Source organism: Reyranella sp., from assembly GCF_004296935.1.
Classification (GTDB): domain Bacteria; phylum Pseudomonadota; class Alphaproteobacteria; order Reyranellales; family Reyranellaceae; genus Reyranella.
In genome coordinates this window covers 1-46,921 of record NZ_SCVH01000082.1, presented here as the reverse complement: position 1 = coordinate 46,921, position 46,921 = coordinate 1, and the positions used below count along the sequence as shown (strand labels likewise).

General features: G+C 64.7%; 34 protein-coding genes and 1 riboswitch. Of the genes, 16 read left to right on the top strand and 18 right to left on the bottom strand.

Annotation, left to right across the window (positions count from 1 at the left end):
• Positions 1-137: 137 nt before the first annotated feature.
• The 4 genes from EPO55_RS11490 to EPO55_RS11475 all read right to left on the bottom strand — a co-directional run bounded on the left by EPO55_RS11490 (position 138) and on the right by EPO55_RS11475 (position 2,848).
• Positions 138-857 (bottom strand): YbaY family lipoprotein, encoded by a 720-nt coding sequence (locus tag EPO55_RS11490; protein WP_296336932.1) that lies wholly within the window; start codon positions 855-857, stop codon positions 138-140.
• A gap of 88 nt (positions 858-945) precedes the next feature.
• Positions 946-1,269, bottom strand: a complete 324-nt coding sequence (locus EPO55_RS11485) for an alkylphosphonate utilization protein (RefSeq protein ID WP_296336931.1) — start codon at positions 1,267-1,269, stop codon at positions 946-948.
• A gap of 84 nt (positions 1,270-1,353) precedes the next feature.
• Entirely contained in the window at positions 1,354-1,791 is a 438-nt protein-coding gene (locus tag EPO55_RS11480; RefSeq protein WP_296336930.1) for a hypothetical protein, read from the bottom strand.
• Between the two features lie 265 nt (positions 1,792-2,056).
• A complete protein-coding gene (locus tag EPO55_RS11475) occupies positions 2,057-2,848 on the bottom strand; it encodes a hypothetical protein (protein WP_296336929.1) in 792 nt (263 codons plus the stop codon).
• A gap of 252 nt (positions 2,849-3,100) precedes the next feature.
• Here EPO55_RS11475 and EPO55_RS11470 point away from each other — a divergent pair, with 252 nt between their 5' ends.
• Together EPO55_RS11470 and EPO55_RS11465 are read left to right on the top strand one after the other, a co-directional pair.
• Complete coding sequence (locus EPO55_RS11470) at positions 3,101-5,008, top strand: DUF262 domain-containing HNH endonuclease family protein (RefSeq protein WP_296336928.1); 1,908 nt, start codon at positions 3,101-3,103, stop codon at positions 5,006-5,008.
• A 145-nt stretch (positions 5,009-5,153) separates the two neighbouring features.
• On the top strand, positions 5,154-6,692 hold the full coding sequence (locus EPO55_RS11465) for a hypothetical protein (protein ID WP_296336927.1): 1,539 nt from the start codon (positions 5,154-5,156) through the stop codon (positions 6,690-6,692).
• A gap of 126 nt (positions 6,693-6,818) precedes the next feature.
• Here EPO55_RS11465 and EPO55_RS11460 read toward each other — a convergent pair whose 3' ends face one another.
• The 4 genes from EPO55_RS11460 to EPO55_RS11450 form a co-directional block, all read right to left on the bottom strand.
• A complete protein-coding gene (locus tag EPO55_RS11460) occupies positions 6,819-7,184 on the bottom strand; it encodes a type II toxin-antitoxin system prevent-host-death family antitoxin (RefSeq protein ID WP_296336926.1) in 366 nt (121 codons plus the stop codon).
• Positions 7,181-7,273 (bottom strand): type II toxin-antitoxin system RelE/ParE family toxin, encoded by a 93-nt coding sequence (locus EPO55_RS26155; protein WP_363718940.1) that lies wholly within the window; start codon positions 7,271-7,273, stop codon positions 7,181-7,183. Before EPO55_RS26155 ends, EPO55_RS11460 begins: the two co-directional genes overlap by 4 nt.
• A 191-nt stretch (positions 7,274-7,464) precedes the next feature.
• Positions 7,465-7,911, bottom strand: a complete 447-nt coding sequence (locus EPO55_RS11455) for a hypothetical protein (protein ID WP_296336925.1) — start codon at positions 7,909-7,911, stop codon at positions 7,465-7,467.
• Positions 7,912-8,123: 212 nt separating this feature from the next.
• Complete coding sequence (locus tag EPO55_RS11450) at positions 8,124-9,728, bottom strand: GMC family oxidoreductase (RefSeq protein ID WP_296336924.1); 1,605 nt, start codon at positions 9,726-9,728, stop codon at positions 8,124-8,126.
• A 257-nt stretch (positions 9,729-9,985) separates the two neighbouring features.
• Here EPO55_RS11450 and EPO55_RS11445 point away from each other — a divergent pair, with 257 nt between their 5' ends.
• The 3 genes from EPO55_RS11445 to EPO55_RS11435 all read left to right on the top strand — a co-directional run bounded on the left by EPO55_RS11445 (position 9,986) and on the right by EPO55_RS11435 (position 14,138).
• Complete coding sequence (locus EPO55_RS11445; protein WP_296336923.1) at positions 9,986-11,368, top strand: adenylate/guanylate cyclase domain-containing protein; 1,383 nt, start codon at positions 9,986-9,988, stop codon at positions 11,366-11,368.
• Positions 11,369-11,544: 176 nt separating this feature from the next.
• On the top strand, positions 11,545-13,182 hold the full coding sequence (locus EPO55_RS11440; RefSeq protein ID WP_363718936.1) for an amidohydrolase: 1,638 nt from the start codon (positions 11,545-11,547) through the stop codon (positions 13,180-13,182).
• 14 nt (positions 13,183-13,196) lie between these two features.
• Positions 13,197-14,138 (top strand): CobW family GTP-binding protein, encoded by a 942-nt coding sequence (locus tag EPO55_RS11435; protein ID WP_296336922.1) that lies wholly within the window; start codon positions 13,197-13,199, stop codon positions 14,136-14,138.
• Here the strand turns inward: EPO55_RS11435 and EPO55_RS11430 are convergent.
• Positions 14,123-14,791 (bottom strand): glutathione S-transferase family protein, encoded by a 669-nt coding sequence (locus EPO55_RS11430; RefSeq protein WP_296336921.1) that lies wholly within the window; start codon positions 14,789-14,791, stop codon positions 14,123-14,125. The genes EPO55_RS11435 and EPO55_RS11430 overlap by 16 nt on opposite strands.
• A 73-nt stretch (positions 14,792-14,864) precedes the next feature.
• On the opposite strand from EPO55_RS11430, the gene EPO55_RS11425 reads away from it, so the two are divergent.
• Positions 14,865-16,244 carry a leucyl aminopeptidase family protein gene (locus EPO55_RS11425; protein WP_296336919.1) on the top strand — a complete coding sequence of 460 codons (1,380 nt, stop codon included), beginning with the start codon at positions 14,865-14,867 and terminating at the stop codon, positions 16,242-16,244.
• A gap of 19 nt (positions 16,245-16,263) precedes the next feature.
• Here EPO55_RS11425 and EPO55_RS11420 read toward each other — a convergent pair whose 3' ends face one another.
• The 9 genes from EPO55_RS11420 to EPO55_RS11380 form a co-directional block, all read right to left on the bottom strand.
• Complete coding sequence (locus EPO55_RS11420; RefSeq protein ID WP_296336917.1) at positions 16,264-17,199, bottom strand: glyoxylate/hydroxypyruvate reductase A; 936 nt, start codon at positions 17,197-17,199, stop codon at positions 16,264-16,266.
• The gene (locus EPO55_RS11415; RefSeq protein ID WP_296336916.1) at positions 17,192-19,249 is read right to left on the bottom strand and encodes a TRAP transporter permease; all 2,058 of its coding nucleotides are present in this window, start codon (positions 19,247-19,249) and stop codon (positions 17,192-17,194) included. Before EPO55_RS11415 ends, EPO55_RS11420 begins: the two co-directional genes overlap by 8 nt.
• Positions 19,250-19,370: 121 nt before the next feature.
• Positions 19,371-20,333, bottom strand: coding sequence for a TAXI family TRAP transporter solute-binding subunit (locus EPO55_RS11410; protein WP_296336915.1), 963 nt, complete (start codon positions 20,331-20,333; stop codon positions 19,371-19,373).
• 96 nt (positions 20,334-20,429) lie between these two features.
• Complete coding sequence (locus EPO55_RS11405; protein WP_296336914.1) at positions 20,430-21,410, bottom strand: TAXI family TRAP transporter solute-binding subunit; 981 nt, start codon at positions 21,408-21,410, stop codon at positions 20,430-20,432.
• Positions 21,411-21,492: 82 nt separating this feature from the next.
• Positions 21,493-23,127, bottom strand: a complete 1,635-nt coding sequence (locus EPO55_RS11400; protein ID WP_296336913.1) for an ABC transporter ATP-binding protein — start codon at positions 23,125-23,127, stop codon at positions 21,493-21,495.
• On the bottom strand, positions 23,124-24,143 hold the full coding sequence (locus EPO55_RS11395; protein WP_296336912.1) for an ABC transporter permease: 1,020 nt from the start codon (positions 24,141-24,143) through the stop codon (positions 23,124-23,126). Before EPO55_RS11395 ends, EPO55_RS11400 begins: the two co-directional genes overlap by 4 nt.
• Entirely contained in the window at positions 24,143-25,243 is a 1,101-nt protein-coding gene (yejB, locus tag EPO55_RS11390; protein WP_296336911.1) for a microcin C ABC transporter permease YejB, read from the bottom strand. Before yejB ends, EPO55_RS11395 begins: the two co-directional genes overlap by 1 nt.
• A 14-nt stretch (positions 25,244-25,257) precedes the next feature.
• On the bottom strand, positions 25,258-27,120 hold the full coding sequence (locus EPO55_RS11385) for an extracellular solute-binding protein (protein ID WP_296336910.1): 1,863 nt from the start codon (positions 27,118-27,120) through the stop codon (positions 25,258-25,260).
• Positions 27,121-27,210: 90 nt separating this feature from the next.
• Positions 27,211-28,185 (bottom strand): tripartite tricarboxylate transporter substrate binding protein, encoded by a 975-nt coding sequence (locus EPO55_RS11380; RefSeq protein ID WP_296336909.1) that lies wholly within the window; start codon positions 28,183-28,185, stop codon positions 27,211-27,213.
• 167 nt (positions 28,186-28,352) lie between these two features.
• Between EPO55_RS11380 and EPO55_RS11375 the strand changes: the two genes are divergently transcribed.
• The 10 genes from EPO55_RS11375 to dinB all read left to right on the top strand — a co-directional run bounded on the left by EPO55_RS11375 (position 28,353) and on the right by dinB (position 46,785).
• On the top strand, positions 28,353-29,279 hold the full coding sequence (locus tag EPO55_RS11375; RefSeq protein ID WP_296336908.1) for a glycine reductase: 927 nt from the start codon (positions 28,353-28,355) through the stop codon (positions 29,277-29,279).
• A 13-nt stretch (positions 29,280-29,292) separates the two neighbouring features.
• A complete protein-coding gene (locus EPO55_RS11370) occupies positions 29,293-30,486 on the top strand; it encodes a CoA transferase (protein WP_296336907.1) in 1,194 nt (397 codons plus the stop codon).
• Between the two features lie 255 nt (positions 30,487-30,741).
• Entirely contained in the window at positions 30,742-33,255 is a 2,514-nt protein-coding gene (locus EPO55_RS11365) for a hypothetical protein (protein WP_296336906.1), read from the top strand.
• A gap of 370 nt (positions 33,256-33,625) precedes the next feature.
• Positions 33,626-33,904: a hypothetical protein gene (locus EPO55_RS11360; protein ID WP_296336905.1), complete on the top strand. Its 279-nt coding sequence runs from the start codon at positions 33,626-33,628 to the stop codon at positions 33,902-33,904.
• A gap of 154 nt (positions 33,905-34,058) precedes the next feature.
• A riboswitch (TPP riboswitch) is annotated at positions 34,059-34,185 on the top strand.
• A 51-nt stretch (positions 34,186-34,236) separates the two neighbouring features.
• Entirely contained in the window at positions 34,237-36,054 is a 1,818-nt protein-coding gene (gene thiC / locus EPO55_RS11355) for a phosphomethylpyrimidine synthase ThiC (RefSeq protein ID WP_296336904.1), read from the top strand.
• A 154-nt stretch (positions 36,055-36,208) separates the two neighbouring features.
• Positions 36,209-37,426 (top strand): MdtA/MuxA family multidrug efflux RND transporter periplasmic adaptor subunit, encoded by a 1,218-nt coding sequence (locus tag EPO55_RS11350; protein WP_296336903.1) that lies wholly within the window; start codon positions 36,209-36,211, stop codon positions 37,424-37,426.
• 12 nt (positions 37,427-37,438) lie between these two features.
• Positions 37,439-40,609 (top strand): MdtB/MuxB family multidrug efflux RND transporter permease subunit, encoded by a 3,171-nt coding sequence (locus tag EPO55_RS11345; protein WP_296336902.1) that lies wholly within the window; start codon positions 37,439-37,441, stop codon positions 40,607-40,609.
• Complete coding sequence (locus tag EPO55_RS11340; RefSeq protein ID WP_296336901.1) at positions 40,606-43,878, top strand: efflux RND transporter permease subunit; 3,273 nt, start codon at positions 40,606-40,608, stop codon at positions 43,876-43,878. Before EPO55_RS11345 ends, EPO55_RS11340 begins: the two co-directional genes overlap by 4 nt.
• Positions 43,875-45,665, top strand: a complete 1,791-nt coding sequence (locus EPO55_RS11335; protein WP_363718928.1) for an efflux transporter outer membrane subunit — start codon at positions 43,875-43,877, stop codon at positions 45,663-45,665. Before EPO55_RS11340 ends, EPO55_RS11335 begins: the two co-directional genes overlap by 4 nt.
• 37 nt (positions 45,666-45,702) lie before the next feature.
• The gene (gene dinB / locus EPO55_RS11330) at positions 45,703-46,785 is read left to right on the top strand and encodes a DNA polymerase IV (protein WP_296336899.1); all 1,083 of its coding nucleotides are present in this window, start codon (positions 45,703-45,705) and stop codon (positions 46,783-46,785) included.
• Positions 46,786-46,921 lie beyond the last annotated feature (136 nt).

Here is a 46,921-nt window from a genome sequence, read left to right as displayed (position 1 = left end):
GAGGAGCGCGCGAACCCGCGGGCGGCCGCGGGCAGGTCTTGCCGGAACAAACGAAAGAGGCCGGCGCAATCCCCGCCAGCCTGACAGAAAACATGGCATAAACCTGCTGAACTTGCAACTCCATCTTCGAGGCGCCGCTACTGCTTCGGCGCCCCGGCCCGCTCGAGCACCAGCTCGATCGGCTTCAGGAAATCGGTGCCGACGACGGGCAAGGGCTCCCGGAGCTCGAACAGGGCCTGGTGGGCCAGCACCAGGCGGGCCGTGATCGCGAGCCGGCGGCCCTCGAACGACGTCTCCTTGGGCAGGCGCAGCGCGAACGGGATCGGCACCTGCCAGCCGCTGCGCACGACCTGTTCGGCCAGGACCTCGGGCGTGCCGTCGCCCGTGGGCGATCTGGCGACATCGAGCAGCTGCACGCGCAGTTCGACGCCGTGCGGCAGCGCCGTCTTCCCGGCGTAGGTCGCCATGCCATTGACGACGATCGACGGCGGCAGCACGTCGCCCAGGCGCCGCATCAGCGCGGTGGGATGGAACATCAGCGCCTGGCCCTCGGCGTCGAGCACGCAGGTGAAGCGGAAGGGCACCGAGGTGCCGTTGCGCCGCCGGTACTCGCCCGTGCCGGTGACGGTGGTCGAGATCGGCTGGGTGCCGACGCTCTCCTCGGTCCGCTCGATCGTGACCCAGGGCATGCCGTCGAGCGCGATGACGCCGAAGGCAGCATCGGATTGGCGCATGTCGAGCCCGACCCGGCCGGCGCAGCGCGACAGCGCCGTGGAAGAGAGCCCGCCCACGTCTTGTCCAAAAGCGGGGGCGGCAACGGCTGCGAGGAGCAGCATGAGACTGAAAGGACGCGGCATGGAAAATCCCTCGTGGGATATTCCTAACCCCTCCGCCGCTGGCCCGGCCTGATCTGGATCAAGTGGAAAGAGCGCGCGTCCGGCTCGCTCAGCGCTTGCGCACGAACTCCGCGCGCAGCACCAGGCCCTTTATGCTCTCGTGGCGGCAGTCGATCTCCTGGGCGTCGCCGGTCAGGCGGATCGATTTGATGACCGTGCCCCTGGGCAGCGTCTGGTTGGCGCCCTTGACCTTGAGGTCCTTGACCAGCAGGACGCTGTCGCCGTCGGCCAGCAGATTGCCGACCGAATCGCGCACCTCGACGCCCCCCGTGGCCACGGCCTCGGCCGCGGCCTTCTTCGCCGCCGCTTCCGCCGCGGGAATCCATTCGCCGCTGGCGTCGTCATAGACATAGTCGTCGTCGGGGTCGGCCATCTCTGCCTCGGTTGGCTTGTGGAGTGAGCGCTCTACAGGCCCGCGATTGCCGCCGCAAGCGTCGGCCCCTGTCGCCGGTGGGCCTCAGCTCCGGTCCTCGTTCGCCCCGTCGGGCGGCAGCGGCCTTCCCGCAAACCACGCGCGCGATCGCGGCGCGAACAGGAAGTAGATCGCGCCCGCCATCAGCCCGATCCGGGCGAGGGCGACATAGGCGACCCATCCCGTCTCCAGCATCACGGTGACGTGGGCGAGGTCGTAGAAGAAGATCAGCAGCGCGAACGGGATCAACAGCCATCGCGCGATGCCGCTTCGGCGGCGGCTGACAAAGCCCATCAGGACCCATCCGATGGCGAACAGCACGACATTGACCAGCATGGCCCTGATGTGTCCGACGATCATCGCCGAATAGTCGTACATCCCGAGCGCGATCACCGCGCTCGCGCCGATGGCCAGGATCCACAGCTGCTCGAACCGGGCAATGTCGCGCGGAGCGCCCTCCTGCTCTTCGAATGATTCGAACATCGGTCCCTTCCTTCCAGGCGCCCGCGGCCCGCCTCGACCGGCAGAAATGACACGCGGCACGGGCGGCCCGCGTGATCTGGATCAAGTGGATTTCTCCTCCCCCGTCACCGGGGGAGGTGGCGTCGTCTTACGACGACTCCGCGCCTTCACAGGCGCTCGGGGGGCAGAGGCCGCAGGACGTAACTCATGACCCCTCCGCCCTCGTAAGACGAGGGCACCTTCCCAGTCGCGCCTCCGAGGGCGCTGGGACTGGGGAGGAGAAGACTCAGAACTCCATCGGATCGCGGAAGTGCGCGGCGAACACGCGGTCACGGTGCGCGAGCAGCACCGGATCGAGCGCCGCCACCACCAGCGGGTTCGCAGCCGTGAACCCCGCCCGCGAGGCCTCGCGCATCGGGCACTGCGCCGGAGGCAGCGGCGCCAGGATGTTGGCGGTCGCCACCCACCAGATATCGACGGCGCTCAAGCCATCGCCCACGAAGAAGGGCACGCCGCGCGCCTGCTGCGCTTTCAGCTCGGCCGCCAGCATCCTGAGTGTGGCCGCGATGCGCCCGCCCGCCGCCGCGGCGTCCGCGGCGTTATAACCGTACTTGTCGATCAGCGGCGCGAGCCGTCCCGCGTTGCCGCTGGTGGCCGCGCCCGCGAACATCTGCAGGCGGCGGTTCCAGGCGATGCCGCACTCGCCCAGCATCTCGTGGCCGAGCCCGACGGCGAGCGCGCGCTGTCGCGGATCGGCCGGCAGTAGCGCGGGCTCCGGCGCCAGCCGTTCGGCCAGCAGCAGGATGTCGAGCCAGCGGTTGATCGGCTTCTCGGTCCCCCAGGCGACGACGGGCGCGCTGTTCTGGCCCGACCAGGCCGCGATCTCCGCGTTCGCGCCGCCGATCTCCAGCGGAGCGGCGACATAGGGGAGGCCTTTGATCTCCAGGATCGCCTTGGCCGCCTGCGACCACGGGCTCGGTACGCCGCGCACGAGGACGAGGCGGAGGCCGGGGTGGGCGATGATGTCGGCGGGGGGAAGGTAGGTGAGCAAGGAGAGCTCTTGGAGCAGAGTTGCCATTGGAGAAGTCTCGCCCCTCATTCCGCTATGCTACTTCCAGTCGGGCCGCACTAACGTAGCAGTATGCGAGAGGGAGCCGGAAGCTGAAAAGCTTTCCGCAAATTTAGAAAGTACTAAAATCCAATTTGCCGAGTTGTCTATCGATGCATTGACTCTACCATTCGGTGCTCTCACCATATCTTTCTAGTCAGAAAACATGAACTGGCGACTGTGAGCTTGCGACAGCTCTACAAGTTGCGGGGGAGCGCCACGTTGGAATCAGAAACCGTATCAATACAGAAACTGTTTCAGGATCGTCGGCAATTTCGCATCCCCTTCTTTCAGCGCAACTATGTTTGGAATCGTGATGACCAATGGGAGCGTCTCTGGTCGGATATTTCCGGCAAAGCTGATCTGAGGATCGCCGGTAATCAGACTACACCCCATTTCTTAGGGGCTACTGTTGTTGAACCGCAGCTAAAGAAGGGCCTTCTAGGGGTCGATACTCTGCATGTCATTGATGGGCAGCAGCGACTTACTACACTCCAATATGTACTGACGGCGCTTGCGATCAGTCTCCGCGCGTTCGCTGAGACAAGGCTTTTGACTATCGTTGAAGGATGTTTGAGGAACGGTAACGAAACCACAATGAACGACCCCGAAATTGAGGCGTTCAAAGTTTGGCCGACATTTCGAGATCGAGATGTCTATCGTTTGGCCATGACTGCCAATTCTCTCGATGACTTGAGAGAGCGCTTTCCTACAAGTTTTACTCAGAGTGGAACGCTGCGAAAGATCGGAATGGATCATCCGCCGTCACTGGAGGCGATATGGTTCTTTGCAACAGAATTGGATCAATGGGCTCGCCAGGGAGACAAGGAGCACATTTCACTCCGCCTATCGTGCATAACTGAGGCGATACTGAGTGATATCCATCTCGTGTCGATCTCTCTGGGCCCGAAGGATGATGCTCAGGTCATTTTTGAAACGCTAAATGGGCATGGGGCGCAGCTACATGCCATCGATCTCATTCGTAACTTCATTTTCATGCGTGCAGATCGGGAAACTGATGCCAAGGAACTCTTCCAGAATCTATGGAGTCCGTTTGAGGGCGGGTTCTGGGTCGAAGAACAGCGTCGCGGGCGCTTGGTGCGCCCCAGACTTGAATGGTTCATGCATTCGGCTCTGCAAGCTGAACTAGTTGGGGAGATCGATGTTGGTCGCCTCTACGTCTCTTATCGTCAATTTGCGATGACAGGAGAGTCTCCGAAGACGGCGAAGCAGCAACTTGAAATTTTGAATACCCTAGCTGGTCATTATCAAAAACTGATGTCAGGGATCGGTTCTGAACCAATCGCTCGTTTTGGCTTTCGTATCCGAGCGTGGGATGCATCTACAACTCATTCACTAGCGCTCAAAATCGCTAGTTCGAAACTGACGGAAGTCGAACAGAATTCCATCTTTAACGATATCGTATCTTATCTTGTGCGTCGCTCCGTCTGCGGCCTGACAACCAAAAATTACAACAATATCTTTGCTTCGGTGCTGAAGAAGTTGTCCGAAGATGGTTATTCAGCCTCTGCCGTGCGGTCGGCCCTTTCCAGCCTGGAAGGCGAAGCGACGCGGTGGCCGAGGGATGAAGAGTTTCTCAAAGCGTGGCTGGATAGTGCCGTCTACCCCGGAAACATGGATGCGCAGCGAACAAAGTCCGTCCTTGCTGCCGTTGAAGCGGGGATGCGGAGTAACCAATCTGAGGAGCTTTCTCCAGCAAATCTGGAAAATTTGGATGTCGACCACGTTCTGCCGAGTAGCTGGTTTCAGTACTGGCCCCTTTCGGATGGAACGCACGGCCAGCCATCAGACGTCACTGCGGCGTATACTGCGAGAGTCTTAGGACAACCAATGACCCCCAAGCTGGAATCGGTTCACCTTAGAGAAGCGGCGAAGGTTACCTTGGGAAATTTGACGCTGCTCCACTACGGAGCGAATCGGTCCCTACAGCATCATGGATTCGTCGAAAAGCGTGCAAAATTCTTTGAAGTCTCAAATCTACACCTAAATCGAGCTCTCATGATTGCATCTAAATGGGACGAAAACGCGATCCGAGATCGAGGTGCAGCTCTATTCAAAATCGCTCTAAAAATATGGGCCGGGCCTACCGTGTTAGCTCCTAGAAGCTAGCGGGAAATGGAAACCGGTTCACTAATCTATGTCAGGCAAGTCGCCTCCGGTCCTTGCGGCAGCTGCAGAGTACCCCGCTGCGTTGAACTCGTCGTCCTGAGTCTCCCGCGAGGACCGCGTGGCTAGAGTGCCCACTAACAAGCAAATGGCCGCCGACATCATGCGTCGGCTTAGTTCTTCGCAACTGATGGCAATCCTGATTAGGACGCTTATTCGTGTCCTGATCCCATTGGCTCGGTCTGCACGTAGGGAAGACGACAACCTTGTCGTCCTGGCGTTTGGAATTGCGGCCTATGCTTACGGGGCTGGCTTCGAGGGCCGGTTTAGCGATACGGAAATTCGACGCTTCCGCGCATTGGTTCAGGCTACACTCAGACAAGAACACAAATCGCAGATTGCCAGCCGTGTAGCCTTTGCCTTGGACTACTTCTTGGAGGCCGCCAACTCTCGGTTTTCCGACACTGGAGCCGTTCGGCGCGCGTTTGATGCGTTTCTTAATCTCGATCCGCGATTAAATGAGGGAGTTCATTCAGACAGTGTTGCTTCGCAGTCTATGACTGAAGCATCTACTGTGGACATGTTGACGATGCCGCTTCAGTCAAGGGGCGGCGCAATGACACAGAATCAGGTAGTTGCGACTGCATTGGCGCGAGGCGAGAGCTGGCGTCCGTGGGCGTCTTGGCTTCGAGATCGATTCGTTGGCGGGAAGTTCTACAAGTTGAACAGTCGATACTACTCAACTATTCCCGCCGTCCTCTGGCCCGATGCAGCCAAGGTAAACGGTTGGTTAGTGGGCGCCACTCCATCAATCGAAGATCAGCCTCTGTATGAGCCGGTGAACCCGGACGCATTTGAGCCAAATCCCGACGACATCGATGCGCAAGAGACAACCAGTGTCAGTTTCACCATTACGGACGCTAACCAAGTCCATCTTGATAGCGAAGCTGGACAGTCGTCTCTCCTAGACGATCAGCTAAGCCACGACCTCCATCAGGAGTTGATCGAAAGGATCACAGAACTCGAATCCGCATGTGCCTCAAGTAACTCCCTTGCTGAACTCGCCGTAGCAATATTGAAGTTCCGCTCCAGTCTTGGACGCTCCCCTCTCACACTGTCGCCGGGCCCGGCTGTCTTGCGAGGAAACGCGCTTCGAAACGATCTTGAGGTCGATCAGAGAAGACGAGGGAAAGAAGACCCAGACCATCCGCCATTGCCAGAGGGCATAGCTGGCTCCTTAAAGGAGCTGGTTGAGGCTTGGAACATCTACGTAGGTTGCGATCCTTACCTCGATGAGATGGACAGGCGCCGTCTCGGTCCAGATGAACGCAATCGAGCCCAATTTGTGCCTGGCGAGTTCACGGGTGCCATCGACAGTGCAGAACGAGAGAAGCTGGCTACAGAAGACGCAATCAGCATTCTTCGAGATGCGGAGGCTGTCGCTCAGAACACAACAATCGCGTCAGACCGAGCCTTGGCCTTCCTGCTGGGTACGATGCGTAACTTTACGCGGTCAGCGTTTAGATTGGCGCTACGCAACAAAGCGAAAATCGGCGGTGGCTTCTTCGTTGTCGTGCAGTGGGCTCACGCTCATGAAGCCTTGCTCCGCAAGCTGCTTGTTGAATACCCCAACCTTATCGCCATCCTGGACTGGCTACTCGAGGCAACAAAGCTCCTCCTTTTGTAGCTTATCGAGTGGGTCGCCACATCGGCGCGCGCTTCTTCACCGGGTCGAGCAACGACCAGTCCCCCTGCTCGACCACATGGCTCTTCGGGAAGTCGGCGGACCTTGGCCTGTCGCCAAATCCCGGTGCTAGTCGTCCTGCAACAGCCCCGCCTCGACGCCCAAGGCCTTGCCGAGCTTTGCTGCGAGCGTGCGGCCGGCCCGTCGCGTGCCGCGTTCGATCTGGGAAATATAGACGGCGCTGGTGGCGCAGGCCTTCGCGAGCCCGGCCTGGGTGAGGCCGCGGTGCTCGCGCAACGCCTTGAGTGGCGGCGTGCCGTCCAGAATGGCGGTCACGACGGCGTCGGGGAAAGTCTCGGCCGGAGACTTCAGGAAGGCCCGCACGGTCGCGGTGTCGGCGCGGTCCTCCAGCGTCGCCTCGATGCGTCGCCACTCCTCGATGGGGATGACGACGAAGGCGGGCTTGCCGCCCTGGGTGATGATCTGTCTGCTCATTCGTAGATCTCTCTTCGGTGTCCGACCCGGATCACGACGACCGTCAGGACCTCGTGCTTCAGCGTGTAGACGACACGCCAGTCGCCGATCCTCGGACCAACCGTCGGAAGTTCCGATTCTCTTAGCGTCGCAAAGGATCCCTCGCTGCGCTCGGGATGACAATGTCTGTGTACTGCGCCAGTTCAGCGTATCTTGTCATCCCGAGCGCAGCGAGGAATCTCTCTCTTTGCTCATCGCTCGGTCAATTTCAACGACGGTTGATATCAGACGATATCCATTCCTACGAGGTCCGCCGCCACATCGGCGCCCGCTTCTTCACCGGATCGAGCAGCGACCAGTCGCCCTGCTCGACGACATGCCCCTTCGGGAACGGCGAGCGCGGTTCCTGGCCCAGCGAGCGCATCACCCGGTCGTCGCGGTAGTAGCAGAGCAGCACCACACGGTTGAGCGCGCCGAGCGGCGCGCCGCCCTCCTGCTTGAAGGTCGCGGCCACGTCGCGGCGGCGGTCGGGGGCCAGGTCGGCGAAGGCGCCGCCGGCGAGCTTCGCCAAATGGGCGAGGGCGGTGCGCACGTCGGCGGTGTCGCGGTCGAGGCTCTTCAGGATATCGGCGAAGATCGCCTCGTCGTCGGCGCCCGGCACCTTGTAGGTGTCGCTGGCGGGGATCATCACGCCGGCCAGCGCGCGCAGGTCACGGGCTTCGGCGTCGGTGAGGGGGAGGGTGGACATGTCGGTTACCTGCAGGGGTTACTCGTCGTCTCGCTCATAGCCCTCTCCGCCCGCGAAGCGGGGGGAGAGGGAGGGGACCCGCGAAGCGGGGAGGGTGAGGTGGGTCTTCCTTCCTTCGATTCGCTGGGCGCCTTCGTGTTGCACCCCCTCACCCAACCTCTCCCCCAAGGGGGAGAGGAGTCTGAAGGGCGAGACCTGACGGTAAACCAGTGTCATTCGAACAGCGTCCCGTCGCCGAGGTGTTTCTTGATGCTGTCGGCGATGTAGAGCGCGAGGGCCTGGATGGTCGAGGTCGGGTTCACGCCGCCGCTGGTCACCCAGATGCTGCCGTCGACGATGAACAGGTTCTTCACGTCGTGGCAGCGGCCCCATTCGTTCACCACCGAGCGCGCCGGGTCGGTGCCCATGCGGGCGGTGCCCATGAGATGCCAGCCGCCGTTCAGGATCGGCGCTTCGCCGCCGATGTCGGTGGCGCCGGCCGCTGCGAGGATGTCCTTCGAGCGCGCGATGCCGTGGTCCATCATCTTCCGCGTGTTCTCGCCCATCGTGTAGTGGATTCTTGGCGCGGGAATCCCGTGGGAATCCTTCAGCACCGGATCGAGGGTCACGCGGTTGTGTTCCTCGGGCAGGTCCTCGGTGATGGTCGACATGCCGAGGCGATGGCCGAGCAGGCGGCGATAGACCTTGTGATGGTCCTCGCCCCACGGCAGGCGGCCGGCGGCGGTGCTGGCGATCGCCTCGACGATCGAGCCGGTGCCGCGGTGGAGTTGTAGCGTGTAGCCGCGCACGAAGCCGCGAGCGAGGTCGGTCTCGTAGAATTCCTGGCTCCAGAGGTTGAGCGGCGGGCCCTTGTTGCCGTCCAGCGGCTCGTCGACATAGCCGTAGGTGAGGGCAAAGGGGTGGAACATCAGGTTCTTGCCGACGAGCCCGCTCGAGTTGGCGATGCCGTTGGGGAACTTGCCCGACTGTGAGTTCAGCATCAGGCGCGGCGTGCCGATGCCGTTGCAGGCCACGATCACCATCTCGGCCGGCTGGAAGTGTTCCTTGCCGTCGGCGTCGTAGTAGATCGCGCCAGTGGCGAGGCCGTCGGCGTCGACGGTGATCTCGCGGACGCAGGCGCGCGTCCGGAGCTCGACGCCGGCGCGGATGGCGGCCGGCCAGTAGGTGATGTCGGTGCTGGCCTTGGCGCCTTGCGCGCAGCCCGGCGTGCAGTGGCCGAGGTTGATGCAGGCGGCGCGGCCGTCGTACTCGGTGGTGGCGATGGCGGAGTCCGAAGGCCACCAGTGCCAGCCGAGCTTGTTCAGCGCGCGGCCGAAGGCCTGGCCGGATTTGCCGAGGGGCAGCGGCGGCATCGGCGGGTGGTGCAGCGGATAGGCGGGATCGCCCGCCAGGCCCGAGACGCCCATCATGCGGTCGTTCTCGGCGAAGAAGGGTTCCAGCGTCTCGTAGTCGACCGGCCAGTCGTCGGCGACGCCGTCCAGCGTTCTTACGCGGAAGTCGCTGGGGTGGAGGCGCGGATAGTGCGCCGTGTACATGATGGTGCTGCCGCCGACGCCGTTGAAGTTCACGACCTGGACGGGCGAGGTGCCGTTGTTGATCGGGTAGTCGGTCTCCCGCGCGCGGCGGTTGGGGTTGATGGCGAAGTCGGCGAACAGCCGCGCCTCCCAGTCCCTTCCGTTGGTCGGATAGTCGGTGGGCTTCACCCAGTCGCCCTGCTCGAGGCAGAGGATCCGCATCTTCGTGTCCGCGAGGCTGTACGCCACCGCGGCCCCCGACGCCCCGGACCCGATGATCAGGACATCGACCTTGTCGTTCATGAACGCTGCTCCATGGAGGGAGCTTAACAAAAAACCTCATCCTGAGGAGCGCCCGAAGGGCGCGTCTCGAAGGATGGGCCCCAGGCGCGGTGCGGGTTCCCATCCTTCGAGACGCCGCGCTACGCGCGGCTCCTCAGGATGAGGTTTTGGGGGGTCCGGGGCATGAATGAGATTCATCCCGCCGCTCACATTTCTTTGAACACGCCTTGCGCGGAAATCGCGTAAGTCATCGCTCCCCCAACCAACCATGGTCGTCCATGTCAGCCGTGACCCTTGATGGCGCCGATGCGCGCCTGCGCATTCGTCTGCGCGAGGAAGAGCACAACGGATCGCTCTTCGCTTTCCGCGGCCGCCTGGTGGCGCTCGGCCTGGTCGCCCTCTGGCTGTTGTTCGCGGCCGGGCCGATGCGGGTCGGCGTCGGCGCCTGCGTGGCGATGATGGCGTCGGCCTGGCTCGTCCATGCCGCGCGCGCCACGCGCTATGCCAAGGCGCTCCTGCTCGGCGTCACCCTGCTCGACGTGACCGTGATCACCATGGCGACCCTGGTGCCGATTCCCGGCGCGCCGGACGGCGGCCTCTGGCTCACGCAGGTCTTCGGCCGCCGCACGCTCTTCCTCTATCTCGTCATCTATCTCACCGCGAGCGCGCTCAGCTACTCGGCGCGTACCGTGATCCTGACGGGCGCGGCCTCGCTCGTGGCCCTTGTCGGAAGCTTTGTGTGGACCGTCCTCGACGTGGCGCGGGGCTCCGGCGTCGACCTTCTGGCCGCGGCAGATCCGTGGGCGGGTCGCTGGGCGGATCTGTGGCCGACGGCGCGGCCGCTGTTTGCCCGGCTGATCGGCCCCGGCTTCGTGACGCCCGAGGCCTTCCTCATCCAGCAGCTCATCTTCATGACGATCTGCACCGGCTTCATCGCGGTGGCGGTATGGCGTGCCCGCGCCCATCTCGGCCGCACCCTGCTGGCCGAAGGCGAGCGCAACAACCTCGCGCGCTATTTCTCGCCCAACCTGGTCGATCGCCTGGCCGGCGCCGAGCACGATCTCGAGGCCGGCCGCGAGAGCAAGGCCACGGTGCTGTTCGTCGACATCGTGGGTTTCACGCGCCTGATGGAGGGCGTGCCGCCGCAGCTCACCATCAACTTCCTGCGCGCCTTCCACGAGCACATGGCGGAGTGCATCTTTCGCCATGGCGGCACGCTCGACAAGTTCATCGGCGACGGCGTGATGGCGACCTTCGGCACGCCCGATTCCCAGCCCGACGACGAGGCCCGGGCGCTCGGCTGCGCGCGCGACATGGTGCAGGCGGTCGAAGACTGGAACCGCGGCCGCCGGATGCGCGGCCTGCCGCCGGTCCGGATCTCGGTCGGCGTCCATGTCGGGCCGGTGCTGATGGGCGCCATCGGCAGCCGCAACCGCCTCGAATACTCAGCCGTCGGCGACACGGTGAATGTCGCGAGCCGGCTGGAACATCTCTCGCGGGCGCACGACGCGCTGATCGTGACCAGCGCCGAGACTCTTTCAGCCGCCAGTGAGTTGGCCGGCTTCGACGCCGCGCGCTTCCGCGGCATCGGCCCGGTCCAGGTGCCGGGCCGCGCTCAACCGGTCGAGGTCTTCATCGTGCCCGCCCCCTCCGCCCCGTAAGACGGGGCACCTCCCCCGAAGACGGGGGAGGAGTCATGAACGCTTTCTTCTCCTCCCCCGCTTACGGGGGAGGTGCCCCGAAGGGGCGGAGGGGGCCGGCCATTGGCGCATCAATTGCCTTTCGTTAGGGTGCGCCGCGCGCGGCAAGCGCGGGCGAACGAAAGGTAGAGTGAGTCTTGACGACGATTTTCAGTGCCCGCCGCATCCTGACCATGAACCCGAGCCGGTCCGAGGCGACGCATGTCGCGGTGCGCGACGGGCGCATCCTGGGCGTCGGGCCACTCGATGAGCTCACCGGCTGGGGGCCGCACACGCTCGACACGCGCTTCGCCGGCAAGGTGCTGATGCCGGGCCTGGTCGAGGGCCACAGCCATGTGAGCGAGGGCACCTTCTGGCGCTACCTCTATCTCGGCCGCTTCGACCGCATGGATCCCGACGGCAAGGTGTGGCCGGGCGCCGCCTCGGTCGAGGAGGTGGTGGAGCGGCTGCAGGCGGGCGACGCCAAATTGGGCAGTTCGCCGGAGTCGCTGTCGGGCTGGGGGCTCGATCCGATCTATTACGGCGCGCGGCGGGTGACGCGGCAGGACTTCGACAAGGTTTCCACGACGCGGGCCGTGGGTGTGATGCATGCGAGCGGCCACATCTTCAACGTGAACAGCCGCGCGCTCGAGCTGGCGGGGCTGCTGCGACCCGGCGTCAACCATCCCGGCGTGCCCCTCGGCGCCGACGGCCTGCCGACGGGTGAGCTGAAAGGGCCGGATGCGATGACGCTGGTCGGCAAGCACATCGGCTTCGACCGCGAGGTGCTGGCCAACGACGAGCCCGGCCTGCGCCAGTTCGCCCGGCTCTGCGTGCGGCAGGGCGTGACCACGGCGACCGATCTCGCCAACCTGCTGCCCGACGATGCCGTCGCCATGATGACGCGCGTCACCGGCGAGCCGGGGTTTCCCGTGCGCATCATGCCGTTCCGCCGCTTCCAGGGCATCACCGCCCGGCAGGCGGTCGAGCATGTGCTGGCCCTGCGGGAAAAATCGACGGCGATGCTGCGGCTCGGCCAGATCAAACTGTTCGTCGACGGTTCGATCCAGGGCTTTTCGGCCCGGCTGCGCTGGCCGGGCTATTACAACGGCGCGCCCAACGGGCTCTGGTACACGCCGCCGGAATCGATCCGCGATCTCTATCGGCTCGCGCTTGAGGCAGGCGTGCTGGTGCACAGCCACACCAACGGCGACCAGGCGACCGAGATGGCGCTCGATTGTCTCGAAGGCGCGCTGCTGGAGAAGCCGGCGCGCGACCATCGGTTCACCTTGCAGCATTGCCAGCTGGCCGACGCGGCACAGTTCCGCCGCATGAAGGCGCTGGGCATGTGCGTGAACCTGTTCCCCAACCATCATTTCTACTGGGGCGACCAGCACTACGAAACGACGGTGGGGCCGGAGCGGGCGATGCGCATGAACGCCTGCGCGACGGCGCTCAGCACCGGCGTGCCGATGGCCATCCATTCCGACGCGCCGGTGACGCCACTCGGGCCGCTGTTCACTGCCTGGTGCGCGGTCAACCGGCGCACCGCATCGGGCCGGACGCTCGGCAGCACGGAATGCATCGGCGTCGCCGATGCGCTCCGCACCATCACGCTGGGGGCGGCCTACACGTTGCGCCTCGACGGTGAGATCGGCTCCGTCGAGGCGGGCAAGCGCGCCGACTTCGCGGTGCTGGAAGACGATCCGCTGGAGATCGGCGCGGAGCGTCTCAAGGACGTGCGCATCTGGGGCACGGTGCAGGGCGGCCGCGTCTTTGCCGCCGGCGACGTGTGAGCGTCGCGATATCCGTGACGGTGCCCGTGCCCGTGCCCGTGACCGTGATTGGCGGCTATCTCGGCGCCGGCAAGACGACCCTGGTCAATCATCTGCTGCGCGCGGCCGATGGCTTGCGGCTCGCGGTGCTGGTGAACGACTTCGGCGCGCTGCCGATCGACCGCGACCTCATCGTCGGCGGCGATGGTGACGATGGCGGCGACACGCTGGAGATTTCCGGCGGCTGCATCTGCTGCAGCTACGGCAGCGACCTCATGGAAGCGCTGCTCGAGCTGCCGCGGCGGCGGCCGGGCATCGACCGCGTGCTGATCGAGACCTCGGGCGTGGCGCTGCCCGGCATGGTGGCGAGCGCCGTCGGCCTGCTCGAAGCCTATGCGCTCGACGGCATCGTGGTGCTGGCCGATGCCGAGACGGTGCGCCGCCAGGCGGCCGACGCCTATATCGGCGACACCATCACCCGCCAGCTCGCCGCCGCGGATCTCGTGATCCTGAACCGCTGCGACCTGGTGGGCGCCATGGCGCGCGACGAGACCGTGCGCTGGGTGGCGGGCAAGGCGCCCAACGGCCGCGTGGTCCCGGCCGAACGCTGCGCCGTTCCGGCCGAACTGGTGCTCGGGCTGCACGGTGGCGCGGGGGGACGTGAGTCGAACGTCCTGCGCACGCCGGGCGGAGTAGCCGCCTCGGTGCTCTACGAGTCCCTCGAACTGACGCTCGATCGCGCCGTCGATGTCGGGCAGATGGCCCGCGCGCTCACGGCGCCCGGCTCGGGCGTGCTGCGGGCCAAGGGCTGCCTGCGGGACGAGAGCGGCCGGCTGGTGATCCTGCAGGTCGTCGGCCGCCGCGCCGAAATCACCGCCGCGCCCGCCGGGGCGACGCCGGGCACGCTGGTGGTGATCGGCCTCAGGGGCCAGCTCGATCGTGCCGGCGTCGGGGGCGCGGCCTATTTGAGCTCGTAGCTGTCGATCAGCCAGGGCTCGTTCCTGGCTGCGTCGATCCATTCCTTGGTTGCCGGATGGGCGAGCACGGCCGTGGCATAGGCCTCGGAATCGGCGTCGAGCGTCACGCCGTAGGTGCGGAAGCGGGTGACCACCGGGGCATACATGGCATCGGCGGCGCCGAAGCTGCCGAACAGGAAGCCGTCGTCCTTGGCGGCGGCGCCGGCGAAGCGCTTGCGGCAGTCGCGCCAGATCGAGGTGATGCGCTCGATGTCGGCGCGGACGCCGGGGGTCATGCCCTTGCCGGGATAGGAGGCGCGGATGTTCATGGGCATGTGGGTGCGCAGCTCCATGAAACCCGCGTGCATCTCGGTCGAGATCGAGCGGGCATGGGCGCGGGCCGCCACGGCGGCCGGCCAGAAACCCGCCTCGGGCTTGAGGTCGTTCAGGTATTCCGCGATCGCCAGCGACTCCCAGACCGCGAGGCCACGGTGCAGCAGCACCGGCACCCGGCCCGACGGCGAATGCTTGCGGATCGCCGCCTGCGTCTCCGGCCGGTCGAGTGGGATCACGATCTCCTCGACGTCGATGCCGGCGATGCGGACCATCAGGCCGCCGCGCATCGACCACGACGAGTAGTTCTTGTTGCCGACCACTAGGGTGAAATCCGCCATACGCCCTCCTTGCCAGCCCTGCAGTTTGGCCGGCACTCTCGAACAAGTGAATTACAGATTGGTGAGCATGGCCATGTCGTTGCCCTTCGTCGACCGCTCTTCTTCTTCGCTCCCTGTGCAGTTTGTCGCCCAGCCGAAGTGGCGGGCGTGGCTCAGGGAACAGTCCGCGGCGCGGCGCGGCTGGATCGAGTCGACCGGCGTGTCGGGCACGGCGGGCGATGTCGTCGTGCTGCCGGGACGCGACGGCAAGGCGGCGGGGGCGGTGCTGGTCGTTCCGGCCACATCCGTGTTGTGGGATTTCGGCGGGCTGGCGACGAAGCTTCCGGCCGGCACGTGGAAGTTCGTATCCGATTCGGCGCCGGTGTCGATGACCGATGCAATGGTGGCGATCGGCCTCGGGACCTGGACGTTCGACCGCTACAAGGCGAAGAAGGCCAAGCAGGGACCGCGCTTCGTCTGGCCGGAAAGCGCCGACAAGGCACGGGCGATGGCGATGATCGAGGCGATTTCACTCGCCCGCAATCTCATCACCACGCCGTCGTCGGACATGGGGCCGGCCGAGCTCGCAGCCGCGGCGCAGGAACTCGGCAAGGCGCACAAGGCCCGGGTGAAGGTGATCGTGGGCGACGAACTGCTCAAGCAAAACTATCCGATGATCCATGCCGTCGGTCGCGCCAGCACGCGGGCGCCGCGTCTGATCGATCTCGTGTGGGGCAAGGAGAGCGATCCGAAAGTCACGCTCGTGGGCAAGGGCGTGTGCTTCGACACCGGCGGTCTCGATCTCAAGGCGGCGGCCGGCATGCTGAACATGAAAAAGGACATGGGCGGGGCGGCCACGGTGCTGGCGGTCGCGGCCATGGTGATGGCAGCCAAGCTGCCGGTGCGACTGAGGGTGCTGGTGCCGGCGGTCGAGAACAGCGTGTCGGGCAACGCCTTCCGTCCGCTCGATGTGGTGTCGACGCGCAAGGGGCTGTCGGTCGAGATCGGCAATACCGATGCCGAGGGGCGCCTCATTCTCTGCGATGCGCTGCATGAGGGCGCGTCGGAGAAGCCCACCATGATGGTGGACTGCGCGACGCTCACGGGCGCGGCGCGGGTGGCGCTGGGCACCGACCTGCCGGCGCTGTTCTGCAACGACGACGAGCTGGCCGACGATCTGCTGGCGTCGGGCAGGGAAGTGACGGATCCGATGTGGCGGATGCCGCTGTTCCAGGGCTATCGGCGCCTGCTCGACAGCCGGGTGGCCGACCTCAACAACGTCTCGGCCGGCGGCTTCGGCGGCGCCATCACCGCGGCGCTTTATCTACAGGCCTTCGTGCCCGACGACGTGCCGTGGGCACATTTCGACATGATGGCCTGGAACAATTCCAGCCGGCCCGGCCGGCCCGAGGGCGGCGAGGCCCAGGCGGCGCGCGCCATCTTCCGGACAATCGAGGATAGACTCGGACGATGACCGTCGGGAGTTGTCCGGTTCAGTAGCCGGTCTTCGCGTCGACCGTGTTGATCAAGGGCTTTCCGGCCCGCAGGTTCTTGATGTTCTCGATCACCCCGGGCGACGCGGTTCGCGGATTGGTGGCGCCGGCGATATGCGGCGTTACATGCACCTTGGGATGCGTCCAGTAGCGGTGCTCCGGGGGTAACGGCTCGGTGTTGAACACGTCCAGCGCCGCGCCGCTCAGATGGCCTGAGTCGAGCGCGGCCAGCAGATCGTCGTCCATGACATGGCCACCGCGCGCCATGTTGATGAGGTAGGCGCCCTTGGGCAGCGCCGCGAAGAGCCTGGCGTCGAGCAGGCCCTTGGTGTCGCGCGTGAGCGGCAGGACGTTGACCAGGATGTCGCTCCGGGCCAGCAGCCGGCCGAGGCCGTCCGCACCATGGAAGGTTTCTATGCCGGGCAGCGTCTTCTGCGTCCGGCTCCAGCCCGCGGTCGGGAAGCCCAGCGCCGCGAATTTCTTTGCCGTGTCCTGCCCGATCGTGCCCAGGCCCAGGATGCCGATGCGGCGATGGAGGGTGTCGACGAAATCCTCGACCTTCCACTGCTTTGCGCGCTGGCTGGCGGCATATTTGTCGATGTCGCGGTGATGCCGAAGCGCCCAGTAGATCGCGTACTCGCTCATCTGGCCGACCAGCCCATCGTCCATGATGCGCGTGATCGGCACGCTCTCGGGCAATTTGTCGTCGGCCAGCAGGTGATCGACGCCCATGCCCAGCGAGACGATCAGCTTTACGTTGGGGAAGGAGGCGATCAGGCCGGCGGGTGGCTTCCAGGCCAGCGCCACCTCGATGTCGGCCTTGTCGCCGAGCTTGTCGAGGGTGCGGAAATCGAGCGGCCCGAGGGCGGCTTCGAGCGTCTTCTTCCAGAGCACGCCGTCGGTGTCACGGCTGATGTAGGCAATGGCGTCAGGCATGGCGTGTCCGGAATATGTAATGTTGAAGGGTCCAGGCGACCGCCGCCAGGCCGATGCCGACCAGGTCGGTGATCGCGCCCGGCGTGATCAGGCAGATCGCGGCCGCGGCCAGGACCGCGCGCGGCACCAGAGACAGTGCCTCGGTGAACCAGCCTTCGGTTGCGCAGGCCAGCAGCCAGACGCCGATCGCGGCGGTGACGAAGGTGTGGGCGATCTCCCAGAAGGTGCCCTGGCCCAGCAACACCGGGCTGTAGAAGAACATGAAGGGCACCAGGAAGGTGGCGAGTCCCATTTTGACGGCGATCCACGAGGTTTTCCATGGGTCTCCCCTGGCCATGCCGGCAGCGGCGAACGAGGCCACGGCAACCGGCGGTGTGATCGCCGACAGGACGGCGAAGTAGAAGATGAACATGTGCGCCACCAGCTTGGGCACGCCGATCTGCTGCAGGCCGGGGGCCACCACCGCGGCGGCGATGGCGTAGGCCGCTGTGGTTGGCATGCCCATGCCGAGGATGGTGACGATGACCATGGTGAAGAACATCGCCAGCAACTGGTTCTCGCCGGCGATCGCCTGCATGATCTGGGCAAAGCGACCGCCGACGCCGGTCAGTGCGATCACGCCCACGATGATGCCGGCCGAGGCGCAGACGGCGACGAGCTGGATGCAGTCCTTGGCGCCGATCTCGAGCGCCTCGACGACGGCGCGGCCGCCCATGACGTCGTCGCCGCGGCGCCAGGTGACGCCGTTCCTCGACCATCGGATGCCATTGAACCAGCTCACGGCGATGCACAGGGTCATGCCGAGCGCGGCGGCGAGGAAGGCCGAGTAGCCGGTGATGAAGGCCCAGATCAGCACGGCGATGGGCGCCATCATGTAGAGGCGCATCAGCAACGGCCCCAGGCGCGGCAGTTCGGCGCGCGGGATGCCGCGCAGCCCATGCTTGGCCGCATGCAGGTCGCAGTGGGCGTAGCAGGCGATGTAGAACAGCAGGCAGGGGATGATCGCGGCCGCCGCGATTTCGGCGTACTTGAGGCCCGTCACCTCAGCCATGATGAAGGCGGCGGCACCCAGCACCGGCGGCGTGATCTGGCCGCCGGTCGACGAGGTCGCCTCGATGGCGCCGGCGGTGTTCCGGTCGTAGCCGACGCGGCGCATCATCGGGATGGTGACCGCGCCCGACGCCACGACGTTGGCGACCGAGGAGCCGCTCACCGAACCGAACATGACACCCGAGAGCACGGCGACCTTGGCCGGACCGCCGCGCGCCCAACCGACCAGCGATACCGCCAGGTCGTTGAAATAGTCGCCGGCCCTGGAGCGGCCGAGGAAGGCGGCGAACACGGTGAACATGATGATGAAGGTCGACGACACCTCCAGCGTCGTACCGAAGACGCCGAGGTTGCTGTAGAGGTAGGGAAAGACGAACCACACGTCGGTCAGGGACTTGTTGTGGTAGAGCGGCGAACCTTCGGGAAAGACGTGGCCGAACATTGCGTAGAGCAAGAAGGCGCCGACGATGATCGTGAGCGCATTGCCGGCCGTGCGGCGCGTGAACTCGAACACCACGACGAGGCCGACCAGGCTGTAGACGAGGTCGGGCGTTTCATAGACGGCGCCCTGGTTCATCTGCAGGTCGTCGAGGTTGCGCCACATGTAGACGGCGCAGGCGAGCGCGCCCAGCATCAGCAGCCAGTCATACCAGGGGATGCCCTTGGTGCCGCGGCCCTTGGCCAGGCTGTAGAAGCCGAAGCCCAGGGTGGCGCCCCACGCCAGGTGGATGGCGCGGAACAGCTCCTGATCGATGTTGGCCGCGACCGTGCGGTAAAAGACCTGTCCGAGTCCAAGGGCCGTGTCGATCTCCTTGACCACGACGGGCCCGACCAGCACCCAGAGGTGGAAGGCGGAGAAGCCGGCACACAGCCAGAAGAACAGCTTCTGCTCCCAGGGTCGCTGCTCGCGCCGGCCGCCGGAATACTCGAGGTCCTCGACATCGACCCGGCCGACGTCGTTCGCGTCGGCTGTTGTCGCCTGGCTGGTTGCCGCTGCCATTGATCGTTCCCCTGTGCCGCCGCGGGCTGCCGTTCCAGTCGACCGCGGGCGTGCCTTCCCGCCCCCTGAATAGCAAAACGCCCGCTCCGAAGGGAGCGGGCGTTCGACCTGATCGTGCCGTTTACTTGGGCAGGGTCGCGGGATTGAGCGCGATGCCCTTTTCCTTGTAGTAGCGGACCGCGCCGGGGTGGAACGGCAGGAAGGCATTGCGGCTGGCGTTGGCCGCGATGGTTTCCGAAGCCGCAGCATGGCCCTGAACCATCGCCGCATTGTTCTCCAGGATGGTCTTGGTGACCAGGTAGGCGACGTCGTCGGACATGTCCTTGTTGGCGATGCCGAAATTGTAGAGACCCAGGGTCTTCTGGTCGGCAGTCTGGGTCTTGTAGGTGCCCTTGGGGATCACCGCCTCGGAGAATTCCGGCATCTTCTTGCGGATCGCGTCCCGCTCGGCATCGGTCCAGGTGAAGAAGACGACCTCCTTCTCGGCGTCGAGCTGCGAGAAGATCGGGATTGGCAGGCCGGCGCCGAAGCAGAAGGCATCAAGGATGCCGTCGCCAAGCTGGCTGCCCATGTCGGCACCCTGACCGTTGCGGATGGTGGCCTTGAGACCGAGTGCGCCGAAGAACAGCGGCAGATAGGTGCCGGGCGTGCCGGCCTTGGGCCCGACGCCGACGGTCTTGCCGTCGAGCTGCTTGAAGCTGGTGATGCCGGACTTCTTGAGCGCCACGCACTGCATCGGCGTGTCGTACATCGGAAACAGCGCGCGGATGTTCGCGTACTTCTTCCCCTTGGTCCAGTCACCCGTACCCGTCCAGGCCTGCAGGGCGACGCCCATCGTCGTCATGCCAAGTTCGATCTTCTTGTCCTCGACCAGAATCACGTTCTGGTTCGGACCCTGCGTCTGCTGGGTCGAAACCTGAATACCCGTCTTGTCCGTGAGGATTTTGGCGACCACACCACCATAGACGAAGTAGGTGCCACCCACAGAGGCGGTTCCCAATGTCATGGTCTTCGGTTGTGCGAGGGCGGCCGTCGCCGTAACGGCGATGGCAACGGAAATCAGGCCGCGGCGCAGATATTTCATGCGATCATTCCTCCCTGATGGCTGGGCTCGCTCATGCGGCGAGCACCTTACTTTTCGACTCATATGGGGAGTGCAGTTGGACTGCAAGCCTGCCGTCTACTTCGCCAGCGTTGCCGGGTCGAGCTTGACGCCTCTTTCCATGTAGTAGCGCACCGCGCCGGGATGAAAAGGCAGGAATGAATTGCGGGTCGCATTGGCTGCGATCGTCTCCTTGGCGGCGGGGTGACCCTTGACCAGTCGTGCATTGTTTTCGAGCACGGTCTTGGTGATCGCGTAGGCGGCGCTGTCGGGCAGGTCCTTGTGGGTGATGGCGAAATTGTAGAGGCCGACGGTCCTCTGGCTGGCCGCCTGCTGCCGATAAGTCCCCTTCGGGATCAGCGACTCGGAGAACTCCTTGAGCTTGCCGCGGATCTCGGCCACGTCGGGGTCAGTCCAGGTAAAGAAGACGACATTCTTCTCGGCATCGAGCTGGCTGAAGATCGGAACGGGCGTGCCGGCGCCGAAGCAAAAGGCGTCGATGATGCCGTCGCCGAGCTGGATGCCCATGTCGCCGCTCTGGCCGTTGCGCACCATCGCCTTCATGCCCAGCGCATCGAAGATCAGCGGGAAATAGGTTCCGGCCGTGCCGGCTTTCGGCCCGGTGCCGACCGTCTTGCCGTCGAGCTGTCGGAAGCCTTCGATGCCCGACTTCTTGAGCGCGACGCACTGCAGCGGCGTGTCGTACATGGGGAACAGCGCACGAATGTTCTCGTACTTCTTTCCCTTCGTCCAGGCGCCGGAGCCCTGCACCGCTTGCAGCGCCACGCCCATGGTTGTCATGCCGAGTTCGATCTTCTTCTCGTCCACCAGGATCACGTTCTGGTTCGGGCCCTGGGTCTGTCGGGGCGTGACCTGGATGCCGGCCTTTTCGGTCAGGAGATCGGCGGTGACGCCACCATAGACAAGATAGGTGCCGCCGAGCGACGCCGTGCCGAGCGTCATCGCGACGGGCTGAGCGACGGCGGTGGTCGCGGCGGCAATTGTCGTGACCGCGAAGGCGATGGCGGCGGCCGACAGGCCGCGACGGAATCCGGTCATCTCGGGACTCCTCCCTTCTATCGTGTTCACAGGGTCGCCGGATTCCGCGGCCAAGTCCACAGCGCCGCCGCATATCAGACCGTCAGACGGCGACCACCTGGCTTTCGGCACCGATGGCTTCAAGGTTGAACGCGGCGGCGATCAACGCCTGGGTATAGGGCGTCTGGGGCGCCTCGAAGACCTGTCTTGCCGGCCCGCGCTCGACGACCTTGCCGTGGCGCAACACGATGACTTCGTCGGCAAGCGCCCGGACGACTTTTAGATCATGGCTTATGAAAAGATATGCCAGCCTGTGGCGAGCCTGCAGGTCGCGCAGCAGGTCGACGATCTGGGCCTGTACGCTCATATCGAGCGCCGATGTCGGTTCATCCAGCACGATGAAGCGCGGCTTCAGCACCAGGGCGCGGGCGATCGCGATGCGCTGGCGCTGCCCGCCCGAGAATTCGTGCGGATAGCGTTCGCGGGCGGCCGTCTCCAGCCCGACCTCGCTGAGCGCCCGGTCGATCATCCGGCTGCGTTCGGCCTTGCTGCCGATGCGATGGACTTCCAGACCTTCGCCCACGATCTCGCCCACCGACATGCGCGGGCTGAGCGAGCTGAAGGGATCCTGGAAGACGATCTGCATCTGCCGGCGCAGCGACCGCAGCTCGCGTGCGCCCAGCGTCTGCAGGTCCCGTCCATCGAACCGGATACCGCCCTGGCTCTTCTCGAGTCGCAGCAGGGCAAGCCCCAGGGTCGTCTTGCCCGAACCGGATTCACCCACCAGGCCGATCGTGTGTCCTTCGCGCAAGGCAAGACTGACACCGTCGACAGCCTTCACATGTCCAACCGTCCGGCGCAGGACGCCGCGCTTGATCGGGAAGTGCACCTTGATGTCGTCGAGCCGCAGGATCTCCGGCGCGGCGGGATCGGCCGCGACCGGCCGGCCCTTGGGTTCGGCCGACAGAAGATGCTGGGTGTAGCTGTGCTGCGGGTCGTCGAAGACCCGGGCGACCGGGCCCTGCTCGACGATGCGGCCCTTGGTCATGACGCAGACCCGGTCGGCCATCTTGCGGACGATGCCGAGGTCGTGGGTGATGAACATCAGCGCCATGCCGTAGCGCGCCTGCAGGGTTTTCAGCAGCTTCAGGATCTGTGCCTGGATGGTGACGTCGAGCGCCGTGGTCGGCTCGTCGGCAATCAGCAGGTCGGGCTCGTTGGCCAGCGCCATGGCGATCATCACGCGCTGGCGCTGGCCGCCGGAAAGCTGGTGCGGATAGGCATCGAGCCGCTTGGCGGCCTCGGGAATGCCGACCTGCTCCAGAAGCTCGAGGGTGCGCTTTCGCGCGGCGTCCCGCGACAGGCCCTTGTGCAGGACCAGCACCTCGTTCACCTGCCGCTCGATCGTGTGCAGCGGGTTGAGCGACGTCATCGGCTCCTGGAAGATCATCGACACGCGATTGCCGCGCACGTTCAGCAACTCACGTGGCGGCGCGCCGACCAGCTCGCGACCCTGGAAGCGGATGCTGCCCGTGGGATGCGTCGCCACCGGATACGGCAGTAGCTGCAGGACCGATAGCGCCGTCACCGACTTGCCGGACCCCGATTCGCCGACCAGGGCCACGGTTTCGCCGCGACGGACGTCGAAACTGACGCCTTTCACCGCCCGGACGGCATTGTCGCCGGTGCCGAAGGTCACCGACAGGTTCTGGACCTGGAGCAGGGTGTCGTCGCTCATGTCGGCACCCTGCGCGGATTGAAGGCGTCGCGCACTGCCTCGCCGATGAACACCAGCAACGACAGCATGAGCGCGATGATGAAGAAGCCGGTGAAGGCCAGCCATGGCGCATTGAGGTTGTTCTTGCCCTGCAGCAGCAGTTCGCCCAGCGACGGCGAGCCGACCGGCAGGCCGAAGCCCAGGAAATCGAGCGACGTCAGCGTGGTGACGGAGCCGGCCAGAATGAAGGGCAGGAAGGTGAGGCTCGCGGTCATGGCGTTGGGCAGGATGTGCCGGAACATGATGCGAACGTCCAGCATGCCCAGCGCCCGGGCCGCCCGCACATAGTCGAAGTTGCGCCCGCGCAGGAACTCCGCCCTCACCAGACCGACCAGCGCCATCCAGCTGAACAGCAGCATGATGCCGAGCAGCACCCAGAAGCTCGGCTGAATGAAGCTCGCCAGGATGATGAGCAGGTAGAGGGTCGGCATGCTCGACCAGATCTCGAGAAAACGCTGGAACACCAGGTCGACGAGGCCGCCGAAGTAGCCCTGGAAGGCGCCTGCGGCGATGCCGATGATCGTGCTCAGGATGGTGAGGGCGAGGCCGAACAGGACGGAGATCCGGAAGCCGTAGATCAGGCGGGCCAGGACATCGCGGGCCTGGTCGTCGGTACCGAGCAGATGCGCCCACGATGGTGGCAGCAGGGCCTTCCGCTCTTCGCCCTTTAGAACCGTGTCGTAGCGATAGGGGATGGGCGGCCACAGGATCCAGCCCTTCTCCTCGATCAGTTTCAGCAGCTCCTTGTCGGAATAGACGGCGTTGGTCGGAAACTCGCCGCCGAACGTCGTCTCCGGATAGTCCCTGAGTATCGGCGAGTAGAAGGCGCCATCGTAGCGGATCAGGATCGGCCTGTTGTTGGCGAGAAGTTCGGCGAACAGCGACACGAAGAAGAGAAGACCGAAGACGGCGAGGGACACCATGCCGCGCCGGCTGGCGCGAAAAGCAGCAAGGCGACGGCGACCGAGCGGGCTCATCAGGAGCGCGCCTCGAAGTCGATGCGCGGATCGACCAGGGTGTACATGAGGTCGCCCAGGATGCCCATGACGAGGCCGATCAGGCCGAAGAAATAAAGCGTTCCGAACATGATCGGGTAATCGCGATTGAGCGCCGCCTCGAAGCCGAGAAGGCCGATGCCGTCGAGCGAGAAGATCACCTCGATCAGCAGGGAACCGGTGAACAGCACGCCGATGAAGGCGGCCGGGAAGCCCGCGATCACGATCAGCATGGCGTTGCGGAACACGTGGCCGTACAGCACGCGGCGCTCGACCAGCCCCTTGGCGCGGGCTGTCAGCACGTACTGCTTGTTGATCTCCTCGAGGAACGAATTCTTGGTGAGGAAGGTCAAGGTCGCGAAGCCGCCGATCACCATGGCGCCGATCGGCAGCGCCATGTGCCAGAAGTAGTCGAGAACCTTGTCGATCGGGCCGAGCGAACTCCAGTCCTCCGATACCAGCCCGCGCAGCGGGAACCACTTGAAGTAGCTGCCGCCCGCGAACACGACGACGAGCAGCAGCGCGAACAGGAACCCGGGAATCGCGTTCAGCATGATCAGCGTGGTGGAAGTGGACACGTCGAAGCGCGAACCGTCGCGGACCGCCTTGGCGATGCCGAGCGGGATCGATATGAAATAGATCAGCAGCGTGGTCCACAGGCCGAGCGAGATCGACACCGGCATCTTGTCGATCACCAGGTCGACGACGCGCTTGTTGCGGAAAAAGCTCTCGCCGAAATCGAACACGAGATAGCTCTTCATCATCAGCAGGAAGCGTTCGCCGATCGGCTTGTCGAAGCCGTACATCTTCTCGATGCGTTGGATGAGCTCCTTGGGCAGACCGCGGGCGCCGCGATAGGCGCCGCCGCCGGAACTGTCGGTGGCCGATTTGTTGAGCGTCTCGCCGCCGCTCGAGCTGCCGGAGAAGCGTTCCGTGGCGTCGATCGACGTGCCCTGGATCTGGGCCAGCATCTGCTCGACCGGGCCGCCGGGTGCCGCCTGGATGATGACGAAATTGACCACCATGATGCCGAACAGCGTCGGCACCACCAGCATCAGACGGCGCAGGATGTAGGCCAGCATGGGGTGCCTGCCGCCTACTTCCTCTCGCCGCGTTGCAGGGCTCGGTCCTTGGCTTCGTCGATCCACCAGGTGTCGAAGGCAAAGGGGGCGTAGCGTGCGCTCTGTTCGGGCCGCCCGAATCGGTTCCAGTAGGCCACGAACACCTTGTTGTTGTGCCAGTTGGGCACGACGAAGTGGCTCCACAGCAGCACGCGATCCAGGGCGCGGGTCACCGTGATCAGGCTCTCGCGGTCGGGTGCGGCGATCAGCGTGTCGATCAGCGCGTCGATGGCGGTGTTGCGAATGCCGATCGAGTTGCGGCTGCCCGTCGTGTCGGCGGCTTTCGAGCCCCAGAAATCGCGCTGTTCGTTGCCCGGCGACAGGGATTGGCCGAAGCCTTCGACCATCATGTCGTAGTCGAACTCGTCCTCTCGGCGCTTGAACTGCGCCGTGTCGACCGTGCGCACGTTCATGTCGATGCCGATGCGCTCGAGGTTCTGCTTGTAGGGCAGGACGACGCGTTCGAAGCTGGCGTCGCTCAGCAGCATCTCGAACGCCAGCTTCTTGCCGGACTTCGTCTCCGTCATCTTGCCGTCCTTGATCTCCCAGCCGGCCTCCTTGAGAAGCGCCAGCGCCCGACGGGCGAGATCGCGGACATTGCCGGTTCCGTCCGACTCCGGAAGCTTGAACTCCCTGGTGAAGACCTCATCGGGGATCTTGCCGCGCAACGGCTCGAGGTATTTCAGTTCGGCCGGCGTCGGCAGGCCGGACGAGGCGAGTTCCGAATTCCCGAAGAACGAGACGTTGCGCCTGTACATTCCGTAGAACAGGTTCTTGTTGGTCCAGGCGAAGTCGAACATCGTGGCGATCGCCTCGCGCACGCGCCGGTCCTTGAAATAGTCGCGGCGGGTATTGAAGGCGAAGCACTGCATGCCGGTCGGCAGTTCGTGCGGGATCTCGGCCCGCTGGATGCGGCCGTCGCGCACCGGCGGGATGTCGTAGGCGGTGGCCCAGTTGCGCGCGATGTTCTCCTGGCGGATGTCGAGTTCGCCCGCCTTGAAGGCCTCGAACTGAACCGTGACGTCGCGATAGTATTCGTAGCGGACGACGTCGAAGTTGCTGCGCCCGCGATTCATCCAGAGATCCTTCGCCCACCAATCCTCGACCCGGCGGTAGGCGATGGAACGCCCGACGTCGAACGTGTCGACGCGGTAGGGCCCGCTGCCGAGTGGAATCTCGAGCGAGACCTTCTCGAAATCGCGGCTGGCCCACCATTTGGACGGCAGCACCGGAAGCTGGCCCAGGATCAGCGGCAGCTCCTTGTTGGTGTTGTCACGGAAGGTGAAGAGGACCTTGCGATCGCCCACCTTCTCGGCCTTCAGCACGTCGTGATAGTAGAAGGCATAGTTGGGCGAACCCTTGGCCTTCAGGATGTCGAAGGTGAAGATCACGTCCTCGACGGTGATCGGGCTGCCATCGTGCCAGCGCGCCTGTGGCCTGAGCGTGAACGCCACCCAGGAGCGGTCTTCCGGCCATTCGATGGTCTCCGCGATCAGCCCGTATTCGGTCGAGGCTTCGTCGCGCGAATTCCAGCACAGCGTATCCCAATTCAACGTGATCCCGGCCGCGGGCTGGCTCTTGACGATGAACGGATGCAGCGAATCGAACGTTCCGCGCGCGCCCAGCTTGACCGCTCCGCCCTTCGGGGCGTTGGGATTGAGATAGTCGGGCGGGCCCGCGTCGGCGGCATATTTCGGCGTACCGTGCATGGCAAAGCCATGGCTCACGTTCACTTTGGAAGAGGTCTGCGCCCGTACGATTGCCGGTCCGCCGATGCTCGATCCGCCGACCCAGAGGGCTGCACCGCCCGTCAGTATGCCGCGCCGTCCGATCGCCATCCGATGCGCTCCCAAAGTCAGCCAGTTCCCACACCCTATATATAGCGTGCCGGAGTTGGGCCGCACTATGGCCGCCGGGTTACATCACTGTCAGCCTTGGGTCGCGATCCCCGCGTCCCTGACCAGCTTGCCGTAGCGCGCGTAGTCGGCTTTCCACATCGCCAGGACCTCGGCGGGGGAGCGGGCGGCGGGAACGTAGCAACCGGCTTTGGCAAGCCGCGCTTGCGTTTCCGGGCTTTGAAGGGCCTTCATCGCCGCACCGTGCAGGCGGGTGACGATGGCCGGCGGCGTGCCGGCGCGAACCGCGATGACATACCAGCTCGTCACCTGGGCATCGCCGAAACCCGCTTCGGCGAAGGTCGGAACGTCGGGAAGCTGTGGCAGCCTCTTTTCGGCCAGGACGGCGAGCGCCCGCAGCTTGCCCGCTGCGACGTGCTGATGGGCCAGCGGCCCGGGCAGGAGGCCGACTTGCAGGCGGCCTTCCAGCAGGTCCGGCATTCCCGGCGGGATTCCCTTGTAGGGAACCGAAACCATATCGAACTTGGCATAGCTCTTCAGCAGTTCGGCCGAGAGGTGGATCGACGAGCCATTGCCCGGGTTGAGGTAGTGCAGTTTGCCCGGATTGGCCTTGCCGTATTCGACCAGTTCCTTGAGCGACTTCACCGGCACCGAGGGATGGACCGTCGCGACCGAGGTGGCGACCGCGATGAAGGCGGCCGGCTGAAAGTCGGCGATGGGATCGTAGGAGACTTTTTGCAGGTGCGGCGCCACGACATGCGAGATGGTCGCCATCAGCCAGGTGTTGCCGTCGGCCGGGGCCTGGGCCACGAGCGCCGTCGCGATGGTCGAATTGCCGCCGGGCTTGGGCTCGACGATGACCGTCTGGCCGAGTTCAGTCTGCAGGGGATCGGCGAGCGAGCGTGCGACGATGTCGACGATGCCGCCGCCCGGGTAGGGCACGAGAAAATGCGGCGGCTTGTCGGGCCAGGTTTGCGCCGACGCTCGCGGCGTGACGGCCAACGCCGCGACGGCACCCAGCGCGGTGCGGCGGTTTATCTTGTTCATTGTTGCCCTCCCTGCAGGCTTGTCGCGACGTTACGTATCGGATGCCGCCTTGTCATCAGTCCCGGGCCTCGGGGGCAGGTGCCCATCCGTCCGCAGTGGGAAACTCGACCCCGGGTTTGTCGGTCTCCAGGTTTGACTTCGTGCCGGGCGCGTCTCAGGTTTAGCTTATGACCGACACCATGAACTTCGCGCCGGAATACGACGTCCCGCTCGACTACATGCGGCGCACGCGCGATTACTACCTGGCCCTCGGCTACGACAATCCCTATCGCTGGGCGCACTATGTGGATGCCCCCTTCCAGCCGCTGAAGAAGCCGCTGAAGGACAGCACGCTGGCACTGATCACGACGGCGGCGCCTTACCAGCCCGACAAGGGCGATCAGGGCCCCGGCGCGCTCTATAACGCGGGCGCCAAGTTCTACACGGTCTATTCGGGCGACACCGCGGTCGATCATGACACGCGCATCAGCCACATCGGCTACGACCGCAGGCACACCACGGCCAAGGACAGCAACACCTGGTTCCCGCTGCCGCTGATGCGCGAGTTCGCTGCGCAGGGTCGCTTCACGCTCGCGCAGCGCTTCCATGGCGCGCCGACCAACCGCAGCCAGCGCGTGACGCTGGAAACCGACGCGCCGGAAATCCTGGCGCGCTGCCGGCAGGACCAGGTTGACGCGGCGCTGCTGGTGCCTACTTGACCCGTCTGCCACCAGACCGTGAGTCTGGTCGCCCGATATCTCGAACGGAACGGCATCCCGACGGTGGTCATGGGCGCGGCGAAGGACATCGTCGAATATGCCGGCGTGCCGCGCTTCCTGTTCAGCGACTTCCCGCTCGGCAATTCCTGCGGCAAGCCGCACGAACCCGATACGCAGGCCTTCACCCTCGACCTGGCGTTGAAAGTCTTCGAGAGCGCCATCGGGCCGCGCACCACGGTGCAATCGCCGCTGCGCTGGACCGAGGATGGCGACTGGAAGAACGACTACAACAACATTGCCCGCATGCCGCCGGAAGAGGTCGCCAAGCGGCGCGCCGAGTTCGACAAGGTGAAGCAGGTCGCACTCAGCCAACGCAAGCAGGCGGGCGTCGCCTAGGGATCGTGTCGACATGAGTAAGCCGTTTGCGGGCGTGAAGGTTCTCGATTTCACGCGCGTGCTGGCGGGGCCCTATGCCTCGTACCAGCTGGCTCTGCTGGGCGCCGACGTCATCAAGGTCGAGTCGCGCGAAGGCGACGACATGCGCTACGGCAACCGCGCCAACGAGTGGGAGAAGCGCGGGCTCGCCGCCCCCTGGATCGCCGTCAATGCCGGCAAGCGCTCGATCACGCTCGATCTCAAAAAGCCCAAGGCAATCGAGGCCATCAAGCGCCTGGTCGCCAAGGCCGACGTGGTGATCGAGAATTTCCGCCCCGGTGTCATGACCAATCTCGGCATCGGCTACGAGACGCTGCGCGTTCTCAATCCCAAGCTGATCTATTGCGCGGTGTCGGGCTTCGGCCAGGTCGGCCCGCAGGCCAAGACGGCGGCCTTCGACGGCATGATCCAGGCGATGTCGGGGCTGATGTCGATCACCGGCTTCGAGAACAACGGGCCGACGCGCGTGGGCTTCGCCGGCGCCGACGTGATGTCGGGCGCGACCGCGGCACTGGGCGTGGCCTCGGCGCTGTTCCAGCGCACCCACACCGGCAAGGGACAGCTCGTCGACGTCGCCATGATCGACGCCGTGATGGGCTATCTCGCCCAGCAATTCACCGAGCACTTGGTGACCGGCCGCGTGCACGGCCAGGCCGCAAACCTCTCGGTGACGCGCAAGCCCACGGGCAATCTCTTCAAGACCAAGGATGGCTGGATCGTGCTCGCCGTCATGACCGATCCGCAGTTCCAGCGCCTGATGAAGGAAGTGGGCCGCCCCGATGCGCTGGCCGATCCCAGGTTCGTCGACTGGCCGACGCGCATCGAGAACAACACGGCGCTGCACGAGATCATCGAGGAGGCACTCAAGCGCGAGACCTCCGCCGCCTGGACGGCGCGCTTTGCCAAGTCGGACATTCCGGCCGGCCAGGTGCTGAGCATTCCCGAGACCGTCCAGCTCGACCTCTTCCAGCACCGCACGGTGCTGCAGTCGGTCGACACGCCGCATGGCCCGATCAGGGTCGTGGGCTCGGGCTTCCGCCTCGAGCACGGCGGCGGCTCGGTCGAGCGTTCGCCCGCGACTCTGGGCGAGCACACCGACGAGGTGCTGGGCGAGGCGGGCTATTCCCCGGCCGAAGTCGCGGAAATGCGCGCGGCCAAGGTCGTCTAACTGTCCTCAAGGACGCAACCCTAGGAATTGTGTGCCTATGGGTTGATCGCCATAGTTGCTACTCTCGAACGCCCATTGACTGGAATGGTGCGACAGAGGCCCTTTGCAATGGCGATAGCACCTATTCCTAGAACGGCCGCAGAAATTCACCTCACGGAATGCCTAAAGGAAGGTCAGCGAGCGACTTTCGATCGGCAAGGGCCAGATCGATCAGTTGGTGCCGACTTTCTACGAAAGATAATTCTGGCGCGCCTGTTGGATCCTGCGATTGCGCCTCTTGGCTTCGTTATCACGGGCGCAAAAATTCGAGGTAATCTCGACCTTCGCAATTTCGGCACCTCGACGAATCCACTGCCGACTCTCGAGCTCTCGCATTGTGATCTGGAAGGTACGCTGGACCTGACCGATTCATGCTGGAGTTCCGTAGTTCTTGAAGGAACATCATTGAACGGATTGGTTGGTGCGCGAATGCGCCTGGAAAGCGGTCTTCGTGCTGGAGAGTTGCAATTTGGCTCCCCAGGACAGGTCAATGTCGATTTGCAAGAGCTTCAGGCCGGCGCCGACGTGGAACTCTGGGGCCTTGGACGTGGAATAGCCGGTGGCACAGCCATCGCTGCAAATTGCACGCTCGACTTAAGACAGTGCCGTATTCAAGGAAGCCTGTTTCTTAGTGGTTCATTGATATCGAACAATGACCAAACAGCTCTTTCGTTGGATGGCGCCAGTGTATCGGGAAATATAATGATGTCCGCCTATGGCGGGCATGAATTCGAGGCGCGAGGCGTCGTACGTCTATTGGGAACGAAGGTCGGCCGTTGGCTTTCGATGATAGGTGCGCACATAAATGCACCTGGCCACACTGCTTTGATACTCGTCGACTGTGATATCGGCAATGGACTGAGTCTCTCTTCAACGGGCGATCGTCGTTTCGTTGTTCGAGGAACTGTGAACATCACTGATGCAAAGATTCGGGGGGCGCTTTCCCTCGAAGGTGCATTGCTCGAAGGTTCCAACAATAACGCACTGATAATGGAGCGCGCGGAAATCAGCGGCAGCGTGTTTCTTCGGGCATCGCAGAAATATCCTTTCGAAGCTCGAGGATGCGTCCGGCTTCTTGGGGCAGAGGTGGGAGGGCAGCTTTCGTGTTCTGGTGTTGTCTTGGAAAGCAATTCAGGGTCGGCGCTGTCGCTCGAGGGTGCGACAATTGGCAGGAATGTGCACTTCCGAAGTCGACACGGCCGAGAGTTTGAAGCGAGAGGTGAGCTTAATTTAAGAAGTTCAAAGATAGAAGGATCTCTTCGACTTAGTGGTGCGCATGTTTTTTCACCGAAAGCCAACGCCTTGTCTCTTCGGAACGCTCACGTCGGAGGCGATGTATCTCTGAACGCTAGGGGACGTCGACGCACAGAATTCGTCGGCGGGATTGATGCGGCTGGAGTACATATCGGAGGAAGCTTCGTATGCTTTGGTGCGCGCATAGACCGTCTAGAAGACGTTGCGATCTCGCTTGTCAGTGCGAATGTCGACGGTTCCATATCACTCAAATCAAGCAGCGCTTGTCGGTTCGAAGTAACCGGTGAAATCAGCCTCTTTGAGGCGAAGGTTGGTGGAAGCCTCGAATTTGAGGGTGCGAAATTGTTTAATGATCGTGGCTCGTCGCTTGCAGCGGACGGAATAACGGTTGCACGAGATGTTTTCTTGCGGGGCGACGGCAAACTCCCTTTTGAAGCTGTGGGTACAGTGAAGCTGATAGGTGCGAAAATCGGCGGAGATGTCGACCTTAGCCACGCTTGTCTTGTCTCTGGCGTAGGCAATGGGGCCTCCGGGGATGACTTTGAGACAGCCCTAGACTTGAGTCGTGCATCCATTCACGACGCACTCATCATCGAACTGGATCGAACCTGGACATCGGGCCGCATGCTGCTGACTGGCACTCATGTCAGTGAATTGCGAGACGGCGGTGGGCCTGCTTGGGGGCCAATGCCCGAGCGAGATGTCGGCAATCGCTTGAGGGGTGTTCTTCTCAATCTGGATGGCTTTGTCTACGACCGGGTGGCAACTCCCGAGGGCAATCATGGGGTCATTGGTAATGATCGAATTCAATGGCTGGAACGGCAATACGTAGGGCAGCGTCCTAGTAAGTATGATTTTTTCCCCCAGCCCCATGAGCAGCTCGCGAGGGTATTGCGTCTTTCTGGACACGATGAGGACTCGAGAAGCATTTCCATCAATAAATTTGATCATCAGAATCGATGCTGCGCCAATGGCGCTGGCATCCGAATCCTGATGACGCTTTTCGGCTTATTCTTTGGCTATGGCCATCGTCCCGGCAGAGCGGTAGGCGCCGTAGCGCTTTGGGTCTTCATCGGCTGGATAGGAGTTAATCTTGCAATGAAGCTGCCTGATCCTGCGTTGGTGAAAGCAACTGTCGGCGTGGAGATCGTCCGATCTCTGGCCGACCCCGATACAAGCATTCGCTCGCCAGCGTTCAATCCGCTTAGGGATCGTGCGGAAGATGGCAATGTGCGCTATGGCCAGCATCCACCTGTCGCGGTTCGAGATGTTCCCTGCACCGATATCACCCCTGTTCTCTATGCCTTGGATACAATGCTCCCGGTGGTTGGCCTCCATATGGTCGATAAGTGCGAGATATCCGAGGAAAGGTGGGGTTGGCGTATTCTGCGCGCAGTCTATTCGGTGCTGGGCTGGGTCATCGTGGCGTTTGCGGCCCTGACATGGACTGGAGTTTTGCGAAGAGAAAGTAACTAGCTGAAGTGTCGATTCTTCGTTTCTGCTGAATTGATACGGCAAAGTCGATTTGCAAGTTCAGCAGGTCTCTGCTATAAAAACATCTAGAGTGGGCATCTTTGCACCCGCTCCAACCAACGCCCGCCGGACCGATCCGCGGGCGTTTTTCTTTGCCCAAACAGGACCTTCAAATGACCCGGATCAAACGCTGCTGGCGGCCGCAGGGCCGCTTCCTGCGCGAGTTCGCGCGCACCTGTTCCGTCTCCGCCGCCTGCCGGGCCGCGGGCCTCGCGCGGCGCACCGTCTACAACTGGCGCGACGCCGATGCCGACTTTCGCGCCCGCTGGGGGTCCGCCCGCGACGCGGCGTCGAGCGGCTGCGCGACGAGGTCATGGAGCGCGGCCTCATCGGCGCCGAGCGCCCGGTATGGCATGACGGCCGGATCGTCGATCAGATGTCTGTGCCGGACCACCGTGTGCTGTGGAAGCTGCTGCAAGCAGTGCAAGCAGAGACCTACGGTCCGCTCGCTGCCGAGCTGCGGGCCAAGCGCGAACGCGATGCCGAATTCAGGCGCCGGCTCGACGAGGGCGAGAAACGGGTGGCCGTCTACGAGGCCGAGATTCGCGCCCAGGCTGCGCGCAACAAGGAGAAATCCGATGACGCCGGGTGATCGGGCTCGATGGCACAGAAGATCAGGGGGCGATTCGCCTGTGTGCTCAAGCGCTTGGAGGCGAAATGTGGCACAGGCAGCGGAACAACCCGTGGCACAACGAGGTGTGCCACGAAACGGTCCACTTGACCGTCGCGAACGGGGGGCTAGGTTGGCCTCGTCCAAGGGGGGTCCCGACAAGGGGCTGAGATACCGACGGTCGCCAGATTTGGCGTCAGCGCGGTGACCCTTTGAACCTGATCCGGGTCATGCCGGCGAAGGGACTGGATATATCTCCTTTGCACGACACCGCCGGGTCTCCGTCTGCCTTCTAGCCACGGGAGATCCTCGTCATGGACACGATCGTTTCGACACCGGAGCCCAAGGTCACCACCGGGCCGCTGCCGTCCTCGCACAAAATCTACGTCTCGCCCGAGGCCGCGCCCGACCTCAGGGTCCCGCTGCGCGAGATCACGCTTTCAAGTGCCCTGGAGCCGCCCGTCCGCGTCTACGATACGACGGGTCCCTACAGCGATGCGGCGGTGACGATCGACGTGCGCAAGGGCCTTGCGCGCACGCGTCGGGCCTGGGTGATTGAGCGCGGCGGCGTCGAGGAATACGACGGCCGGCCGATCGCGCCGATCGACAACGGCAATGTGAAGGCCTCGGCGCTGCAACCGTTTCCCAACACGCAGCGGCCGCTGCGTGGGCTCGACGGCAAGCCGATCACCCAGTTCGAGTTCGCCCGCGCCGGCATCATCACCAAGGAGATGATCTACGTCGCGGCGCGCGAGAATCTCGGCCGCAAGGAAATGCTGGCGAGCGCCGAGGAGAGCCTGGCCGACGGCGAGAGTTTTGGCGCGGCGCTGCCGGCCTTCATCACGCCGGAGTTCGTGCGCAGCGAGATCGTGGCCGGCCGCGCCATCATCCCGGCCAACATCAACCACACGGAACTGGAGCCGATGATCATCGGCCGCAACTTCCTGGTGAAGATCAACGCCAACATCGGCAACTCGGCGGTCTCTTCCTCGATGGAGGAAGAAGTGGAGAAGATGGTGTGGGCGATCCGCTGGGGCGCCGATACGGTCATGGATCTTTCCACGGGCCGCAACATCCACGACACGCGCGAATGGATCGTGCGCAATGCGCCGGTGCCGATCGGCACCGTGCCGATCTATCAGGCTTTGGAGAAGGTCGGCGGCGATCCGACCAAGCTCGGCTGGGAGGTCTTCCGCGACACTCTGGTCGAGCAGTGCGAGCAGGGCGTCGACTATTTCACCATCCACGCCGGCGTGCGCCTGGCGCACGTGCCGCTGACCGCCAAGCGTGTCACCGGCATCGTGAGCCGCGGCGGCTCGATGATGGCGCAATGGTGCCTGACCGAGCACCGCGAGAGCTTCCTCTACGAGCACTTCGGCGACATCTGCGACCTGATGCGCAAGTACGACGTGTCGTTCTCGCTGGGCGACGGTCTGCGGCCGGGCTGCAACGCCGATGCCAACGACGCCGCCCAGTTCGCCGAGCTCACGACCTTGGGCGAGCTCACCAAGGTCGCCTGGGACAAGGGCTGCCAGGTCATGATCGAAGGCCCGGGCCACGTGCCCATGCACAAGATCAAGGCCAACATGGAGAAGCAGCTCCGGGAGTGCGGCGAGGCGCCGTTCTACACCCTGGGACCGCTCGTGACCGACATCGCGCCGGGCTACGACCACATCACCTCGGGCATCGGCGCCGCCATGATCGGCTGGTTCGGCACGGCGATGCTTTGCTACGTCACGCCCAAGGAGCATCTGGGATTGCCCGACCGCGACGACGTGAAAGTGGGCGTCATCACCTACAAGATCGCCGCCCACGCCGCCGACCTCGCCAAGGGGCATCCTGCGGCGCGGCTGCGCGACGATGCGCTTTCCAAGGCGCGGTTCGACTTCCGCTGGATGGACCAGTTCAACCTCTCGCTCGATCCGGCGACGGCCGAGAAGTTCCACGACGAGACGATGCCCAAGGAGGCGCACAAGACCGCGCATTTCTGCTCGATGTGCGGGCCGAAGTTCTGCTCCATGCGCATCACCCAGGACATCCGCGAGTACGCCAGGAAGGGCATGGACGAGATGAGCGAGAAATTCCGCGCCGGCGGCAACGCGCTCTATGTGCCCGAGAAGGCGGCGGACTGACCTTCGGGCTCATTTGGCCCCGAATCGCTCGTGATTCGGGGGCTTTGGGGCCGGCAAGTCTCCGCGCCTTGCGCCGCGTCGACCGTCGGGGGAGACTCCGGCGGTTCGGTTCGTACTACAGACGAACTGTATTTATTTGAGGCGTATGGAGACGATGAAACGGCTGCGGACCCTTCTCGGGATCGGCTTGGGGCTTGCCGTGGTGGCAGGCGCCGGCTGGTATATTTCGCAGAACGGAACATCGCCGGCTGTGCGCCCGGCAGGCCGCCTTGGGGCGGGTGTGGCCGTGCCCGTTGGACTCGCCACGGCGACCAAGGGCGACATTCCCGTGGTGCTGCGGGCGCTTGGCACCGTAACGCCGCTCGCCACCGTCAACGTCAAGACGCAGATCACCGGCCAGCTCACCGAGGTCCATCTCAAGGAAGGCCAGCTGGTGAAGCAGGGTGACCTGCTCGCCGTGGTCGATCCGCGGCCCTACGACGTCGCCCTGCAGCAGGCCATCGGCCAGATGCAGCGCGACGAGGCCCTGCTCAAGAATGCCCAGACCGATCTCGAACGCTACAAGAAGCTGGTCGCCCAGGATTCTCTTGCCCGCCAGCAGCTCGACACCCAGCAGGCCCTGGTGCGCCAGTACGAGGCGGCACTGGTCATCAACCAGGCGCTGGTCGACGCCGCCAGGCTCAACGTCACCTATACCAGGATCATCGCCCCGCTGACCGGCCGCATCGGCCTGCGCATGGTCGACAAGGGCAACTACGTGACCATGGGCGATGCCACGAGCATCTGCGTCATCATCCAGGTCCAGCCGATCTCCGTGATCTTCACCATTCCGGAGGATTCCCTGCCGGCGGTGCGCGAGCGCCTGCGGGCCGGCGCGTCGCTCGAGGTGCGGGCCCTCGACCGCGCCCAAAAAGTCGAGCTGGGCGCAGGCAAGCTCGACACGACCGACAACCTGATCGACGTGACCACCGGCACCGTCAAACTCCGCGCCATCTTCGAGAACAAGGACGAAAGCCTGTTCCCCAACCAGTTCGTGAATGTCCGCCTGCTGGTCGACACCGTGAAGGACGCCACGATCGTCCCGGTCGCCGCCATCCAGCGCGGCCAGCCCGGAATCTTCGTCTATCTGGTCAAGGCCGACGACACCGTCGAGATCCGGGTCGTCGAGCTCGGCGCGACCGACGGCGAGAGGGTAGCGGTGACGAAAGGCCTGCAAGTGGGCGATCAGGTCGTCATTGATGGAACCGACCGGCTGCGCGAGGGCGCCAGGATTCGCAAGCCTTCGGCCGGTCCGAGAGGCACGTCCGGTTCGCCCGTCGCGGCGGCGCCAGCGGGCGGCGGCGCAGGACGGCCGGCACGGTCGAACCAGTAGTCCGGCCGCGACATGAATCCGTCGCGGCTTTTCATCGAACGGCCGGTCGGCACCTCGCTGTTGATGGTGGCGATCATGCTGGTGGGCATGATCGCCTACAAGTTCCTGCCGCTGTCGGCGCTGCCGCAGGTCGACTATCCGACGATCCGCGTGCTGACGCTCTATCCCGGTGCCAGCCCCGAAGTCATGACCTCGTCGGTCACGGCTCCGCTCGAGCGGCAGTTCGGCCAGATGCCCGGTCTCAACCAGATGACGTCGACCAGCTCGGCCGGCGCTTCGGCGATCACACTTCAATTCGACCTGGCGCTCGGTCTCGACATCGCCGAGCAGCAGGTGCAGGCCGCCATCAATGCCGCCGGCAACCTCCTGCCGGGCGACCTGCCGGCGCCGCCGATCTACGCCAAGGTCAATCCGGCGGATGCGCCCGTTCTCACGCTTGCCGTCACGTCGAAGACCGAGTCGCTCACCAAGGTCCACGACCTCGTCGACACGAGGCTCGCGCAGAAGATCTCGCAAGTCGCCGGCGTCGGTCTGGTCAGCCTCGAAGGAGGCCAGAAGCCCGGCGTCCGGATTCGCGCCAACCCCACGGCGCTGGCCGCCTACGGGCTCAATATCGACGACCTGCGCACCACCATCTCCAACGCCAACGTCAACACGCCCAAGGGCAACTTCGACGGGCCGGCGCGGGCCTACACCATCAACGCCAACGATCAGATCACCGATCCGGGCATCTTCCGCGACGTCGTCGTTGCCTACCGCAACGGCGCCCCGGTCCGGCTGAAGGACGTCGCCACCGTCGAGGAGGGCCAGGAAAACAACCGCATCGCGGCGTGGGTGAACGGCACGCCGGCGGTGATCGTGAACGTCCAGCGCCAGCCCGGCGCCAACGTCATCGAGGTGGTCGATCGCATCAAGGCGCTGCTGCCGCAGTTGCGCGGCTCGCTGCCGGTCGCGCTCGACGTGACCATCGTCACCGATCGCACGCTCACCATCCGCGCCTCGGTGCGCGACGTGCAGATCGAGCTCACCTTCGCCGTGGTCCTCGTCGTCGCCGTGATCTTCGCCTTCCTGGGCGATGCGCGCGCCACCGTGATCCCGAGCCTGTCGGTGCCGCTGTCGCTGGTCGGCACCTTGGCCGTGATGTACCTCGCAGGCTTCAGCCTCAACAACCTGTCGATCATGGCACTCACCATCGCGACCGGCTTCGTCGTCGACGACGCCATCGTCATGATCGAGAACATCGCCCGCTACATCGAGCGCGGTGACGATCCCAAGACGGCGGCGCTCAAGGGCTCGCGGCAGATCGCCTTCACCGTGGTGTCGCTCACGGTGTCGCTGATCGCCGTGCTCATTCCGCTGCTCTTCATGGCCGACGTGGTTGGCCGCCTGTTCAGCGAGTTCGCGGTCACGCTCTCCGTTACCATCCTGATCTCGGCCCTGGTGTCACTCTCCCTGGTGCCGATGATGTGCGCCCATCTCCTGAAGCGGCGCCCGGCCGTCCCGACCGCCACTCCCGCGGGCGAAATCGAGAAGCATGCCGAGGCGCAGGCGCTGGGGGCGCGCTGGTTCGCGCGACTGATCGACCTCTACGACGGCTGGTTGATCGTGGTGTTTCGCCACCAGCCGCTCACGCTCCTGGTCGCTGTCGGCACGATCGTGTTGACCGTCATGCTCTACGTCGCGGTGCCCAAGGGCTTCTTCCCGGTGCAGGACAACGGCCTCATCCAGGCCGTCACGGAGGCGCCGCAAAGCGTGTCCTTCGCCGCCATGAGCCAGCGCCAGCGCGCGCTCGCGGAGGCGATCCTGGCCGATCCCGACGTCGAGAGCCTGACGTCGTTCGTCGGCGTCGACGGCACCAATCCGACCCTCAACTCGGGGCGCATGCTGATCAACCTCAAGCCGCGCCATGTCCGCAGTGCGACGGCCAGCGAGATCATCAGGCGCCTGCAGCGCGATACAGCGTCGGTGCCTGGCATCTCGCTCTACATGCAGCCGGCGCAGGATCTGACGATCGATTCAACGGTGAGCCGCACCCAGTATCAGTTCGTGCTGGAGAGCGCCCGGCCGGAAGACTTCGAGGTCTGGGTGCCGCGCCTCATGGAGCGACTGCAGAAGCTGCCCGAGATCGTCGATGTCACGAGCGACCTGCAGGGCAAGGGGCTGTCGATGTTCATCAAGATCGACCGCGATGCGGCGGCGCGCTTCGGCGTCACCACCGCCACGATCGACAATGTCCTTTACGACGCGTTCGGCCAGCGCATCGTGTCGACGGTCTACACCCAGTCCAACCAGTACCGGGTGATCTACGAAGTCGATCCGACGATGGCCGGCTCGCTCGACTCGCTCTCCAACCTCTACCTGCCGGGCTCGGTGAGCGGCAAGCAGGTGCCGCTGTCGGCCATCGCCACCTTCGAGGAGCGCACAGCGCCGCTCAGGCTCGACCGCTTCGGACAGTTCCCCGCCACGACGATCTCGTTCAACCTGGCGCCGGACGCCTCGCTCGGGCATGCGGTCGACGCGATTGTCGCCGCGCAAAGCGAGATCGGCATGCCGCGGTCGATCACCACCCATTTTCAGGGCGCGGCGCTTGCCTTCCAGAAGTCGCTCAACAGCCAGCTGCTGCTGATCCTGGCCGCCATCGTCACGGTCTACATCGTGCTGGGCGTGCTCTACGAGAGCTACATCCATCCCATCACGATCTTGTCGACCCTGCCGTCGGCCGGCATCGGCGCGCTGCTGGCGCTCCTGCTGGCGGGCTCGGACCTCAGCGTCGTGGCCATCATCGGAATCGTGCTGCTGATCGGCATCGTCAAGAAGAACGCCATCATGATGATCGACTTCGCCCTCGACGCCGAACGCCATCAGGGCAAGACGCCGCGCGAGGCGATCCACCAGGCCTGCCTGCTCCGCTTCCGCCCCATCCTGATGACGACGGTCGCGGCAATGGTCGGCGCCCTGCCGCTGATGCTGGGCTCGGGCACGGGATCGGAGCTGCGCCATCCGCTCGGTCTCACCATCGTCGGCGGCCTGATCGTGAGCCAGGTGCTGACGCTGTTCACGACGCCCGTGATCTACCTTGCCTTCGATCGGCTCGGCCGGCGGCTGCGCGGCATGCCGCTCGACACGCCGCGCCATCCTCTGGTCGTTCCCGGCGTCGATGTCGCCGAGGGTCGCCTTCCGTGAACCTGTCGGCTCCTTTCATCGCCCGGCCCGTCGCCACGACCCTTCTGACGGTCGGATTGGCGCTGGCCGGCATGGTGGCCTTCACCGGCCTGTCGGTATCGCCGCTGCCCAAGGTCGATTTTCCCACCATCCAGGTCACGGCCTCGCTGCCCGGCGCCTCGCCCGAAACGGTCGCTACCAGCGTCACCACGCCGCTCGAGCGGCGGCTGGGCGCGATCGCCGGCGTCAGCGAGATCACCTCGTCGAGTTCGGTCGGAAATTCGCGCATCACGCTGCAGTTCGACCTCTCACGCAGCATCGACGGCGCGGCGCGGGACGTCCAGGCTGCCATCAACGCCGCGCGCGCCGACATGCCGGCCGACCTGCGCAGCAATCCGACGTATCGGAAGGTCAATCCTGCCGATGCGCCGGTGGTGGTCCTGGCTCTCACCTCCAATACGCTGGGCCAGGGCCGGCTCTACGACGCTGCCTCCAACGTCCTGCAGCAGAAGCTGTCGCAGGTCACGGGTGTCGGCCAGGTCACATTGGGTGGCAGTTCGCTGCCGGCGGTGCGAGTTGAGGTCAATCCCAGCGCCCTGACGCAATATCGCATCGGGCTCGAAGGCGTGCGCGCCGCCATCGCCGCCGCCAATGCCAACGCGCCCAAGGGCGCGCTCGAGGTCGGCGAGAGGCGCTACCAGATCTACGCCAACGACCAGGCCCGGGTGGCCGACGAGTACCGCGCGTTGATCATCGCCTGGCGCAACGGCTCGCCGGTGCGGCTGTCGGATGTGGCCGAGGTCATCGATTCGACGGAGAACATCCGCAACGAAGGCCAGGCCAACGGCAAGCGTTCGGTCCTGGTCATCGTCTACAAGCAGCCCAACGCCAATATCATCGAAACCGTCGACCAGGTGAAGGCGCTGCTGCCCGAGCTCCAGGCGGCGATGCCCAACGACGTCGATCTCACGGTGGTCAGCGACCGCACCACGACGATCCGGGCCTCGCTCCGGGAGGTCGAGCAGGCGCTGATCGTGAGCGTGATCCTCGTGGTGCTGGTGACCTTCGCGTTCCTGCGCTCGGCCCGCGCCGGCTTCGTGGCCGCGGTCGCGGTACCGGTGTCGCTGATCGGCACGTTCGGCGCCATGTATCTGCTGGGCTATAGCCTCAACAACCTGTCGCTGATGGCCATGACCATTGCCGCGGGCTTCGTCGTCGACGACGCCATCATCGTGCTGGAGAACATATCGCGCCACATCGAGGCGGGGATGTCGCGGGTCGACGCGGCGCTGCAGGGCGCGCGCGAGGTCGGCTTCACCGTCGTCTCCATGAGCCTGTCGCTGATCGCGGTGTTCATCCCGATCCTGCTGATGAGTGGCATCGTCGGACGCCTGTTCCGCGAATTCGCCGTCACGCTCTCGATCGCGATCCTGATCTCCATGGTCGTGTCGCTCACGACGACGCCCATGATGTGTGCCTATGTGCTGCGCCGCCACGACGGCCGGACGCCGGGCCCGTTCTTCCGCGCCAACGAACGTGCCTTCGCTGCCTTGCAGTCGCTCTACGGGCGCAGCCTCGGGCTGGTGCTGCGCCACCCGCTGCTGACGATGCTGATCTTTCTCGCTACCGTGCTGCTCAACATTCACCTCTATGTGACCATTCCCAAGGGCTTCTTTCCGCAGCAGGATACCGGCCGCATCGTCGGCGGCATCCGCGCCGACCAGAGCATCTCGTTCCAGGCGATGCGCCGGAAGTTCCGACAGTTCATGGAGATCATCCGCGCCGATCCGGCGATCGAGAGCGTCGCGGGCTTCACCGGCGGCTTCCAGACCAACTCGGGTTTCGTCTTCGCCACTTTGAAGCCGCTCAGCGAACGCAAGGAATCGGCCGACCAGGTGATCGCCCGCCTGCGGCCGCGTCTGGCGCAGGTGCCTGGCGCCGTGCTCTTCCTCCAGGCGGTGCAGGACATCCGGGTCGGCGGCCGCCAGGCCAACGCCCAGTATCAATTCACGCTGCAGGCCGATTCGCTGCCCGATCTCTACACATGGGGGCCAAAACTGACCGAGGCGCTGAAGGCGGATTCGTCGGTCATCACCGACGTCGATTCCGACCAGCAGCAGCGTGGTTTGCAGGTCAATCTCACCATCGATCGCGACGCCGCGGCCCGGCTCGGCGTGTCGACCCGCAGCATTTCCGCCACGCTTTACGACGCCTTTGGCCAACGCCAGGTCTCGACCATCTACAACGCCCTCAACCAGTATCATGTCGTGATGGAGGTCTCGCCCGAGTACTGGGCAAGTCCGGAGGGCCTGAAGGACATCTACGTCAGCACCTCGGGCGGGGCGATCAGCGGTGCCCAGGCGACCGGCGCCATCGTCTCGGCGGCGCCGCTGAAACCCGGTGCCGTAGATCTGGCGCAGGCGGTCCGGAACCAGCGCACGAACCAGATCGCCGTCAGCGGTCGCGGCTCGGCCTCGACCGGGGCGGCCGTCAGCACCACGCCGGAAACGATGGTGCCGCTTTCTTCCCTCACCCGATACGAGTTCGGGACCACGCCGATTGCGGTCAATCATCAGAGCCTGTTTGTCGCCAGCACGATCTCGTTCAACCTGATGCCAGACAAGACGCTGAGCGATGCCATCGCCTACGTGAACGGCGTGATGAGCGAGATCGGCGTGCCGGCGACCATCCACGGCTCGTTCCAGGGCACGGCGCGGGCGTTCCAGCAATCGACGACCAATCAGCTCCTGCTCGTGCTGGCGGCACTCGTTGCCGTCTACATCGTGCTCGGCATCCTCTACGAGAGCTACATCCACCCGATCACCATCCTGTCGACCCTGCCGTCGGCCGGCATCGGCGCGCTGCTGGCGCTCAGGTTCGCCGGGGTGGAGTTCAGCATCATCGCCATGATCGGCGTGCTGCTGCTGATCGGCATCGTCAAGAAGAACGCCATCATGATGATCGACGTGGCGCTCGATCGGGAGCGAAACGAGGGGCTCGACCCGCGCATCGCCATCTACGAGGCAGCCCTCCTGCGGTTCCGGCCCATCCTGATGACGACCATGGCGGCCATGCTCGGCGCGCTGCCGCTGGCCCTCGGCTTCGGCGAAGGTGCCGAATTGCGCCGGCCGCTCGGCATCTCGATCATCGGCGGCCTGATCGTCAGCCAGATCCTGACCCTCTATACGACACCGGTGATCTACCTCTATCTCGACCGCTTCCGTCGCCGCGATCGCGACCGTCCCAGCCGCATTGCCCGCGCCATGGGTGGCATGGAGGCCCGGGCATGAGAGCAGGGTTATCGCACCTGGTCTTTCTTCTCCTCCCCCGCGCGTCCGCGCGGGGGAGGTGCCCGAAGGGCGGAGGGGGTCAGAAGTCTCATGCGTTCGCCCCTGACCCCCTCCGGCCTTTCTTCTCCTCCCCCAGACATGCCTACGAAGGCATGTCTGGGGGAGGAGAAGAAAGGCCATATGCGACAACGTTGGGCATGAGCGGCACTGGTCTGAGGCGGAGGGCGACGCTGCTCTGTCTGGCAGTGTCCCTGGCGGGTTGCATGGTTGGTCCCGACTACCAGCGGCCGCCGCCTGCCAGCCCGCCGACGGCCGAATTCAAGGAAGGGGGAGTCGATTTCCGGCTGGCCATGCCTCGCGATGCGGTCGATCGCGGACCGTGGTGGCAGATCTACAGCGATCCGACGCTTGATCGACTGGCCGCCCAGGTCGACATCTCCAACCAGACTCTGAAGGCCTCCGAAGCGGCCTACCGCCAGGCGCGCGCGCTGGTCCGCCAGGATCAGTCGGGCCTCTATCCGACGATCACCGCCACTGGCAGCACGCAGCAGACCGGAACCGGCACGCTGCGCGGCGGCGGCGCGGTCATCACGACCACGAACCAGAGCGGCAATGTCACCAGCAGCGCGAGCCAATATTCGGTGGGCGGCGCGCTGACTTGGGAGATCGACGTCTGGGGCAGCATCCGCCGCACCATCGAGGCCGATTCGGCGGCGGCCCAGGCCAGCGCCGGAGACCTTGCGGCAGCGCGGCTCTCGGCCCAGGCCGATGTCGCAATCAACTATTTCTCGCTGCGCGTTTCCGATCAGCGGACGCGGCTCTACCAGGAGACGGTGGCGGCCTACGCGCGCGCGCTGCAGATCGTGCAGAACCAGGTCGATGCCGGCATTGCCTCGCGGGTCGACCTCACCCAGGCGCAGACCCTCTACCAGCAGGCGCGGTCGCTTCTGGTGGCCGAAGGGATCCAGCGCGCCATATTCGAGCATGCGATCGCCGTGCTGATCGGCAAGGCCCCCGCCGAGTTCAACCTGGAACCGGGTGTCCCGCCGCAGAACGTGCCGACGGTCGACGCCGGCATCCCGTCGGTGCTGCTGGAACGGCGGCCCGACATCGCTTCGGCCGAGCGCCAGATGGCCTCGGCCAACGCCCGGATTGGCGTGGCGCAGGCGGCCTATTATCCGAACATCTCGCTGGGCGGCGCCATCACCTTCCTGAGTGGTGGATTCGGCACCTTGTTTCAGCTGGGCTCGTCGGTCTGGTCGCTCGGCCCACAGTTCGCCGCCACGCTGATCGACGGCGGTGCGCGTGCGGCCCAGGTCGAGGGCGCGCGCGCCGGCTACGACAACACGGTGGCGACGTACCGCCAGACCGTGCTGACCGCCTTCCAGCAGGTCGAGGACGCCCTTGTCCAGCAGCGCCTCCTGGTCCAGCAGGAGCAGGTCCAGCGCGCCGCCGTCGCCGCGGCGCGCGAGGCCGAGCGGCTGTCGCTCAACCAATACCGGATCGGCACCATTCCCTACACGACCGTCGTGCAGACCCAGACGTCGGCGCTGCAGGCCGAGCAGACCTTGCTCAACATCCGGCTCAATCGCCTGATTGCCAGTGCCAACCTGGTGAAGGCGATAGGCGGTGGCTGGCGCGCCAGCGACCTGCCGCCGCCGACACCGATCGGCGGCCTCGATCAGACGCCCCAGCAGACGCCCAAGCCCGCGACGCCGCAGAGCCCGTCGACAACGCCCGCCGCCCAGAGCGCCCCCGCAACCAAGGCGTGGTGGAAGCTCTGGTAGGCTTCTGCAGCGGCTGACGGCGATCTAGGATCGAGCCATGGCGGAACCAGCAATCCGCAAGATCATCCATGTCGACATGGACGCCTTCTACGCGTCCGTGGAGCAGCGCGACGATCCCGCGCTGCGCGGCCGTCCCGTGGCGGTGGGCGGGCGGGAGCGCGGCGTGGTGATGGCGGCAAGCTACGAGGCGCGCACCTTCGGCGTGCGCTCGGCCATGCCTTCGGCCACGGCCAAGCGGATGTGTCCCGAGCTGGTGTTCGTGAAGCCGCGCTTCGACATCTACAAGGACGTGTCGCGCCAGATCCGCGCCATCTTCCTGGAGTACACGCCGCTCGTCGAGCCGCTGTCGCTCGACGAGGCCTATCTCGACGTCACGACCAACCTCAAGGACATGCCGCTCGCCTCGGAGATCGCGCGCGAAATCCGCGCCAGGATCCTCGAGCAGACGGGCCTCACCGCCTCGGCCGGCGTCTCCTACAACAAGTTCCTGGCCAAGCTGGCCTCGGACCAGCGCAAGCCCAACGGGCAGTACGTCATCCCGCCGGAGAAGGGCCCGGCCTTCGTCGAAAGCCTCGAGGTGGGAAGGTTTCACGGCGTCGGGCCGGCGACGGAAGCCAAGATGAAGCGCCTCGGCATCCGTACCGGCGCCGATCTCAGGGCGCAGACGATGGAGTTCCTGCAGGAGTATTTCGGCAAGTCCGGGCCCTACTACCATGCCATCGCCCGCGGCCAGGACCACCGGCAGGTGGTGCCCAACCGGCCGCGCAAGTCGGTCGGCTCGGAGACGACCTTCATGCAGGATCTCGGCCGCCCGGCTGAAGTGGAGGCCGGCATCGCCTCTGTCCTGGAAGACGTCTGGAGCTATTGCGAGAAGAACGGTATCGCCGGGCGGACGGTGACGGTGAAGATCAAGTACGCCGATTTCCAGATCGTGACCCGCAGCCGCACGCTGCTCGAGCCGCCGGCCGACAAGGCCGCCCTGGAGCGTGTCAGCGTCGATCTGGTGCGTTCGATTTTCCCCCTGGAAAAGAAGGTGCGGTTGCTCGGCGTGTCTTTGCACAATCTCTACCGGCGGGACGAGGCCACGGCACCGCCTCAACTCACCCTGGGACTGGTTTGAGCAGGGCCGAAGGTGAAGTTGCAAGTTCAGCAGGTTTATGCCATGTTTTCTGTCAGGCTGGCGGGGATTGCGCCGGCCTCTTTCGTTTGTTCCGGCAAGACCTGCCCGCGGCCGCCCGCGGGTTCGCGCGCTCCTC

What these genes read in the sequence shown, in the direction of transcription:
- EPO55_RS11490 (WP_296336932.1), bottom strand. Translation starts at nt 857, where the DNA reads ATGCCGCGTCCTTTCAGTCTCATGCTGCTCCTCGCAGCCGTTGCCGCC.
- EPO55_RS11485 (WP_296336931.1), bottom strand. Translation starts at nt 1,269, where the DNA reads ATGGCCGACCCCGACGACGACTATGTCTATGACGACGCCAGCGGCGAA.
- EPO55_RS11480 (WP_296336930.1), bottom strand. Translation starts at nt 1,791, where the DNA reads ATGTTCGAATCATTCGAAGAGCAGGAGGGCGCTCCGCGCGACATTGCC.
- EPO55_RS11475 (WP_296336929.1), bottom strand. Translation starts at nt 2,848, where the DNA reads ATGGCAACTCTGCTCCAAGAGCTCTCCTTGCTCACCTACCTTCCCCCC.
- EPO55_RS11465 (WP_296336927.1), top strand. Translation starts at nt 5,154, where the DNA reads ATGGCCGCCGACATCATGCGTCGGCTTAGTTCTTCGCAACTGATGGCA.
- EPO55_RS11460 (WP_296336926.1), bottom strand. Translation starts at nt 7,184, where the DNA reads ATGAGCAGACAGATCATCACCCAGGGCGGCAAGCCCGCCTTCGTCGTC.
- EPO55_RS11455 (WP_296336925.1), bottom strand. Translation starts at nt 7,911, where the DNA reads ATGTCCACCCTCCCCCTCACCGACGCCGAAGCCCGTGACCTGCGCGCG.
- EPO55_RS11450 (WP_296336924.1), bottom strand. Translation starts at nt 9,728, where the DNA reads ATGAACGACAAGGTCGATGTCCTGATCATCGGGTCCGGGGCGTCGGGG.
- EPO55_RS11445 (WP_296336923.1), top strand. Translation starts at nt 9,986, where the DNA reads ATGTCAGCCGTGACCCTTGATGGCGCCGATGCGCGCCTGCGCATTCGT.
- EPO55_RS11430 (WP_296336921.1), bottom strand. Translation starts at nt 14,791, where the DNA reads ATGGCGGATTTCACCCTAGTGGTCGGCAACAAGAACTACTCGTCGTGG.
- EPO55_RS11425 (WP_296336919.1), top strand. Translation starts at nt 14,865, where the DNA reads ATGTCGTTGCCCTTCGTCGACCGCTCTTCTTCTTCGCTCCCTGTGCAG.
- EPO55_RS11420 (WP_296336917.1), bottom strand. Translation starts at nt 17,199, where the DNA reads ATGCCTGACGCCATTGCCTACATCAGCCGTGACACCGACGGCGTGCTC.
- EPO55_RS11415 (WP_296336916.1), bottom strand. Translation starts at nt 19,249, where the DNA reads ATGGCAGCGGCAACCAGCCAGGCGACAACAGCCGACGCGAACGACGTC.
- EPO55_RS11410 (WP_296336915.1), bottom strand. Translation starts at nt 20,333, where the DNA reads ATGAAATATCTGCGCCGCGGCCTGATTTCCGTTGCCATCGCCGTTACG.
- EPO55_RS11405 (WP_296336914.1), bottom strand. Translation starts at nt 21,410, where the DNA reads ATGACCGGATTCCGTCGCGGCCTGTCGGCCGCCGCCATCGCCTTCGCG.
- EPO55_RS11400 (WP_296336913.1), bottom strand. Translation starts at nt 23,127, where the DNA reads ATGAGCGACGACACCCTGCTCCAGGTCCAGAACCTGTCGGTGACCTTC.
- EPO55_RS11395 (WP_296336912.1), bottom strand. Translation starts at nt 24,143, where the DNA reads ATGAGCCCGCTCGGTCGCCGTCGCCTTGCTGCTTTTCGCGCCAGCCGG.
- yejB (WP_296336911.1), bottom strand. Translation starts at nt 25,243, where the DNA reads ATGCTGGCCTACATCCTGCGCCGTCTGATGCTGGTGGTGCCGACGCTG.
- EPO55_RS11385 (WP_296336910.1), bottom strand. Translation starts at nt 27,120, where the DNA reads ATGGCGATCGGACGGCGCGGCATACTGACGGGCGGTGCAGCCCTCTGG.
- EPO55_RS11380 (WP_296336909.1), bottom strand. Translation starts at nt 28,185, where the DNA reads ATGAACAAGATAAACCGCCGCACCGCGCTGGGTGCCGTCGCGGCGTTG.
- EPO55_RS11370 (WP_296336907.1), top strand. Translation starts at nt 29,293, where the DNA reads ATGAGTAAGCCGTTTGCGGGCGTGAAGGTTCTCGATTTCACGCGCGTG.
- EPO55_RS11360 (WP_296336905.1), top strand. Translation starts at nt 33,626, where the DNA reads ATGGAGCGCGGCCTCATCGGCGCCGAGCGCCCGGTATGGCATGACGGC.
- thiC (WP_296336904.1), top strand. Translation starts at nt 34,237, where the DNA reads ATGGACACGATCGTTTCGACACCGGAGCCCAAGGTCACCACCGGGCCG.
- EPO55_RS11350 (WP_296336903.1), top strand. Translation starts at nt 36,209, where the DNA reads ATGAAACGGCTGCGGACCCTTCTCGGGATCGGCTTGGGGCTTGCCGTG.
- EPO55_RS11345 (WP_296336902.1), top strand. Translation starts at nt 37,439, where the DNA reads ATGAATCCGTCGCGGCTTTTCATCGAACGGCCGGTCGGCACCTCGCTG.
- EPO55_RS11335 (WP_363718928.1), top strand. Translation starts at nt 43,875, where the DNA reads ATGAGAGCAGGGTTATCGCACCTGGTCTTTCTTCTCCTCCCCCGCGCG.
- dinB (WP_296336899.1), top strand. Translation starts at nt 45,703, where the DNA reads ATGGCGGAACCAGCAATCCGCAAGATCATCCATGTCGACATGGACGCC.